At 49.2% G+C, this 57,467-nt stretch carries 54 protein-coding genes (1 of these 54 running past the window's edge); 37 read left to right on the top strand and 17 right to left on the bottom strand.

Going from position 1 to position 57,467, the window contains the following annotated elements; genetic code table 11:
* On the top strand, nt 1-529 hold the 3' portion of the coding sequence (locus tag EFB08_RS16345; protein WP_123128041.1) for an SIR2 family NAD-dependent protein deacylase. It extends 161 nt beyond the left edge of the window; the window shows 529 of its 690 coding nt (coding positions 162-690); its start codon lies beyond the left edge, outside the window; it ends in the stop codon at nt 527-529.
* A 44-nt stretch (nt 530-573) separates the two neighbouring features.
* Here EFB08_RS16345 and EFB08_RS16340 read toward each other — a convergent pair whose 3' ends face one another.
* Nucleotides 574-1,650 carry an o-succinylbenzoate synthase gene (locus EFB08_RS16340; protein WP_123128040.1) on the bottom strand — a complete coding sequence of 359 codons (1,077 nt, stop codon included), beginning with the start codon at nt 1,648-1,650 and terminating at the stop codon, nt 574-576.
* A gap of 76 nt (nt 1,651-1,726) precedes the next feature.
* Here EFB08_RS16340 and egtB point away from each other — a divergent pair, with 76 nt between their 5' ends.
* The 5 genes from egtB to EFB08_RS16315 all read left to right on the top strand — a co-directional run bounded on the left by egtB (nt 1,727) and on the right by EFB08_RS16315 (nt 7,552).
* Nucleotides 1,727-3,025, top strand: a complete 1,299-nt coding sequence (egtB, locus tag EFB08_RS16335; protein ID WP_123128039.1) for an ergothioneine biosynthesis protein EgtB — start codon at nt 1,727-1,729, stop codon at nt 3,023-3,025.
* 9 nt (nt 3,026-3,034) lie between these two features.
* A complete protein-coding gene (gene egtD, locus EFB08_RS16330; RefSeq protein ID WP_123128038.1) occupies nt 3,035-4,039 on the top strand; it encodes an L-histidine N(alpha)-methyltransferase in 1,005 nt (334 codons plus the stop codon).
* A 122-nt stretch (nt 4,040-4,161) separates the two neighbouring features.
* Entirely contained in the window at nt 4,162-5,256 is a 1,095-nt protein-coding gene (locus tag EFB08_RS16325; protein ID WP_123128037.1) for a pyridoxal phosphate-dependent aminotransferase, read from the top strand.
* 342 nt (nt 5,257-5,598) lie between these two features.
* Nucleotides 5,599-6,933 (top strand): MATE family efflux transporter, encoded by a 1,335-nt coding sequence (locus EFB08_RS16320; RefSeq protein ID WP_317125606.1) that lies wholly within the window; start codon nt 5,599-5,601, stop codon nt 6,931-6,933.
* Nucleotides 6,934-7,000: 67 nt separating this feature from the next.
* Nucleotides 7,001-7,552: a DUF922 domain-containing protein gene (locus EFB08_RS16315; protein ID WP_123128036.1), complete on the top strand. Its 552-nt coding sequence runs from the start codon at nt 7,001-7,003 to the stop codon at nt 7,550-7,552.
* Nucleotides 7,553-7,668: 116 nt separating this feature from the next.
* Here the strand turns inward: EFB08_RS16315 and EFB08_RS16310 are convergent, their stop codons facing one another.
* Nucleotides 7,669-9,210, bottom strand: coding sequence for an FAD-dependent oxidoreductase (locus tag EFB08_RS16310; protein WP_123128035.1), 1,542 nt, complete (start codon nt 9,208-9,210; stop codon nt 7,669-7,671).
* Between the two features lie 143 nt (nt 9,211-9,353).
* Here EFB08_RS16310 and EFB08_RS16305 point away from each other — a divergent pair, with 143 nt between their 5' ends.
* A complete protein-coding gene (locus EFB08_RS16305; RefSeq protein ID WP_123128034.1) occupies nt 9,354-9,692 on the top strand; it encodes a tRNA-binding protein in 339 nt (112 codons plus the stop codon).
* Here the strand turns inward: EFB08_RS16305 and EFB08_RS16300 are convergent.
* Nucleotides 9,685-10,176, bottom strand: coding sequence for a DUF4296 domain-containing protein (locus EFB08_RS16300; protein WP_123128033.1), 492 nt, complete (start codon nt 10,174-10,176; stop codon nt 9,685-9,687). The genes EFB08_RS16305 and EFB08_RS16300 overlap by 8 nt on opposite strands.
* Nucleotides 10,177-10,228: 52 nt before the next feature.
* Here EFB08_RS16300 and EFB08_RS16295 point away from each other — a divergent pair, with 52 nt between their 5' ends.
* The 5 genes from EFB08_RS16295 to EFB08_RS16275 all read left to right on the top strand — a co-directional run bounded on the left by EFB08_RS16295 (nt 10,229) and on the right by EFB08_RS16275 (nt 14,358).
* A complete protein-coding gene (locus EFB08_RS16295) occupies nt 10,229-11,110 on the top strand; it encodes a DUF58 domain-containing protein (RefSeq protein ID WP_123128032.1) in 882 nt (293 codons plus the stop codon).
* A 135-nt stretch (nt 11,111-11,245) separates the two neighbouring features.
* Nucleotides 11,246-12,172 (top strand): hypothetical protein, encoded by a 927-nt coding sequence (locus EFB08_RS16290; RefSeq protein ID WP_125077761.1) that lies wholly within the window; start codon nt 11,246-11,248, stop codon nt 12,170-12,172.
* 73 nt (nt 12,173-12,245) lie between these two features.
* A complete protein-coding gene (locus EFB08_RS16285) occupies nt 12,246-13,202 on the top strand; it encodes a VWA domain-containing protein (RefSeq protein WP_227006368.1) in 957 nt (318 codons plus the stop codon).
* Between the two features lie 67 nt (nt 13,203-13,269).
* Nucleotides 13,270-13,953 (top strand): YggS family pyridoxal phosphate-dependent enzyme, encoded by a 684-nt coding sequence (locus EFB08_RS16280; protein WP_123128029.1) that lies wholly within the window; start codon nt 13,270-13,272, stop codon nt 13,951-13,953.
* A gap of 27 nt (nt 13,954-13,980) precedes the next feature.
* A complete protein-coding gene (locus EFB08_RS16275; protein ID WP_394342980.1) occupies nt 13,981-14,358 on the top strand; it encodes a DUF423 domain-containing protein in 378 nt (125 codons plus the stop codon).
* 89 nt (nt 14,359-14,447) lie between these two features.
* On the opposite strand, the gene EFB08_RS16270 is transcribed toward EFB08_RS16275, so the two are convergent.
* The 3 genes from EFB08_RS16270 to EFB08_RS16260 are packed head-to-tail and all read right to left on the bottom strand — an operon-like array spanning nt 14,448 to nt 16,823.
* The gene (locus EFB08_RS16270) at nt 14,448-14,897 is read right to left on the bottom strand and encodes a DUF1573 domain-containing protein (RefSeq protein WP_227006367.1); all 450 of its coding nucleotides are present in this window, start codon (nt 14,895-14,897) and stop codon (nt 14,448-14,450) included.
* Between the two features lie 40 nt (nt 14,898-14,937).
* On the bottom strand, nt 14,938-16,365 hold the full coding sequence (locus EFB08_RS16265; RefSeq protein ID WP_123128027.1) for an ATP-dependent DNA helicase: 1,428 nt from the start codon (nt 16,363-16,365) through the stop codon (nt 14,938-14,940).
* A gap of 2 nt (nt 16,366-16,367) precedes the next feature.
* Entirely contained in the window at nt 16,368-16,823 is a 456-nt protein-coding gene (locus EFB08_RS16260) for a PaaI family thioesterase (protein ID WP_123128026.1), read from the bottom strand.
* A 38-nt stretch (nt 16,824-16,861) separates the two neighbouring features.
* On the opposite strand from EFB08_RS16260, the gene EFB08_RS16255 reads away from it, so the two are divergent.
* Nucleotides 16,862-17,347 (top strand): NUDIX domain-containing protein, encoded by a 486-nt coding sequence (locus EFB08_RS16255; RefSeq protein ID WP_123128025.1) that lies wholly within the window; start codon nt 16,862-16,864, stop codon nt 17,345-17,347.
* Nucleotides 17,348-17,542: 195 nt separating this feature from the next.
* Here EFB08_RS16255 and EFB08_RS16250 read toward each other — a convergent pair whose 3' ends face one another.
* On the bottom strand, nt 17,543-18,493 hold the full coding sequence (locus EFB08_RS16250; protein WP_123128024.1) for an aldo/keto reductase: 951 nt from the start codon (nt 18,491-18,493) through the stop codon (nt 17,543-17,545).
* A 107-nt stretch (nt 18,494-18,600) separates the two neighbouring features.
* Nucleotides 18,601-19,233 (bottom strand): NAD(P)H-dependent oxidoreductase, encoded by a 633-nt coding sequence (locus EFB08_RS16245; RefSeq protein WP_123128023.1) that lies wholly within the window; start codon nt 19,231-19,233, stop codon nt 18,601-18,603.
* A gap of 123 nt (nt 19,234-19,356) precedes the next feature.
* Here EFB08_RS16245 and EFB08_RS16240 point away from each other — a divergent pair, with 123 nt between their 5' ends.
* Nucleotides 19,357-19,737 (top strand): winged helix-turn-helix transcriptional regulator, encoded by a 381-nt coding sequence (locus tag EFB08_RS16240; RefSeq protein ID WP_123128022.1) that lies wholly within the window; start codon nt 19,357-19,359, stop codon nt 19,735-19,737.
* A 42-nt stretch (nt 19,738-19,779) separates the two neighbouring features.
* On the opposite strand, the gene EFB08_RS16235 is transcribed toward EFB08_RS16240, so the two are convergent.
* A complete protein-coding gene (locus EFB08_RS16235) occupies nt 19,780-21,042 on the bottom strand; it encodes a dicarboxylate/amino acid:cation symporter (protein ID WP_123128021.1) in 1,263 nt (420 codons plus the stop codon).
* Between the two features lie 311 nt (nt 21,043-21,353).
* Here EFB08_RS16235 and parS point away from each other — a divergent pair, with 311 nt between their 5' ends.
* The 5 genes from parS to EFB08_RS16210 all read left to right on the top strand — a co-directional run bounded on the left by parS (nt 21,354) and on the right by EFB08_RS16210 (nt 25,941).
* Nucleotides 21,354-21,782, top strand: coding sequence for a type II RES/Xre toxin-antitoxin system antitoxin (gene parS, locus EFB08_RS16230; RefSeq protein ID WP_123128020.1), 429 nt, complete (start codon nt 21,354-21,356; stop codon nt 21,780-21,782).
* The gene (locus EFB08_RS16225) at nt 21,779-22,240 is read left to right on the top strand and encodes an RES family NAD+ phosphorylase (protein WP_123128019.1); all 462 of its coding nucleotides are present in this window, start codon (nt 21,779-21,781) and stop codon (nt 22,238-22,240) included. Before parS ends, EFB08_RS16225 begins: the two co-directional genes overlap by 4 nt.
* A 649-nt stretch (nt 22,241-22,889) precedes the next feature.
* Nucleotides 22,890-23,867, top strand: a complete 978-nt coding sequence (locus EFB08_RS16220; protein ID WP_123128018.1) for an isoaspartyl peptidase/L-asparaginase family protein — start codon at nt 22,890-22,892, stop codon at nt 23,865-23,867.
* A 4-nt stretch (nt 23,868-23,871) separates the two neighbouring features.
* Nucleotides 23,872-24,645, top strand: a complete 774-nt coding sequence (locus EFB08_RS16215; RefSeq protein ID WP_123128017.1) for a copper homeostasis protein CutC — start codon at nt 23,872-23,874, stop codon at nt 24,643-24,645.
* A 141-nt stretch (nt 24,646-24,786) separates the two neighbouring features.
* Complete coding sequence (locus EFB08_RS16210) at nt 24,787-25,941, top strand: sigma-54-dependent transcriptional regulator (RefSeq protein ID WP_123128016.1); 1,155 nt, start codon at nt 24,787-24,789, stop codon at nt 25,939-25,941.
* A 93-nt stretch (nt 25,942-26,034) separates the two neighbouring features.
* Here the strand turns inward: EFB08_RS16210 and EFB08_RS16205 are convergent, their stop codons facing one another.
* Entirely contained in the window at nt 26,035-27,027 is a 993-nt protein-coding gene (locus EFB08_RS16205; protein WP_123128015.1) for an acyl-CoA synthetase family protein, read from the bottom strand.
* 79 nt (nt 27,028-27,106) lie between these two features.
* On the opposite strand from EFB08_RS16205, the gene EFB08_RS16200 reads away from it, so the two are divergent.
* Nucleotides 27,107-27,667 (top strand): hypothetical protein, encoded by a 561-nt coding sequence (locus EFB08_RS16200; RefSeq protein WP_125077760.1) that lies wholly within the window; start codon nt 27,107-27,109, stop codon nt 27,665-27,667.
* Between the two features lie 73 nt (nt 27,668-27,740).
* On the opposite strand, the gene EFB08_RS16195 is transcribed toward EFB08_RS16200, so the two are convergent.
* Entirely contained in the window at nt 27,741-30,152 is a 2,412-nt protein-coding gene (locus EFB08_RS16195) for an alpha-ketoacid dehydrogenase subunit alpha/beta (protein ID WP_123128013.1), read from the bottom strand.
* A 189-nt stretch (nt 30,153-30,341) separates the two neighbouring features.
* Between EFB08_RS16195 and EFB08_RS16190 the strand changes: the two genes are divergently transcribed.
* Together EFB08_RS16190 and ald are read left to right on the top strand one after the other, a co-directional pair.
* On the top strand, nt 30,342-31,136 hold the full coding sequence (locus tag EFB08_RS16190; RefSeq protein ID WP_123128012.1) for a DUF1573 domain-containing protein: 795 nt from the start codon (nt 30,342-30,344) through the stop codon (nt 31,134-31,136).
* Between the two features lie 212 nt (nt 31,137-31,348).
* Nucleotides 31,349-32,464: an alanine dehydrogenase gene (ald, locus tag EFB08_RS16185; protein ID WP_123128011.1), complete on the top strand. Its 1,116-nt coding sequence runs from the start codon at nt 31,349-31,351 to the stop codon at nt 32,462-32,464.
* 208 nt (nt 32,465-32,672) lie between these two features.
* Here the strand turns inward: ald and EFB08_RS16180 are convergent, their stop codons facing one another.
* Entirely contained in the window at nt 32,673-33,128 is a 456-nt protein-coding gene (locus tag EFB08_RS16180) for a type I restriction enzyme HsdR N-terminal domain-containing protein (protein WP_123128010.1), read from the bottom strand.
* 75 nt (nt 33,129-33,203) lie between these two features.
* Between EFB08_RS16180 and EFB08_RS16175 the strand changes: the two genes are divergently transcribed.
* Both EFB08_RS16175 and EFB08_RS16170 read left to right on the top strand, forming a co-directional pair.
* On the top strand, nt 33,204-33,974 hold the full coding sequence (locus EFB08_RS16175; RefSeq protein WP_123128009.1) for an AMP nucleosidase: 771 nt from the start codon (nt 33,204-33,206) through the stop codon (nt 33,972-33,974).
* Entirely contained in the window at nt 33,967-35,619 is a 1,653-nt protein-coding gene (locus EFB08_RS16170) for an amidohydrolase (RefSeq protein WP_123128008.1), read from the top strand. The genes EFB08_RS16175 and EFB08_RS16170 overlap by 8 nt, the downstream gene beginning before the upstream one ends.
* Nucleotides 35,620-35,706: 87 nt before the next feature.
* Here EFB08_RS16170 and EFB08_RS16165 read toward each other — a convergent pair whose 3' ends face one another.
* Nucleotides 35,707-37,020, bottom strand: coding sequence for an MFS transporter (locus EFB08_RS16165; protein ID WP_123128007.1), 1,314 nt, complete (start codon nt 37,018-37,020; stop codon nt 35,707-35,709).
* Nucleotides 37,021-37,169: 149 nt separating this feature from the next.
* Here EFB08_RS16165 and EFB08_RS16160 point away from each other — a divergent pair, with 149 nt between their 5' ends.
* The 4 genes from EFB08_RS16160 (at nt 37,170) to EFB08_RS16145 (ending at nt 42,850) form a co-directional block, all read left to right on the top strand.
* Nucleotides 37,170-37,754, top strand: a complete 585-nt coding sequence (locus tag EFB08_RS16160; protein ID WP_227006366.1) for an RNA polymerase sigma-70 factor — start codon at nt 37,170-37,172, stop codon at nt 37,752-37,754.
* A 98-nt stretch (nt 37,755-37,852) separates the two neighbouring features.
* A complete protein-coding gene (locus EFB08_RS16155; RefSeq protein WP_123128006.1) occupies nt 37,853-38,932 on the top strand; it encodes a FecR family protein in 1,080 nt (359 codons plus the stop codon).
* Nucleotides 38,933-38,963: 31 nt separating this feature from the next.
* Entirely contained in the window at nt 38,964-39,695 is a 732-nt protein-coding gene (locus tag EFB08_RS16150; RefSeq protein ID WP_165864928.1) for a head GIN domain-containing protein, read from the top strand.
* Nucleotides 39,696-40,180: 485 nt separating this feature from the next.
* Nucleotides 40,181-42,850, top strand: coding sequence for a carboxypeptidase regulatory-like domain-containing protein (locus EFB08_RS16145; RefSeq protein WP_123128004.1), 2,670 nt, complete (start codon nt 40,181-40,183; stop codon nt 42,848-42,850).
* 156 nt (nt 42,851-43,006) lie between these two features.
* Here the strand turns inward: EFB08_RS16145 and EFB08_RS16140 are convergent, their stop codons facing one another.
* Nucleotides 43,007-44,488, bottom strand: a complete 1,482-nt coding sequence (locus tag EFB08_RS16140; RefSeq protein WP_123128003.1) for a hypothetical protein — start codon at nt 44,486-44,488, stop codon at nt 43,007-43,009.
* Nucleotides 44,489-44,759: 271 nt separating this feature from the next.
* Between EFB08_RS16140 and EFB08_RS23360 the strand changes: the two genes are divergently transcribed.
* From EFB08_RS23360 to EFB08_RS16115, 6 genes are all read left to right on the top strand, one after another.
* Nucleotides 44,760-44,981: a hypothetical protein gene (locus tag EFB08_RS23360; protein ID WP_125077759.1), complete on the top strand. Its 222-nt coding sequence runs from the start codon at nt 44,760-44,762 to the stop codon at nt 44,979-44,981.
* Between the two features lie 280 nt (nt 44,982-45,261).
* Nucleotides 45,262-46,821, top strand: a complete 1,560-nt coding sequence (locus EFB08_RS16135; RefSeq protein ID WP_165864926.1) for an ABC transporter substrate-binding protein — start codon at nt 45,262-45,264, stop codon at nt 46,819-46,821.
* A gap of 6 nt (nt 46,822-46,827) precedes the next feature.
* The gene (locus tag EFB08_RS16130) at nt 46,828-48,189 is read left to right on the top strand and encodes an ABC transporter permease (RefSeq protein WP_123128001.1); all 1,362 of its coding nucleotides are present in this window, start codon (nt 46,828-46,830) and stop codon (nt 48,187-48,189) included.
* A 10-nt stretch (nt 48,190-48,199) separates the two neighbouring features.
* Complete coding sequence (locus EFB08_RS16125; protein WP_123128000.1) at nt 48,200-49,255, top strand: ABC transporter permease subunit; 1,056 nt, start codon at nt 48,200-48,202, stop codon at nt 49,253-49,255.
* Between the two features lie 181 nt (nt 49,256-49,436).
* The gene (locus tag EFB08_RS23355) at nt 49,437-49,703 is read left to right on the top strand and encodes a hypothetical protein (RefSeq protein WP_125077758.1); all 267 of its coding nucleotides are present in this window, start codon (nt 49,437-49,439) and stop codon (nt 49,701-49,703) included.
* Nucleotides 49,704-50,202: 499 nt separating this feature from the next.
* The gene (locus EFB08_RS16115) at nt 50,203-51,282 is read left to right on the top strand and encodes an adenylate/guanylate cyclase domain-containing protein (protein ID WP_123127998.1); all 1,080 of its coding nucleotides are present in this window, start codon (nt 50,203-50,205) and stop codon (nt 51,280-51,282) included.
* Nucleotides 51,283-51,348: 66 nt separating this feature from the next.
* On the opposite strand, the gene EFB08_RS16110 is transcribed toward EFB08_RS16115, so the two are convergent.
* The 3 genes from EFB08_RS16110 to EFB08_RS16095 all read right to left on the bottom strand — a co-directional run bounded on the left by EFB08_RS16110 (nt 51,349) and on the right by EFB08_RS16095 (nt 54,653).
* A complete protein-coding gene (locus EFB08_RS16110; RefSeq protein ID WP_123127997.1) occupies nt 51,349-52,161 on the bottom strand; it encodes a class I SAM-dependent methyltransferase in 813 nt (270 codons plus the stop codon).
* Nucleotides 52,162-52,679: 518 nt separating this feature from the next.
* Nucleotides 52,680-53,234: a cupin domain-containing protein gene (locus EFB08_RS16105; protein WP_123127996.1), complete on the bottom strand. Its 555-nt coding sequence runs from the start codon at nt 53,232-53,234 to the stop codon at nt 52,680-52,682.
* Between the two features lie 1,041 nt (nt 53,235-54,275).
* A complete protein-coding gene (locus tag EFB08_RS16095) occupies nt 54,276-54,653 on the bottom strand; it encodes a hypothetical protein (protein ID WP_123127994.1) in 378 nt (125 codons plus the stop codon).
* A gap of 123 nt (nt 54,654-54,776) precedes the next feature.
* Here EFB08_RS16095 and EFB08_RS16090 point away from each other — a divergent pair, with 123 nt between their 5' ends.
* From EFB08_RS16090 to EFB08_RS16080, 3 genes are all read left to right on the top strand, one after another.
* Complete coding sequence (locus EFB08_RS16090; protein ID WP_227006365.1) at nt 54,777-56,231, top strand: tyrosine-type recombinase/integrase; 1,455 nt, start codon at nt 54,777-54,779, stop codon at nt 56,229-56,231.
* A gap of 165 nt (nt 56,232-56,396) precedes the next feature.
* On the top strand, nt 56,397-56,807 hold the full coding sequence (locus EFB08_RS16085) for a DUF2251 domain-containing protein (RefSeq protein ID WP_123128066.1): 411 nt from the start codon (nt 56,397-56,399) through the stop codon (nt 56,805-56,807).
* A gap of 92 nt (nt 56,808-56,899) precedes the next feature.
* Nucleotides 56,900-57,367, top strand: a complete 468-nt coding sequence (locus EFB08_RS16080; RefSeq protein ID WP_123127993.1) for a hypothetical protein — start codon at nt 56,900-56,902, stop codon at nt 57,365-57,367.
* Nucleotides 57,368-57,467 lie beyond the last annotated feature (100 nt).

Raw genomic sequence — 57,467 nt, 5'->3', positions numbered from 1 at the left:
CAACCAACGCCGGAAAAGCGCTTTGGGGGTTGAACCAAACGCAGCCCACAAAGCCTTGGTTGACCTGGAACAGAAATATGACGTGCGCATCATCACCCAGAATGTGGATGATCTGCATGAGCGGGCCGGGTCTTCGCACATCCTGCACCTGCACGGCAAGCTGTTTGAGAGCCGCAGCACCAAAGACGAAAAACTGGTGTACCCCATGAACGGCTGGGAACTGAACCTGGGCGATCTCTGCGAAAAAGGCTCTCAACTAAGGCCTAACATTGTTTGGTTTGGAGAAGCTGTTCCACTCATTGAACAAGCCGCCGAAGAAACCATGCACGCCGATTACCTGCTTATCATCGGGACATCTTTACAAGTGTATCCAGCGGCAGGCCTTCTCTCCTACGCGCCGCATGACACCCCCATTTACCTGATTGACCCCAACACACCGGCGGTCTCGCACCGCAGAAACTTCACCATCATTCAGGAGAAAGCCACCGTGGGCGTACCTAAATTGGTCAAGAAGCTGCTGGGAGAATAACTTCGTTTTAACCTTGTTTTGGTAAATTAGCCCTTAAACAGCACTCACTTAGGTAATTCCCAAGGTTTGTCTGAGTTGTACCAAAGCTCTTCTCCCCTGATTTCCAGCGGAGAGGCGAAGTTGTTGTGGTATAGCTGTCCGGTTCCCAACCCTTGAGGCATAGGATTACCCAACTCAGCGGCAAACTGGGCAATGGCGTTCAGGCCGATGTTGGATTCCAGCGCCGAGGTAAGCCACCAGTCAATTCCCAAAGACTGAGCCACCTGAATCCACTCCCGGCTGCTTACCAATCCGCCCACCAGCGTGGGTTTGATGATGATATACTGCGGCCGGATGGTGTGCAGCAGGTTCCATTTGTTTTCCTCCCCATTCACGCCAATAAGTTCTTCGTCCAAGGCGATGGGAATGGGAGAAACCTCGCACAGAAGCTGCATTTCCTCTACCTGTCCGGCTTTGATGGGCTGCTCCAGGGAATGGATATCGAACATGGCCAGTTGCCGGAGCTTCTCCTCCGCATCGTACGGTGAGAAGGCCCCGTTGGCATCTAACCGAAGTTCCAGTTCCTGCGGGCTGGCTACATTCCTGATTTCTTTCAGTATCTTCAATTCCTGCGTGAAATCAAGCCCGCCAATCTTCAGTTTCAGGCAGCGGAATCCCTGGTCCATCTTTTTTTCGATCTGTTCCCGCATAAATGCCAAATCGCCCATCCAGATAAGGCCATTGATCCGGATGCCCTGCTCTGAGCTTGAAAAGGGAGTTTTGTACAGGATTCTTTGGGCCCCGCGTAAATAGTCAATCCAGGCGGTTTCAGCGGCAAAACAAATGGAAGGCCAGGCTGCCAGGGAACTCCAGAAGTTCATCCCCTCGTCGGCCTCGGGGTCTTCCAGGTTCAGGGCGTTGTACTGGTCGCAGAGATGCTGCAGGAGTTGGGGAAAATCGGGGGAATAGTCGGGACTTAGGCCGGGCAGCGGAGAACACTCGCCCCATCCCTGCACCTGAGGTCTCTGGGTGTGGTGCACGCGCAGAAAATAGGCCTGGTGGGTTTTCATGGCGCCACGGGAGGTACGGGCATCGAACTTAAAAACCAATTCCCGCGAAAAAGGGGTAAAAACAAGGGGCATAGGGTCTTTTTCTGACAAGTGAAGGTACAACCTTTCAGGATAAATCTAGTTTAGAAGGTAAATAAGTACAAACCACATGATTCCTCTTACGCTAAACCACACCACCAGTTTGCTCACACGTTTCCGGCAGATCCGGCGGCAGACCGAGCAGTTGTGCGCGCCGCTTACCCCAGAAGATACGGTCATGCAACCCATGGTAGATGTGAGTCCGCCCAAATGGCACCTGGGACATACTACCTGGTTTTTCGAGACTTTTATCCTGGAGCCGCATCGGCCGGGTTACCAGCCTTTCCATCCGCAGTACGCTTTCCTGTTCAACTCCTACTACAACAGCATGGGCAGCCGGGTAGCCCGGTCTGACCGTGGTACCTTGTCGCGCCCGCCGTTGGAGGACATCTACGCTTACCGCCAGTACGTGGACGAGGAAATGGAACAAGCCCTGAACTCTGATTCCTTCCTGGAAAATGATCAAATACAAGTCCTTCTGGAACTGGGCCTTCAGCACGAACAGCAACACCAGGAACTCTTAGTCACCGACATTAAATACATTCTGGGCTGCAACCCGCTGTTGCCAGCTTATCAGCCCAAAGCTGAACCTGCTCTGATGCCCGTATCTGTAAAACCGCCCCAAAACGAATGGGTCACTGTGCCGGAGGGCATGTACACTATTGGATTTACGGGCGAGGGTTTCTGCTTTGACAATGAACTACAGGCTCACCCCGTATATGTAGCGGAGTTCCAGGCGCGGCGTACCCCGGTAACCAACGGCGAATACCTCGCCTTCATGGAAGCTGGCGGCTATTCAGATTTCAGGCATTGGCTTGACGAAGGCTGGCAATTGTGTCAGCAACATCAGTGGCAAGCTCCTCTTTACTGGACAAAACAGGACGAGGAGTGGTGGTACTTCACGTTGCAGGGCTTGGAGAAGGTTGACCTGAATGCCCCGGTTACGCACGTGAGTTTCTATGAGGCACTGGCTTACGCGAACTGGTCTGGGCACCGGCTTTTGACGGAATTTGAATGGGAAGCCTTAGCCCAACTTCATGCCAATCCTCTGCAGGAAGGCAACTTCTTGGAAAGTGGTCTGCTGCAACCAGTGGCGGCTATCCTTTCTCAAGATTCAGATAAAGTGGCCCAGTTGCTAGGCAATACCTGGGAATGGACTTACAGCGGCTATTTTCCTTACTCTGGTTTTGAGACGGCACCCGGGGCTTTGGGGGAATACAACGGTAAATTCATGGTAAACCAGATGGTGCTGCGCGGGGGCTCCTGCGCTACCCCGCAAAGCCACATCAGAAGCACGTACCGAAACTTTTTTCACGCAGACAAACGCTGGCAGTTCACCGGCATCAGGTTAGCCAAACGATACTCCTAAACCCAAGTCATGACCTCCACCTCTACCCAAAACGGCCTGATAGACCTGTTGCCCACCCGTGTCTCAGATGACAACGGCCTGGCGCAGGATGTAAAGCAGGGCTTGAGCCAAACCCCCAAAAAGCTATCCTCCAGATTCTTTTATGATGCAAGAGGGAGCCAGCTTTTCCAGCAGATCATGGAACTGCCCGAGTATTACCTTACCAAACTGGAGCACCAGATTTTGTCGCGCCAACGCAAGGAGATCCTCTTCGCAATGGATACCCACACCCGGTTCCAGTTAGTGGACCTTGGCGCCGGTGATGCCTACAAAACCAAACTGCTGCTTTCTGAGTTGGTGGCCTCAAAAACCGATTTCTCCTATGTCCCTCTGGATATTTCCCAGGACCAGTTGACTCTGCTTCTGGAAGACATGGGCCACCGGTGGCCCAGCTTACAGGTGAAAGCCCTCGCCGCTGAATATTTCCAGGGATTGGAATGGCTTAACCAACACGTACACCAGCGCAAGGTAGTGCTGTTCCTGGGCTCCAACATCGGGAACTTTGACCTGTGCGAGGCCAAGAACTTCCTCTGTACCCTGCGCCAGACCCTGAACCCTGAGGACTCCTTCCTTTTAGGCCTGGATTTAAGAAAAGACCCCGAAAAAATCCGGCGGGCCTATGACGATGCCGCCGGCATTACCTCGGCCTTTAACCTCAACCTGCTGCATCGCATCAACAAGGAACTCCAAGCCGATTTTGACCTGGACGCCTTCCAGCACTTCGCGGAGTACGACCCTTTAGAAGGTACCATGCGAAGTTTCCTTATCAGCCAGAAACCACAGGAAGTGTACATTGGGGCCCTTCAGCAAACCTTTCAATTCGAGGCCTGGGAAGCCATCCATACCGAGAATTCCTATAAGTTCTCGCTCCGGCAGGTAGAGGAAATGGCTCAGGAATGCGGCTTTTGGGTGCAGGATGTCTTCACAGATCCCAGCCACGGCTTCGCCGATGTACTGCTTCGGCCTCTGCCTTAACCTGAGCAGGTGAAAGACAGGAAACGATTTTGCCTCGGTTTTCTGAAAACAGGTGAAAAATGACTAGATTTTGCGGGCCATTCAGGGGCCAAAGTAAAGTCTGATCTTTAAACCACCCGTACATGGATGTTATTCCGCTGCATTTAGGCGTCAGCCATTTCAATACCCCCGGCGTGGCAGTAGAGGCCATCCATAAGGCCCTGTCCAAACATGACACCTTTTACGGTCCCACAGAAGGCCTGCCGGATTTAAGGTACGCCCTGGCGCAACGGTACCTGGAGGACGAAGGCGTGCCGGTTCCCGCCGAGCAGATCCTTATCACCCACGGGGCCAAACACGCCATCCACCTGTACCTGCAAAGCCTGCTTCAGCCCGATGACGAGGTGATTGCCCTGGCCCCCTACTGGTTTGCGTTTCCGGAGCTTATCCGGCAAAGCGGCGGCAAACTGGTAACAGTACCAGCCAATCCGGAGCAAGGCTATTCCCTAAATGTTGAGCAAATCAGGCAGAAAGTTTCCCCGGACACCCGGCTGCTCATCCTCACCAACCCGGGAAACCCCACCGGAAAAGTGTATTCCGTTGCCGAGCTGCAGCAGGTAGCGCACCTGCTGGACGAGTTCCCCAACCTGCACCTGCTCTCAGACGAAATCTACGACGGGCTTGGGTTTGACGGGCCCGTACCAAGTTTCATACGCTTTGAGCATCTGCGAAATAGAGTAGCCGTGATCAATGGTTTCTCTAAGTCCTTTGCCATGTCGGGTTGGCGGGTTGGGTACCTGATTGCCCCTTTCGAAGTTCTCCATTCCGCCACAGAACTCCAGCGAAAATTGATCTCGGGGGTATCGCCTTTTGTACAGGCTGGCGCCGTAGCCGCTACCCAACACCGCCACCAAATCTGGAAACACTTCAGGCAAGACCTGGAAGCGAAAAGAGAGCGGGTACGCCAGGAACTGGAGCTGATGCCCAAGCTCAAATTCACCCTTCCGGATGCGGGGTATTATGTCACCTTACAGGTAGATGGCTGCCTGCAGGCCCAGGATCCTGCCTCTCCCTTTATGCTCGTGGAGGAATGGGCCGCTGCCTTGAAAGACCAGGTAGGGCTTGAGGTTTTGAGCGCCACAAACATGGGAATGACCAACGCTGTGCGGATGTCCTACGCCCTTCCGGAGGATATTTTGGAGAATGCCCTGCTTCGCTTGAAAGCCTTTGTTTCTTAGGTGTTTTCCTATAAACAGCCTTAAAACAACATCTGCCTATTCCGAACTTTCCCAAACTACCCGAGAACTAAGTACTGAGGAGTTGTTTAACAGGTCAACTTTAGCCTAATCCTGAGAGCCTGAATTCATGTTCAACTCTTCTCTCACCTCTAACTCTTCAAAACCTCAAAACCGGTTTTAAAGCTAGTTTCCGGAAAACACATCAAAAACAAGGCGTGAAGAAACTTACTTCACCTCTGGGAACAGGAGTTTACCAAAGGATTGATCTTTGCTTACTTGGACATTTGTCCTCCTGAAGAGAGAAAATAGCCGTACCTTTGCGCCCTGATTTAAAAATGGCTTGTGATTTTCTCTGCTCAATACCGCGAACATTATAAAAGTACTTTCTGGCTAGCCTACCCCGTGGTGTTAAGTCAATTGGGGCACATTCTGGTAACAGTAACCGACAGTGTGATGGCTGGTCGCATTGGGACGGCTCAGTTGGCCGCGGCTTCGTTGGGAAACAGCATTTTCACCATCACCCTGGTGTTTGGTTTGGGAATCTCTTACAGCATCACGCCCCTGGTGGCCCGTGCCGACGGCCGTAAAAACCACACCCGGATCGCGTTAGTCTTGATCAATGGCCTTTTCCTGAACACCATCGTAGGGATTCTTTTGTTCCTGGCTTTCTGGGGATTATCACCTCTCATCGCGTATTTAAATCAACCTGAAGAGGTGGTTCGGCTGGCCATTCCGTACGTGAACATCCTGTTCTTTTCCATGGTGCCACTGATGGTGTTCCAGGCCTTCAAGCAGTTCGCCGAAGGCCTATCCCTCACAAAGCAGTCTATGTACATCTCCATTTTTGCCAACGTGGTGAATGTGGGGCTCAATTACGTGCTCATCTACGGTAAGCTGGGTTTGCCCGCCCTGGGCTTGAACGGGGCTGCCTGGGCTACGTTTATCTCCCGCGTGCTCATGGCCGTCATCATGGCTGCTTTTGTACTTAGGTTTAAGCGCTTTGCCCGCTATCGCAAGTACCTCACCCTAGAACACCTCTCCTGGACCCATATGTCCCGCATGTTCAAAATCGGGTTGCCTATCTCGCTGCAGATGATCTTTGAGATGGGAGCATTCAGTTTTTCGGCGGTGATGATTGGTTGGGTAGGTGCCCGCGACCTGGCAGCCCACCAGATTGCGTTGAACGTAGCTTCCGTGACGTACATGATGGCCAGCGGAATCTCATCGGCGGCTACTATTAGGGTGGGCAAACTGCGGGGCTCCGGCGATCTGCACGGGGCCCACGTGGCCGGCAACAGCAGCCTCATTCTGGGAGCTTTGTTCATGGCGGCAAGTGCCACCCTCATCATTCTGGGCAAAGACCTGATCCCGCATTTTTACGTGAAAGATGCCTCGGTGCACGTGTTGGCCTCTAAACTGTTGATCATCGCCGCTATTTTCCAGTTGTCTGACGGGGTGCAGGTGGTGGGTTTGGGTGCTTTGCGTGGTCTGGAGGACGTGAAAGTACCCAGCATGATCTCACTGTTCTCTTATTGGCTTATTGCCTTGCCGGTGGGGTATGCCTTAGGGTTCTGGGGAGGGATGGGCGCTGTTGGTACCTGGCTGGGGCTCTTTACGGGTCTTACCATTGCCGCGCTGCTGCTGTATTTCAGGTTTAGAAAGTTGAGCCCGCAATAAAATTTTTATAACTTAGTTGTGAAGGGAGGAAACTCCTTTTGGACGGGAGTGTGTTACCTCAGCAGCTATGTCATTTACATTTTTTCCGCTTTGGATCAGCGCGCTGTTTCTGGCCGCTATTCCTGATACTAACCCTACACCGATTGCCCCCCTTAAAGCAGACATTCCCTGGACGGTGCAGAAGCGCCTTACCTGGGATGACTTTGCCGGCAGTCCTTCGCCCACCAATCAACACCACGCCCTTACCTCCACCAACATGGAGATGAAGGTTAAATGCGAGAACAACCAGCTGAAGTTTAAAGTAGAAGCGGTTTTCAACCCCAAGGAATCCTGGACCCGAAATAAAACCTCAGTCTTGTTACTGGCCCATGAGCAGTTGCACTTTGATTTAACCGAGCTGCACGCCCGCCAACTGCGCAAGCGCCTGGCCGAGCTTCCTAATGCCTGCAACCGGGGTGCCGCTGACTTAAACAAGTACGCGAACGAGGCCTTCAATGCCTGGCACAAAGAGCAGGAATTCTATGATTCCCAGAGCCGCCACGGCCTGGACAAAGACCAACAACTGGAGTGGATCGCTTCTGTTGAACTTCGGTTAAAACGATTGGAAGCTTATAAGTAAACTCTCACAGACTTTAGCTAAATGCTTCAAATAAAGCAATTTAAGCAGAGAGCCGTTTAGAGCCTGATTCATGAAAATCAGGCTCTAAACGGCTCTCTGCTTAACAACCTAAATGATTAGGAAAGCTTTTCTAGGTCCCGGGGCGCCGGGCCAGCCACTACTTTCCCGTACGGATCGAAGCGGGAACCGTGGCAGGGGCAATCCCAGGAGTTTTCCAGGTTATTCCAGTGCACAATACAACCCAGGTGGGTACACACCGCCGAGCTTTCGTGCCGGACTCCTTGGGCATCACAGTACACGGCTACTTTACCGGCGCCTTTCTGCACCACCACTCCGGTACCCGGGGCAATCTCTTCCTGCTCTTTGTGGCCTGGTTTTACCCAATCTAAATACTGGCTTGCCACGTTGAGGTTCTCCTTCAGGAATTCCTTGGCTGAATCAGTGGAGAAAGTCACGCGGCCAGGGTCATACAGTTTTTCCCAAGGATTGACGCGTTCGCAGATTAGGTCGGTGATCAGGATACCGGCTATGGTGCCGTGCGTCATACCATGCCCCGAGTCGCCGGTGGCGATGTACACGTTTTTGCTGTTTCCCGGATTCCGGCCAATGAAGCCCATGAAATCTACCGGTTCCATCACCTGCCCCGACCAGCGGAACACCACATCCTGCGTCATGGGGAATTTCTTGCGGGTCCATTCTTCCAGACAATCAAAACGCTCGCTTTCGTCTCCATTGCTCTGGCCCGTTTTATGGTCCTCGCCCCCAACAATCAGAATCTCAGAGTCCAGGTTTTCCTCTCCGGCGATGTTGCCCAGGCGCACATAGTGATAAGGGTCAGAATCATCCCAGTACAAGGCGGTAGGAACCGTGCCTTTCGGTACCCGAGCCCCGATGACGTAGGTACGGTAGGGAGCCTGTTTGGTATGCATGGTCACCTGATCATTGACCGGGGTATTGGTACACACCACTAAATGGTTGGCGGTCACCGAAAAAGCAACATCCGTAGTGGCGCGGTGTACCCGGCCGGTGTCAAACTCTTTTACGTGGCTGTTGGTGTAAATTTCCCCACCGTGATCCAGGATGTAGCGGGCAAGTACTGAAAGGTACTTCACCGGGTGAAATTGGGCTTGCCGCGGAAACTCCAGACAAGGACCTTCGCTGACGCTGGGCAATGGACATTGCTTCAGTTTCACCACATCCATGATGCCTAATTCATGACAAGCCGCCAATTCCTGGTCTAGTTGGTCTTCGGTGTCAGTGGCTCCTAAGAAAAGGTAACCCGGCAAGTACTGAAAATCACACTGGATCTTTTCGTCCTTGATGATTTCCTCGATCTTGAGGATGGCGTCCCGGTGGCTTTCGTAGGCCAGCAGGGCCTGGGCCTTCCCGAAAACTTTGATCAGGGTAGAGTATCGGTCATCCAGGGCCCAGGAAAGGTGCGCGGTAGTGCGGCTGGTTTCCCCGCCACAGATTTCCCCGGCTTCCAGGACCACTACTTTCTTGCCTTCCTTGGCTAAGAGGTAGGCAGTGGTCAGGCCTGAGATACCGGCCCCTACCACGCAGACATCGGTGGTGATATTGCTATTCAAGGTTTGGGTAACCGGCATTTCCACGCCCGGCTGCCAAACAGACAAAGTTGTACCCGTGTTGTTTTTCATAGTTTGGTGAGGTATAGAGTGAGGCAGCCGCCATCATAGAACCGCCACTTTGGATACGCGGGCCTGCCGCAGAGGTTTCTACGGAGTGACAAGCGTATTTGTCGCTTCAAGGCAGAGGCCTTATCTTGGGCGCAAAAACCACCATGGAAAACAACATCACCTGGGACCAGTTCATGGCCGTAGACCTGCGGGTAGGCACCATTGTGCGGGCAGAGGCTTTCCCTGAGGCCCGAAAACCGGCCTTTAAACTGTGGGTAGATCTGGGAGAATTAGGAATTAAGAAGTCCAGCGCACAAATCACGCGCCGTTATACGTTAGAAGAAGTGGTAGGCAAACAGGTGATCTGCGTGGCTAACTTCCCTAAAAAACAGATCGGGTCTTGGCTGTCTGAGGTGTTGGTGACGGGGTTCGAAGACGAGGAAGGCCATATTGTGCTGGCGCAACCGCAAGCTCAGGTGCCAAACGGCAAACGGCTTATTTGATCATTCTTTTCTTTTGAAGCCCTTTTAGGGAATCTGGCACCGAAATACGCTTGAACTTGCTCAACTTTGTTTTGGCCTTGATGGTGTCTGGAACTGCTTCTGGGGCATGCTCCAGGGTGGTAGTAGAATCGGTGGTAGCCACTTGGGCGGTCATTTTAGCCTCGCGCAGACTCAGGCTATCCAGCACTATCTCATAGATTTTATCCAGGGTGGCCGGGTTGGAGAGATAGAAATCGTAGCTGTGTTTGAACGCACTGTCTGATACTCCCTGTCGTTTCAGGATTTGTTTATGGGCAGCGCGGTAGGCGGCTCGGGAAGAATCAAAGTGGTGGATGGTACGGGCGATGGCGGCTTCGGTGAGGTGAACGTCTATCATGATGCGGGCCATCTTTTCCTCCGTAATCAGATCGGCTGGTTTCTCTTGCTCGGGAGTACAGGCCAGAAGCACCAGCGGCAGTAAAAGGAGGCACAAACGTTTTTTCACGCGGTTGTTCGTAAGTTTGGGTAATTTTAACGCTGCACAACCCTTTGCAGGTATGAAAGACTTGGTCAGGAAGCTACGAAAGTACGAGATACAGATCAGAAAGGCAATTGACGCCCAAATGCAGGGCGACTTCAAATCGGTCTTTAAAAGCTCTGGACTGGAGTTCGATGACGTGCGCGCCTACCAGTACGGCGATGACGTGCGCTCCATTGACTGGAACGTATCGGCCAAGGGCCATGGTACCTTTGTGAAGACTTACCGCGAGGAAAAAGAGCAAAACGTATTCCTGCTGCTGGACGTGAGCGGTTCCCATTCCTTAGGCACACCCGGAACCCAGAAAATGGACATCGGGAAAGAGATTGGAGGTATTTTGGCGTTATCGGCCTTAAAACAGGGAAGCCAGTTGGGCATGATCTGCTTCAGCGACGGCAAAGAACGCTACCTGAAGCCCAGCAAAGGCAATGAACACGCCTACAGCCTTATCAAGACCCTAGCGGTATTGCAGCCGCAGTCGTTGAAAACCAACATCGGGGCGGGGATCAAGCTGTGCCTCAACGTGGTCAAACGCAAGAGCATCATCATCCTGATCTCAGATTTCATTGATTTGAATTACGAGCGCGAACTGATCATGCTGGCCAAGAAACACGACCTCATTGTGCTGCAACTCATGGACAAGCGCGAGATTGATTTCCCTAAACTGGGCATTATTCCGCTGCAGGATAAGGAATCCGGCAAAACCATCTGGGTGAACACCTCTTCCAGGGATTTCAGGGAACGGTACCTTCTCCCCTACGCCAGGAACCAGGAACGCCTGGCCAAACTGTGTCGCCAATACCAAGCCGATTTCCTTCCTATTTTTGTGGAGCAGGACTACGTGCCACAGTTGGTGCACCTGTTCAGGGCGCGTAACAAAATCATGAAACGGAGTTCCTGAGAACGAACACCAGCCTTTTGGACCTGTTTTCCTGAAAACAGCCCTGAAACAGTTTCCCTTTAAAAGGAACTTGAAGAACGAAACCTATAAACTACTGCTGGCAGCCAACCTTTGCTGCCCAGTGAACCTTTAAATTTGCATCCACTACTCCAAAAGACCTGCTGGCTTTTCCTGTGCCTGCTGCCTTTCTTCTGCCAGGCCCAATTACCTGCCGTAAAGGTAGAAGGCTTTTTCCTGCGCGACTCCGTAGATTTGGGCCAAACGGTGAAGTATGTGCTGCGGTCCAGGCATTCGCCCCAGGCCGAGGTGGTCTTCCCAGATACCTCTTTCAAGTTTGCTCCGTTTGAGGTGGTCCGGAAAGACTTCTTCCCTACCCGGACCGTTAAAGGCGTCAGTACCGACAGCACCATTTACCTTTTGCGCACCTTCAGCCTGAAACCCGTGCAAACTTTGCAAGTCACTGCTCAACTTTTTCATAGCGGCGACACCCTGCAACTGACCACCAACCCAGATTCTGTTTTTCTGCGGCAACAGGTATCCACGATTGAAGACCCGCTTCCCCTGAAATCGGCGACCCAACTAGAGCCGGTTCCGGCGCAATTCAACTATGTGTATTGGTCCTTAGGTGCTTTAGCAGGTGCCATTTTGATTGGCGGGCTTTGGCTTTTGTTTGGGCAGGGAATTAACCTGCGGTACCGGCTGTACGTGCTGCGCAAAGACCAGACGCAGTTCCTTTCCAGGTTCCAGACCTCACGGGAGCGTTTCCAACGAGGTAAAACCCTGGATCAACTGGAACGCGCTATCACTTTGTGGAAGAATTACTTAACCAAACTAGAAGACACCGCCATCAACTCGTTTACCACCAAAGAAATCGCCTCTTACTATGAAGAAGACGAACGGGTGAGTAACGCCCTTAAGGTATGTGACCGGGCCATTTACGGGAACATTATTTCCGATGATGAAACCGAAGTAACCGATTCCCTCTCGCAGTTAGCCGACTTTGCCGCTTACCGCTATGTTTTAATCCGAGACTCTCTGCGCAATGTGGCAAACACCCGCTGATTTTTCCTGGCTGAACTTCCACTGGTTCTCATGGAGTACTTTCCAGTCTTTTGATTGGGAAAGCCCAAGCTTTTTGTATGCGCTTTTTGCAGTGCCGGTACTATTTCTGCTGCGGTGGCTTTTTACGGTGCGGTTCCGCCGGAAAATGGACGTGGCCTTGTTTGAAGGCGATGTCACCTGGCACTGGAGCAGCGTGCTGCGCTACATCCCCGATGTGGTGTTCGGGCTATTTCTCATGCTGGTGCTGGTAGCCCTGGCCCGCCCCCAGAAAACCGATGAAACCGTAGAGCTCTCCGCTGAAGGCATTGACATTGTGCTGGTCATGGACGTGTCTGGCTCCATGGAATTAACCGATTTTCTACCCAACCGCCTGGAAGCTGCCAAAGATGTTGCGCTTCAGTTTGTGAACGGCCGTGTGCAGGACCGCATAGGGTTGGTGGTTTTCGCCGGCCGTGCCTTTTCCCTGGCTCCCCTCACTACCGACTATGAACTGATCCGGGAAAGTATCAAAGGCATCAACCTGGGGATGGTCTCGGAAGACGGAACCGCTATCGGGAGCGCCTTGGCAGTGGCCATTAACCGGCTGCGGGAATCGAAGGCCAAATCAAAGGTGTGCATCCTTATCAGTGACGGGGAAAACACCGCCGGAAGCCTGGACCCCGAGTTGGCCGCCCAATTGGCGCATGCCTTCCAGTTGAAGCTGTATACCGTGGGCATCGGAAAAGAGGGAACCGTGCAGATGGAAGCCGATTCTACGGGTAAAATGGTCACCATTCAGACAGGTTTGGAGGAAAAAACGCTTCGGCAGCTCGCCTCCCTTTCTGAGGGACAGTTCTTCCGGGCCCAAGATGCCAATTCCCTGACGCAGATCTTCCAACGGATCAATACCCTGGAGAAAACCGAGATAAAAGAAACCCGCTACCGTGACACACGTGACTATTACCAGATATATTTGCGCTGGGCAATTGTTATGCTGTTGCTGTGGCTGCTGCTCAAAAACACCTTTTTCACCAATGCGTTAGAAGACTGACGGTAGATGTTGGTTTTTAGTTATTGGTTTGATTTAACAAGACTTGCCTAATTTTTCATCGGCTTACATGACCATACAAGAGAACATACGGGATTTTCAGAGCCGTTTAGCGGGTACCAACTGCCGCCTGATTGCCGTGTCCAAAACCCACCCGGTGGAGTTGATCCAGGAAGCCTATGATGGCGGACAACGGGCTTTTGGGGAAAACAAGGCGCAGGAGATGAAAGACAAACAGCCGCAACTTCCCGCGGATGTGGAGTGGCACATGATCGGGCACCTGCAAACCAATAAAGTAAAATACATCGCGCCGTTCGTGCACCTGATCCAGTCGGTTGACAGTTTGCGTTTACTGCAGGAAATTGACAAACAAGGCCAAAAACATAGCCGCGTAATTGATTGCCTGCTGCAGTTCTACATCGCTGAGGAAGAAACCAAATTCGGGCTGGACCTGGAAGAAGCCAGGCAGATCCTAAGGTCAGATGAGTTCAGCCAACTGGGTAACGTGCGCATCTGCGGGGTCATGGGCGTGGCCACCAACACCAATGACTCTGCGCACCTGCAGCGGGAATTTGCCCGACTGAGAGGCTACTTTGAGGCCTTGCGGGAGGAGTTCTTCCCAGGAGTTGCCCACTTCAAGGAGATTTCTATGGGCATGAGTTCAGATTACCAATTGGCCATCTCCGAGGGAAGCACCATAATTAGAGTGGGCAGCGCCATCTTCGGGAACCGGGACTATTCTATTACAACCTAGCTTTTAACCTGATTTCTTAAAATGACCATTAAAACGATATTGATCCTGGGAGCCCTCCTGAGCGGATTGGGTGTGATGATAGGAGCCTTTGGAGCCCATGGTTTGGCCAAATTACTCACTGAGACCGGCCGCACCGATACTTTTGAGACCGCCGTGAAATACCAGATGTACCATGCCCTGGGCTTGCTATTGGTGGGCGTTCTCATGACCCAATTCCCCGCGGCCACCGGTATGCGCCTCTCGGCCATCTGCTTTCTGATTGGCATCCTCATTTTCTCAGGCTCTTTGTATATTCTCTGCCTCACGGGCATAAAATGGATGGGCGCCATCACCCCTATCGGGGGCTTGTTCCTGATTGGCGGCTGGTTGAACCTGGTTTGGGCCCTGGTGAAAAACCTGAAGTAGAAATCCTTTAGTTGTAATGAAAAACGCCTCTCTTGCAAAAGTAGGAGAGGCGTTTTTTATGGTGTTTTTAGAAAAACAGAGGTAAAACCTTAATCGGCGGATGCAATGTTGGAGGAAAAAACAACCTGAACATTGCCTTGAACGGCATTTGACTCCACAATTAACACTTTGTTTTGCTGCCCCCGTTTCTTAGCACTGTTGAAGCTGGCTTTGATCACAGCGGTTCCGCCGGGCATCACCGGAGCCTGAGGAAACTCTGTGGCAGTACAACCGCAGGTGGTTTTTACATTATAGATAATCAGGGGTAAGGTGCCGTTGTTGGTAAACAGAAAGTCATGCTCAATGACATCGCCCTGCTTTATGTCACCGTAGTTGAATTTAGGCTCTTCAAAAACGATGGACGGACCCACCGGAGTTGGAACTGATGGTGCAATTGGGGCTACCGGGGCAGTACCCACTTTGGTGCCAGTGGTGTCTTGCGCCATCGCCGCCGAGCTCCCAACAAGCAGGAATAAAGCGCCAAAAAGAAGTTTTTTCATTCGTCTGGTTCGTATGTTCAGTTTGCCTAAGCGAAGGTACTTAATCTTCTACACGTTCTGGTGCATTCTCCAGGAGTTTCTCGTTGAAGTTCACCAGGAACAGCTGTTCTGAGGCACGGGTAGCGGCTGTATACAACCACCTGGCAAACTCCTGGCTTACAAGATCATCCTTTAGGAATCCGTGGTCCACGAAAACGGCTTGCCACTGGCCGCCCTGGGCTTTGTGGCAGGTGAGCGCATAGGCAAACTTCACCTGAAGGGCGTTCAGGTATTTGTCCTGCCGCATCTCCTGGGCTCGGGCCCGCTTGTTGGCAATGTGCTGGTAATCCTCCAGTACCTGTTGGTAGAGTTCCTTGTTCTTGTCGGCGGGCAGGGCGGGAGCCTCTGAGTACAGGGTGTCCAGCATGATCTTGGTGTCCAATTCCTCTTCATTTGGATAATCCACGAACCTAATGCGCACATCGGCGAAGCGCATGCCGTACATTTCCTCGTACCGGATGATCTTGGTTATCTCCACGAAATCGCCGTTGGCCATGAACCCGATGTTGGAATCCTTGGGCAGCCAGGTGTAATTGTTGCGCACGATCATGAGGTAATCCCCTACCCCTATCTCGTCCTCGGCAAAGAAGATCTGCCTTCTGATGTGCTGGTTGTACAGATTGGCGGTTTTGTTTGACCTACAGATCACCGTGGTATTGTCTATCCCGAACTTGTCATAGGCATACCGCAAGCCGTCTTCCAGTTTATCTCCCCGCATGGAGAAAATGTCCCGGAAACCGCGAGTCTTGAAAGCCAGTTCGGGCTGCTCTTTGACAAGCTCATTCCGAAGGCGGGTGGCGTTCATCAGAATACCAGATTCTTCAGCTTGCCGCATTACCTGGCGCATTTCCATCTCGTGAACGTGGCACTGGAAATTGCCTTGCAGATAACCCGCATCCAAAGACGGACTGATAGTCTGGTTTACCGGCGGCAACTGGGCGGTGTCCCCGATGAGCAGCAGTTTATTGCTTGGTTTCTCGAAAACGTACCCTAAAAGGTCCTGCAGCAAACCACTGTCACCGAAAGCTTTATCATCAGAAATCATGGAAGCCTCGTCCACGATGTAGATAACCTGCTCGCTCTTGTTCGGCTGACGCGAAAATGCTAATCCGTCTGAATACGGGTTAGCGGTCTGCTTATAGATTTTCTTGTGGATGGTAGAAGCCGGCTTGGCCGAGTACGTGGACATGACCTTGGCCGCCCGTCCGGTAGGTGCGAGCAACACATATTTATACCCGAAGCTGTTCAGGATTTTCACCAAAGCGCTCACCACCGTGGTTTTACCCGTACCCGCGAAGCCTTTGAGCAGGAACACCTCTTTCAGGCCGGTGCGGCGCATGATGAAATGATCCAGTTTCTGGAACAGGTTGGCCTGGTCCTGGGTGGGTTCAAAGGGAAAGTTCTTGCGGAGCGCTTCTGCAGGGGTCATATTCAGTTCAGGGAAGTAGTGGCTTCCGGCCGAAGGATTGCCATCGTAGCCGATGCCTTGGCGATCAGTTTTTTCTCGCCGGTGCCATCTATACTAAAGATTTCCGCCTCACAAAAGTTCAACTTCTTGCCTTGTTTCAGCACCCACCCTTTGGCAAAAAGCGCGCACCCCACCCCGGGGTTCAGGTAAGAAACGTTCAGGTTGGACGTGACCACGTGGTGGTTGGCGGGTATCAAGGTGACGGCGGCAAACCCCATGACAATGTCTGCCAGGGTGGCAATTACCCCACCGTGGGCAATTCCTTTGTGCTGTTTGTGCTTTTCTTCCAGGAGTAAGCGGCCCTCTATCAACCCTATTTCAATGGTTTCTATTTCAAAACCCAGCAAATGCATGTAAAATTGCCGCTGAAGTTTTTCTTTTACCGTATTTGTGTACTCAGGATTGAACAACTGTAACATCTGGCAAAAGTACTGCCTCAGGAACTGCCCTACAACCTATGGAGAACATTCATCCGCTTGCAGAACCATACTCATCTAAAACCAGGGTCAGAGTCTGCGGACTGCTGATACAGGAAGACAAACTATTGCTGGCCCGTCACAAGGCTGCCTTTGGCGAAGGTTATTTCTGGATGCCCCCCGGCGGTGGCCTTGATTTCAACGAAAAAGTAAAGGAATGCCTTAAAAGGGAGTTCAAAGAAGAAACCGGGTTGGAAATTGAGGTAGGTCGGTTTTTATATCTCAATGAGTTTCTCCGTCCGCCGCTTCATGCTATTGAATTGTTCTTTGAGGTGAATCTCGTTACGGGGACCTTGGCTCTTGGGTCAGACCCAGAACATGAGCCCCATGCGCAGTTGTTAGAAGAGGTAAAGTTTCTCAACATCCGGGACATGTTCCAACTCCAGCGCGAGGAATTGCATCCTATCCTTCATGCGTTGGTGAACCTGGATGATTTGTTTATTCCGAGGCAGAATTTTTTGGATTGATTTAAAGGGATTTTGTTTGCGCGGATGTTTTAAGGCTGTTATGTGAATCTGCTTCATAATTCCTCTCAAATATGGTTCAGGAGAACTCTCGCCAAACCATAAAAAAGCACCTCCCCGTTTCAAGGCTGTTTTGAAAAATCGGCCCTGAAACTGGGAGGTGCGGTAAAGACAGCAACTAGGTTACTGCTAAAAAAATTAATAAGCGCTGGCCTTGTCCAGCAAGGCAATATCTTCCTGGCTTAAAGTTATTTGTGCCGCTTTGGTTAAATCATTCAACTGTTCCAAACTGGTGGCGCTGGCGATGGGGGCGGTGATGCTGGGGCGGGCCATGAGCCAAGCAAGGGAAATTTGGGCAGGGTTGGCATTGTGCCGGGCAGCTACTTCATCCAGGGCCGATAAGATGCTGAAGCCGCGTTCGTTGAGAAAGCGCTTTACGCCTCCGCCACGAGGGCTTTTGTTCAGGTCGGATTCTGAGCGGTACTTGCCGGTCAGGAAACCGCTGGCCAGGGCGTAGTAGCTGATCACGCCAATTCCTTCCTGCAGGCACAAAGGTTCTAAAGCCTCTTCGAATTCCTGGCGGCTATAAAGGTTGTACTCGGGTTGCAGGCTTTGGTAAATGGGCAGATGGTGCTGTTTGCTTGTTTCCAGGGCTTGCTGCAGACGGTCGGCTTTGATGTTGGAGGCTCCAATCGCGCGCACTTTTCCGGCTTTGATGAGCTGATCGTAGGCTTCCAGGGTTTCCTCAAAAGGCGTGCTGGCATCGTCCACGTGCGACTGGTACAGATCAATATAGTCGGTTTGGAGGCGGCGTAGCGATTCCTCTACCCGTTCAAAGATGTAGCTTTTCTTCAGGCCCTTTTTATCCGGAGCGATCTCCCAGCCTACTTTAGTGGCGATGACCACTTTGTCGCGGTTGCCGCGGGATTTCAGCCAGTTGCCGATGATGGTCTCTGACTCACCTCCGGTATGGCCGGGAACCCAGACCGAGTAGCCGTCGGCGGTGTCAATCAGGTTGAAGCCAGCATCGGTGAAGGCATCCAGCAGTTGAAAAGAGGTATTCTGGTCAATGGTCCAGCCGAAGACGTTTCCGCCGAAAGCCAGCGGGGCTACTTCCAGCCCTGATTTTCCTAAGGTGCGTTTTTGCATAGTTTGGTAAAAGAAGGGTTAAAACGGTAAAAGGTGAAAACCCGCTGAGACCAGACAACTGGCAACTCAGCGGGTTCTATGGGTTATTCTCTTAAAAAGAAGATTGGTTACGCTACGGTCAGGAAAAATTCTTCAGATGGTCGGCGCACTTTCTTGGCCGAGGCCAGTTTGTCATTCTCGGCATCGCGGTAACCAAGGGCCAGCAAAGCCACGCTACGCAGGCCTTTCTCACGCAAGCCTAGCAGTTCATCTAAGGCCGCCGGATTGAAACCTTCCATTGGGGTAGAATCCACTTTCTCGTGGGAAGCAGCTACCAGACCGGTTCCCAGAGCGATGTACGCTTGTCTTGCAGCCCACTGGAAGTTTTCCTCTGCGGTTCTACTGTTGATCACTCCGGTAAGGCTTTGCGCAAAACCAGCCAGGGACTCAAGGCTAACCCCTCTTTCGGCGGCAATTCTCTCCATGTATTCGGTCACTTGGGCTTCCGTTAGATTATCCCAGGCGGCAAACACCAGTAAGTGCGATCCCTCAATCACCTGCGGCTGCTTGGCGGCTTCGGCGTGGATCTGCTTCAGTACTTCCGGGTCTTCAACAACCACCACGTTGTAGGGCTGGAAACCCATGGAAGAGGCAGAAAGCCGAATGGCCTCTAAGATATTGTTTAATTTATCCTGGGGAATTTTCTCTCCCGTCATCCGTTTAGTGGCGTAGCGCCAGTTCAGGTCGTGCAGTAAGTTCATCGAACGGTTACGTTAAAATAATTGTCTCTACTATAGTTGTATAAACAAATTTACGTACATTTGGTTTCAAATAGATACTGGTTTACGTTTGTATACTAGTATACCCGTAGAAATCATACTAATATGGAAGCACTTATCAAAGAACCCGTCATCAAACAAGATCGCAACCTTTGCATCACCCATATCCTGCCCATCAGAGATGCGCTGGACATTTTAAGCGGGAAATGGAAGATTCCGATTATTGTGGCTCTCTGCGTGCATAAAAGACGCTTTAAAGAACTTCACCGCGATGTGCAGGGCATTACCGCCAAGATGCTCTCCAAAGAACTGAAAGAGCTGGAGATGAACAAACTGGTGAAACGCACCGTGCATGATACGTCTCCGGTTACCGTGGAGTACTCCATCACCGATTACGGCCACAGCCTTACCCCGGTCATCAACGAACTGCGTGATTGGGGCATGAAGCACCGCGACAAGATTATCTACCACCCAGAAGAGGTATAACGTTTAGGGGCCGATTTATGGAAATCGGCCCCTAAATGCCTTTTACCCGATCAAGTTTTTAGCCTTTTCCAGGTCTATCTCTTTTTCCCACTTCGCAACGAAGATGGTGGCCACGGCATTGCCGATGAGGTTAGTGAGCGCGCGAGCCTCACTCATAAAGCGGTCTATGCCCAGAATTAAGGCCAACCCCGCCACCGGAATATTGCCGGCCACCGGCAACGTAGCAGCCAGCGTAATAAAGCCACTCCCAGTTACACCCGCCGCCCCTTTAGACGTAAGCAATAACACCAAAAGCAAGGTAAGCTGATGACCGAAATCCAGCGGGGTATCAGTGGCTTGGGCTACGAAGACGGCGGCCATGGTCAGGTAAATGGAGGTTCCGTCCAGGTTGAAGGAATATCCGGTGGGCACCACCAACCCTACCACTGGTTTGGCGCAGCCCAGTTTCTCTAGTTTCTCAATCAAGGAAGGCAGCGCCGCCTCTGAGGAGGAAGTTCCCAGCACAATCAAAAGTTCTTCCCGTATGTAGCGGAGGAGCCTGAATATACTGAGGCCCATGGTTTTCATAACCGTTCCCAAAATAACCACGATAAAGACCACACAGGTGAGGTAAAAAGAACCCATCAATTGGCCCAAAGCACCCAAAGAAGCCAGCCCGTACTTCCCTATGGTATAGGCCATAGCGCCCAAAGCCCCCAGCGGCGCGAATTTCATAATGAGGTGGATGACGGCAAAGAGCGCATTGGACAACGACTGGATTCCGGAATAAACCGGACGGCCCCGCTCGCCTATCTTTGACAAGCCAAACCCGAAAAGTACCGAGAAAAGCAGGATCTGTAACAGATCACCTTTGGCCAATGCATCCACGATGTTGTTAGGGATGAGGTGCATCAGGAAACCAACCACTCCCTGCTGATCCGTTTTCTCTCCGCCACTGGTCACCGCCGACAAAGCTTCGGTATCCAGGCTAGCAGCGTTTACGTGCATGCCAATTCCCGGCTCCAGCACATTCACCACCAACAAACCCAGCAGCAGCGCCACCGTGGTGAGGACCTCAAAATACAGCAGCGCTTTCACCCCTACCCGGCCCACCTGTTTCATGTCCTGCATGCCGGCAATACCCGTGACAATGGTGCAGAACACCACCGGCCCGATCATCATTTTGACCAGCTTGATAAAGGCATCGCCCAGCGGCTTCAATTGCACCGCCAGATCTGGCATAAAATGCCCCAGCAGGACCCCAGTGGCAATGGCAGAAATTACTTGGAAATAAAGGCTTTTATAGAGAGGTTTCTTCCGGATCATGTAAGGGTAAGTAAAAGCAAGGGATAAGAATAGGCACTTTAAACCGAAGCTGCAACTAAAGGAAGAACCCAGGCGAAGATTATCAACTAAAAACTGCCACGATCCGGTTTTCAGGCCTTTTTCTCTAAAACAGGGTTAAAACAGCTTTGTGTAGTTACTGCTTATTTAAATAAGCCATGATTACGGTTTTTTTCTTCTCTTTCCATCCACCCTTTTACTGCCTCTTTTTGGAAAAGATCGTGTAAACTAATTCAGGACAGTTGTCGTTAATTAAACGACAATTGTTACCTTTGACTTAAACGAGCATGACTATGGCAGCGGCACTCAATCTAGAAACGAACCTTTCCAATACCTCGGTTGATGACCGTGACATCCTGATGCTGGTGCAGACGGTGCGTCAAGGCATCAAGTACCCGCTGTTTGTGAAGATCGCGAGCCAGAGTCCGTTCAACCTGAGTGAATGGTCGGTTTTTCTGCACTTGTCTGAGCGCACCATTCAGCGGTACAAAAAGGAAAAGAAAACATTTGACCCGATCCATTCCGAGAAGATCCTTGAGGTGACCTTGCTGTACAAACGCGGCATTGAGGTATTTGGCAACCCAGAGAGCTTCAACGCCTGGCTCGAAGCCAAGAACGTGGCCTTGGGCGGCATCACGCCTAAAAGCCTTTTGGATACCACCTTCGGGATCAGTTTGCTCAAAGACGAGCTCACGCGCATTGAACACGGCGTGCTGGCATGATTGTTTTCCGGCTGAGCAAAGGTCTTTACAAAAACGATCTCTCGGGCCGCGGTGCTGAGTTGGCGGGCGGCCGTTGGAACAGCAAAGGCACCGCCGTGCTATACACCTGCGAGTCCCGCGCCCTTTGCACCACCGAAATTGCTGTGCACACGCCTTTAGGCATTGTCCCCGCTGATTACTGGCTCATCACCCTGGAAGTACCAGACCAACTCGCCCTCCGTGAAGTACTCCCCTCCGAACTGCCCCATGACTGGAGATCTTTCCCCCACCCCAATGCCACCCAACTCATTGGTGACGCCTTCGTGCAAGAAGGCAAGTTCGTGGGCCTGAAAGTCCCCTCCGCCGTGGTGCAAGGCGATCACAACTACCTGTTCAATCCCCGCCACCCCCAATTCAGTCAACTGGAACTCATCAGCACTGAGCCCTTCCCCTTTGACGAGCGGCTTTTTGTAAAATAGTTTCAGAAAACGGGCTTAAAAACAACTGTCTCACCTTTGGCCTAAAAAAGCAAGAAAAGACATGCTTCAGTTCAAACCATAATCAGCCCAATTGCGGAAGGATATGCCGAAGGTCTACCTGAGGCCGAGGTACGCCCTGCCGCACCCTAAAACGGTTCAAATGGCTGTAGCCCACGTGGGCTATGGAACAGAAGGCGGAAGCCAGATGGACCTCCTTTGTGAAGAAAAGACTGGCTGAGCGTCAGTAAGTTTTTTTTCTTCTAGATTCTTTTGGTTTAGTTGAGCATCAAGGATCAACCTGACAAACCTCAGCAGGATGCGGCTGCAGCCCTAAGGTTAGAAGAAAGGATACAGGAAAGTAAAGACCCATAAAGGGATTTTAAGGCTATCGCCTCACTGATTTGCTAACTTCAGCCCAAGGTAGGTCCAGGTTGAAAACTTGAACCATGGTTTGCGGGGAATGAATCAGCCACTTACCCCTCAAAGGGGCAGCCAATAAGAGAAACCATAACTGATGATGGACTAGCCTGCGACAGATTTAAAGAGATTACAGTTTTGCCATTTTAAACCCGTTTTCCTAAAATCAGGCTTGAAATGCACCATCCTTTACTACCTTCACAAGACACAAACCTACCCCACTCTAACAAACATGAAAAGCAGACGTCACTTCCTCCGGCTCTCAGCGCTGGGAACCGCCTTTGTGGGCGGACTCTACCCCATTCACCGGGCTTTTTCGGGCACCATTCAGAAAGGGAAAGCCAATAAGCCGCTGGTCATCTCCACTTGGGACCATGGGATGCCGGCCAACGAAGCCGCCTGGAAAATTCTCTCCCAGAACGGACATGCCTTGGATGCCGTGGAAGCCGGTGTACGCGTTCCAGAGGCAGACCCAAACGTGCGGACCGTAGGGTACGGGGGCTTTCCAGACCGGGAAGGAAATGTGACGCTTGATGCCTGCATCATGGACAAAGACAGTAACTGCGGATCGGTGGCGTATTTGCAACACATCAAGCACCCCATCTCCGTGGCGCGTAAGGTGATGGAAGACACGCCGCACGTGATGCTGGTGGGTGATGGGGCCCTGCAGTTTGCCCTTGCCAAAGGCTTCCAGAAAGAGAACCTTTTAACGCCCGAATCTGAAAAAGACTGGAAAAACTGGCTTAAAGAGTCTAAGTACAAACCGGTCATCAACATTGAGAACCATGACACCATCGGGTTGCTGGCACTGGATGCTCACGGGAACCTGGCCGGTGCCTGTACCACCAGCGGAGCTGCCTACAAAATGAGAGGACGAGTGGGCGATTCTCCCATTATTGGTGCCGGGCTGTTCGTGGACAATGAAATAGGTGCCGCCACAGCCACAGGTTTGGGCGAAGCGGTGATCAGGATGGTGGGCAGCCACTTGGTGGTGGAACTCATGCGCCAGGGCAATTCGCCCGAGAAAGCCTGTCAACTGGCGGTGGAGCGTATCATCCGGAAGCAGAAGAATGTGAAAGACCTGCAGGTGGGCTTCATTGCCATCAACAAACAGGGCGAGTACGGGGGGTATTGCATTCAGCGTGGCTTCAACTATGCCGTGCGGGATATCCAGACAAACAAACTATTAGACGCCAAATTCAAGCTGTAGCACCATGGGGAAATCTGTTCTGCTGGAAATCTGTGTAGATTCGGTGCAATCGGCCATTATAGCGCAGAAGGCAGGAGCTCAGCGGGTGGAACTCTGCGATAACCTGGTGGAAGGCGGCACCACCCCCAGCGCAGGAATGATCCGGCTTTGCCGAAAACATTTGACTATTGGGCTGCACGTTCTCATACGTCCGCGACGCGGCGATTTCCTGTATTCAGACCTTGAGTTTGCGGTCATGAAGGAGGACATAGCCTTGGCCAAAGAACTTGGAGCCGACGGTGTGGTGCTGGGCATCTTGCTGCCAGATGGTAACATAGACGTGCTGCGCACCCGTGAACTGATTGAACTAACCCAACCCCTAAGCATCACGTTCCACCGGGCGTTTGATTTGACCCCAGACCCGTTTCTGGCACTGGAAGATTTACAGCGATTAGGTGTACACCGGCTCCTGACCTCGGGGCAAAAAGCCTCAGCACCAGAGGGGGCCGAACTGATTGCTGGTTTGCAGAAAAAAGCCGGCGAAAAACTGATTATCTTGCCCGGCGGCGGAATCAACGAACAAAATTTGGCCTCCCTCCTGCAGAAAACGGGTGTTTCAGAAGTCCATGCCTCAGCCCGTGACCTGAAGGAAAGCCTGATGCAGTTCCGGCGTGAAGAAGTGCCTATGGGAGGAACTCCATTACCTACAGAATACGCGCTCATGGAAGCTTCTCCGCAAAGAATAGCAGCCCTGAAAGCAGTGACCCAAAACCTGAACAATGCTTCGGCGGCACTTTAGGTCAAAGTTTAGAATTCGTTAAAAGCTGTTTTGAACCTATTTTATGGTAAACAGCCCAAAAATATCCCTGAGGGCTTTTCCCACGTATCCAACGGAAATAAATTGCGAACTTTCACCGTTCGCTCAGAAAAAAGAAGATAAATGCCCAAGATCCTGATCATTGATGATGAACGTAGCATCCGCTACACCCTCAAGGAAATTTTAGAATACGAGAGCTATACCGTAGACGAAGCCGAAGACGGCGAGCGCGGCCTGGAACTCCTGCAGAAAAGCAAATACGATGTAGTGCTCTGCGACATCAAAATGCCCAAGATGGACGGCATGGAAGTGCTGGAACGTGCCACTATCCTGGTGCCTGACACTCCTTTTATTATGATCTCGGCGCACGGCACCATTGACACGGCCGTGGAGGCCACCAAAAAAGGCGCCTATGATTTCCTGGTGAAACCACCGGATCTGAATCGACTGCTGGTTTCGGTGCGGAATGCGCTGGACAAAGCCTCTCTGGTGACGGAAACCAAGACTCTTAAGAAGAAAATATCCAAGACCTATGAGATGGTAGGCGCCTCGCCTGCTTTGTCTAAGGTGAAAGCGGCTGTTGCCAAAGTAGCCCCTACCGATGCCCGCGTTCTTATCACTGGGCCTAACGGAGCCGGAAAAGAACTGGTCGCCCGCTCTTTGCATGAACAGAGCAATCGCGCCTCGGGTCCTTTGGTGGAAGTGAATTGTGCGGCCATTCCAAGTGAATTGATTGAAAGCGAATTGTTCGGGCACGAGAAAGGCTCGTTTACCTCGGCCGTGAAACAGCGCATCGGGAAATTTGAGCAGGCCAACGGCGGCACGTTGTTCCTGGACGAAATCGGGGACATGAGTTTATCGGCGCAGGCCAAAGTATTGCGCGCATTGCAGGAGCACAAGATCACCCGCGTTGGGGGTGACAAAGACATTACGGTGGATGTACGCGTGGTGGCCGCCACCAACAAGAACCTGCTGGAGGAGATTGAAGCCAAAAACTTCCGGGAAGACTTGTACCACCGCTTAAGCGTGATCCTGATCCACGTGCCTCCGTTGAACGAGCGCCGCGAAGACATTCCTGATCTGGTGACTAAATTCCTGCAAGACGTGGCCCGCGATTACGGGAACAAACCCAAAAATATTTCAGCAGAAGCGCTCACCTACCTGCAAGGCCTTGACTGGCGCGGTAATGTACGTGAACTCCGGAACGTGGTAGAACGCCTGGTGATCATGAGCGAAGACACCATCACCGAAGAAGACGCCCGGGCTTACGCTAAATAGAACCACTTAAGTTTACCAACAGAGAAGCCTCCAGGATTTGGTCTAGGAGGCTTCTCTGTTTTAAAGCAGTTTTATAGAAAAAGCCCAAAAACATCATACTACCAACAAGTTACATCCTCTAATGTCTGAATTATCAAAACGGCCCATAATCTTAAAGGAGCCATCTGAGTAAAGTTTGCCGAGGTCCTTGGTTTCAATGAAGGCGCAGGAATCTACGTTGGCAAGGTCTATCACATTCACCCCTCCTGAACCCGATTCACTGGAGATAGAGAAAGGATCGTTGACATCCCGCACCAACACACGGAGCGTTCTGGAGGGCTGGAAAATACCCTCACCGGTGGAATAAGCCTGTGATAAAAGCTCCGTCATGCCGTACTCAGAATGGATCGTTTCTACTCCAAAGGCCGCGGTGAGAATCTGATGGAGTTCTTGGCGCACCATTTCGCGTCTTCGGCCCTTCATTCCCCCGGTTTCAAAAATAGTTACCCCGCTGAACTCCTGGTTCCCTTGTTCCTCCGCCAGATCCAGCAAGGCATAGGTTACTCCAAAAAGATACACCTTCTGTCCGGCTGCTTTCGCTAAGTTCAGGGCCTGGAGGAGTTCTGCGTGGTTCCTGAGGTAAAAACCGGGTTCAGTTTGACCAGTAGCCTGGATAAAATGATCCACCATCATCACCAAAGAAGAATCACCTTGTTCGAAGTAAGAAGGAAGTAAAGCCAACACCACGTTACCCTTTAAAGGTCCGTAGGTTTCTTCAAACAACGCCTGGGCATGCTGCTTGTAGAAGTCTGGGTTCTCTACCAGGTGCTGGCTGCGCTGTTGCAGCGTAGTGCCGCTACTTTTAAAAATGACCTGAGGCGTAAACGGGTGGGATTGAACGGTATGCGTCTTGAAGAACTCTATGGGCAGGAACGGGATCTGGTGGAGCTCTTTTATTTGAGAAACCTCTTTTTTCAGGTACTTCAGGTAAGCCTGGTAAACGGGGTTATGGCTGGCCTGGTATTGGAACAAAGCCAAGGCAGCCGCTTGAAAATCTGCGGGACCCTTCTGAAGTAGGTCTTTTTTGTACTCTGCGGGAAAACCCATGGATGATGGTTGCTAAATTATACAACAAAGTAAGCAAGTGCGCGTTAGGATTTGTACCTTAGGTGCTCATCATTTCACTATGAAAAAACATAGACTCCTGTTTGGATTGGCCTTTGTTCTTGGTTCTCTGGGGCTAACGTCCTGCTACGACGAACCAGAATTTGACCTTACCCCTAACCTTACCTTCAGAGGCATAGAACAACGCACCCTTCGGAATCCCTCAAACGTCACGTATGACTCTCTTATTCTTATCGTGCGGTTTCAGGACGGAGACGGTGATTTAGGATTATCCGAGACTTTGTTCCCCGACGATATCAAGGAACCCTTTAATCCCGGTGGTCCTTTCTTCTACAACATGATCTGCAACATCTACAAGAAAAAGAACGGCAGTTATGAGAGAGTTCTGGACCCCTCTGGTAACCCGATCAGCTATAACGGCCGTTTCCCAAGGGTTTCCTCCGAAGACCGGGAAGAGCCGCTGGAAGGTGACATCCGGTACAGCATCTCTATTTATGAGAGCCCTTTCAACCCCATCAAACGAGGAGACACGGTCCGGTTCGACCTAAAAATAATTGACAGGGCGAAGCATGAAAGTCAGGTGGTAACCACCTCAGACGTTATCATGTACTCCCAACCTTAGCCCTAAACCCACTTTTTTTAAAACGAACGGCCTGCTTCTGAAGAAGCAGGCCGTTCGTTTTATGGTTCCTTCCTTAGTAAAGGGAAGGGAATGCTTTAGGGTCTACTTCGTGCATGATGGCATACACTGTTTCGAACACATCCTCGGCGCTTGGCTTGGAGAAGTAGTCTCCGTCAGTGGAATACGAAGGACGGTGATCCTGGGCGGAAAGGGTGGTCGGTTTGGAATCCAGCCAACGCCAGGCTTCCTGCTCGTCAATTACCTTCTGCATCATAAAACCGGTAGCTCCGCCAGAAACATCTTCATCGGTGAACAGCACTCGGTTGGTCTTCCGGATAGAATCGGTAATCTGATGCTCTAAGTCAAAGGGCAAAAGGGTTTGTACGTCAATTATTTCTGCGGATATGCCCACTGATTGCAATTGCTCTGCCGCCTCCATGACTACTCGGCACATAGAGCCGTACGTCACAATAGTAATGTCAGTTCCTTTTCTTAAAACTTCGGGCATTCCCAACGGAATGGTGAATTCCCCGATGTTGGCTGGAATACGTTCTTTCAGGCGGTACCCGTTGAGGCACTCTACTACCAACGCTGGTTCATCTGATTTCAGTAACAGGTTGTAAAATCCAGCGGCTTGGGTCATGTTACGTGGCACCAACACGTGCATGCCCCGCAAGCTGTGCAGGATCATACCCATAGGTGACCCAGAATGCCATACTCCTTCCAAACGGTGTCCGCGGGTCCGGATAATTACGGGTGCTTTCTGCCCGCCTTTGGTGCGGTACTGTAAGCTGGCCACATCATCGCTCAGGATCTGAATGGCGTATAGCAGGTAATCAAGGTACTGGATCTCGGTGATCGGGCGAAGACCTCTTAAGGCGGCTCCAATTCCCTGCCCGGCAATAGTACATTCCCGAATACCGGTATCAGTTACGCGCAACTCCCCGTATTTGTCCTGCAAACCGGCAAAGGCCTGGTTTACGTCCCCAATCTTACCTACGTCTTCGCCAATGGCAAATACCCTTGGGTCACTGGCCAAAATGGCATCGAAACACGCCTGCAGTACTTCCCGGGCATCTACCACAGGGCTATCTTCAGTGTATTCTGGTTTAATCTCTTCCACCAGCAAGGCAGACTCATCAGACTGGCTGTAGAGGTAAGAGTTGTAGCGCTCGGCGTTTTCGCCCTGAACTGTTTCCAGCCATTTTACCAAATCACGTTTGGCGGCGCTTCTTTCATTCCGCACAAATCGGAGGGCTTTCCGGGCGGCCTTGATGGCGTCTGAGCGCAGCGGGTTCAATGTTTTGCTCAACTCTTCACGGATGGCCGCTACTTCTGAGCTGTTTTGCTCCAAACTGGCCGAAAGCTGCTCTAACAATACCAAGCATTGCTTGTGGTCTTCCTGGATGGCCGTGTTGAACGAAGCCCAGGCATTCCCTTTGGCCACGCGCACGGCCTCTTTGGCCTCTGCCTCAATCTGGTTCAACTCGGCATGTTGGGCGTACCCGTTGGTGATAAGCCAATTGCGCATCTGTTTGATGCAGTCATATTCTTCTTCCCAAGCCAGGCGTTCCTTTGATTTATAGCGCTCGTGCGACCCAGAGGTAGAGTGGCCTTGCGGCTGGGTGACTTCCTCCACGTGGATCAATACGGGTACGTGCTGCTCGCGGCACACCTGGGTGGCTTGCTGGTACACTTCACAAAGACCGGCATAATCCCAACCTTTCACCTTGAAGATCTCATACCCTTGTTCTCCCGGGGCATCGCGCTGGAAGCCTGCCAGAATTTCAGAGATGCTGCCTTTTGTGGTCTGGTATTTGGCCGGTACCGAAATTCCGTAACCATCGTCCCACACCGATACCAACATAGGTACCTGCAGAACGCCCGCGGCATTGATGGTTTCAAAGAATACTCCCTCAGAAGTAGAAGCATTTCCGATGGTGCCGAAGGCGATCTCGTTTCCGTTGACTGAAAAGTCGGTGAACTGGTGCAACTCAGGGTTCTCGCGGTACAGCTTAGAGGCATAGGCCAAACCTAACAGACGAGGCATCTGGGCACCGGTTGGGGAAATATCAGCGGAGGAGTTTTTAGCGGTAGTTTGGGGTTTCCATTTGCCTTCATCGTCTAGCAGGCGCGTCCCGAAGTGTCCGGTCATGCTGCGCCCGGCGGTAGACGGCTCCTGCTCCACATCGGTGTGGGCATATAATTGGGCGAAAAACTGTTGTATGGTTAGCTCCCCTATGGCAAACATGAAGGTTTGGTCCCTATAGTACCCGGAGCGGAAATCGCCGGGGCGGAAAAACCGGGCCATGGCCAATTGGGCCACTTCTTTTCCGTCTCCGAAAATCCCGAATTTGGCTTTTCCCATGAACACTTCTTTCCGGCCGGTTAAACTGGCCTGCCGACTCTCGCAAGCGATGCGATAGTCTTGCAACATCTCTTCTTTTGTAAGGGAAAGCTGAGTAATCCGTTCAACGGTTTGCATGCGTTATCTTATAAGGTCCTATAAGGATTTTTAAAGTCAAAACTACGTAAGTTTTACCCCATTTTCAAATGGATTCGTGTGGGTGGTGTTCTAAAGCGCGATTTTGTGTAGCTATCCGAACTAATTTTTCTTATTTTTGTTTTGCTCACTAACCGGGCTAAGCAAACGTCTCAAACAATATAAAATGTTATGAAAAAAATTTATCTGTTCCTCACGCTTCTACTTGCGGTACTTACCCAAGGAATGGTCTCTGCACAAGGGGTGCTGACCTTTGAAAAAGATACCCACGACTTCGGGAATGTGACCGAAGGTGTACAAGCTGTGTACGAATTTAAATTTAAGAATACCGGAAACCAACCGGTTATTATCTCTCATGTGCAGGCATCCTGTGGTTGTACCACTCCTGAGTGGCCAAAAGAAGCCATCCTGCCAGGTAAAACAGGCGTTGTGAAAGCCGGTTATAACAGTGCTGGCCGCCCGGGTGCCTTCAGCAAAACATTAACCGTAACTTCAAACGGTACTCCTGAAACCCTGTCTCTTTTCATCAAAGGAACTGTGGTTCAGAAAGACGCCTCCTCAGCCCCTTCTTCTACCGCTTCAGCTCAGGAAAAAGCCAATTCTCCTAAGATGGAAGTAACCAGCACTACCTTTGACTTCGGGAAATTGGAAAAAGGCCAGAAAGCTACCGCCAAATTCACCGTCAAAAACACCGGAAAATCAGATTTGAATGTTACCGGATTACAGACTGCCTGCAACTGCGTAGCGTTCAAAATGAGCCCTTCGGTAGTAAAAGCAGGACAAGCGGCAAAGTTGGAACTTACCTATAGCCCTCAGGTGTTACAGGACAGAATAGAGACAGTAAATCTTGTTTCTAACGATATCACAGGTTCAGCTCCCACCCTTACTCTAAAGGCCAAAGTGGTTGAAAGCTTAGCAAAACAAAGTTCAGTTAAGGTTAACAAGGCCTCTGTGCCTTTTAAATAGTTTTTTCATAGTTTTATTTTGTACTAATGGCAGTAACCAAGTTGCTGCCTTTTTTTATGCCCTTTGGTGTTTTGGGCATGATTTTGAAAAAGAGCACCAAAAACAAAGCTTTGCCAAACAAACGTTAATTAAATAGAGGTGGTGCTTGCAAATCTGCTAGCAGGTTGGTGTATATTTGTGCACTTTTTCACCACCTTATAAAAAATCACACCATGATTATTGGTCTTCCGAAGGAGATAAAAAACAACGAAAACCGCGTGGCCCTCACCCCCGGTGGCGTGGCGGAATTTATAAAGAACGGCCACACCGTTTATGTACAGGCTACTGCCGGTGAAGGCAGTGGTTTCTCAAATGAGGAATATTCAGCTGCGGGCGCAACCATCCTCCCTACTATTGAGGAAGTGTACGCCATCGCTGAGATGATTGTGAAAGTGAAAGAGCCCATTGAGCAGGAATATGCCCTGATCAAAGAAGGCCAATTGTTGTTCACGTACTTCCACTTTGCTTCCTATGAGCCGTTGACGCACGCCATGATTGAGCGGAAAGCAACGTGCCTGGCTTATGAGACTGTTGAGCTGAAAGACCGTTCTTTGCCTTTGCTTATTCCGATGAGTGAAGTAGCGGGCCGTATGGCTCCGCAGGAAGGTGCCAAATACCTGGAGAAACCATTGAAAGGCCGCGGCATTTTATTGGGTGGCGTACCCGGTGTGAAACCAGCCAATGTATTGGTATTAGGTGGTGGAATCGTGGGAACACAGGCGGCCAAGATCTCTGCCGGTTTCGGAGCGAACGTGACCATCATGGACATAAGCCTGAAGCGTCTGCGTGAACTGGACGACATCATGCCAGCCAACGTGACCACGGTTATGTCAAACCATTACAACATCAAAGAAGCCATCAAAGATGCTGATTTGATCATTGGTGCGGTTCTGATCCCAGGCGCAAAAGCCCCTCACCTGATCACCCGTGACATGCTGAAAGACATGCGTCCGGGTACCGTATTGGTAGACGTGGCCGTTGACCAGGGAGGTTGCATTGAAACCTGTAAGCCAACCACGCACGAGAATCCAACCTTCATCATTGATGACGTGGTTCATTACTGCGTGGCCAACATGCCAGGTGCTGTTCCTTACACCTCTACCCTTGCCCTTACCAACGCTACCCTTCCTTATGCTTTATTACTGGCCAACAAAGGCTGGAAACAAGCATGCCAGGAGCGTGAAGAGCTAAGACTTGGCTTGAACGTGGTAGACGGAAAAGTAGTGTACCCTGGAGTAGCCCAAGCCTTCAACTTACCGTTGACAAACGTTGCTGAAGTACTAGCCTAAATTCTAGTTTTTCTAAAAGAAAAGCCTCCCTTTCTTGTGAAAGGGAGGCTTTTCTTTTATAGCTGTTTTTTGAAATAAAGCCTAAAATATTCTTAAAGAAATACACCTTTCATGGAATGTTAAATAATTACAAGAAAGCATTTTATCGTTTTTAAATTTTCCTTGGAACACATCGATCATCCATTTGATCCCCTTAAATCCCCCCTGTTTATTGCCCCATTTCATAAAAAGAGGGTAAAACAGGAATGGGGGTTATTTGCTTTGTTCCGGGGTGTACGTGCCAGCAGTAATGCTCTAGCCCATTACTGACCATGAGGTAAGGAGCAGCAATGGTTTGATTGTACACGGCCACCTGTTTCACGGTAGCTTCAGTGATGGGGACGTGGGCAGCCTTGCATTCTACCAAAAGAAGCGGCAAACCATCGGTGGAATAGACGCGCAGGTCGGTTCGTTTTTGTAGGGTATTGTATTTGGTGCCCCGTTCAACGCTCATCAACGCCAAGGGAAACGCCAAGTGCGCATGCAACAAATGGATGATGTGCTGCCGTACCCACTCCTCGGGGGTTAAGAGCACATATTTGCGGCGTACCTGATCCAGAATAAATGTTTTCCCTCCAGAATCCTTAAGTTTGTAGGAATATGCAGGCAAAGAAAGCTGTTCCATTCGCCAAAAGTAGTAACTAAGCGGCAGTGCAGGGGCTTTAAGCCTGATTTTCTCAAAACAGAACCAAAATAAACTATGAAGACCAAAAAGGAGATCGTCGAGAACTGGCTTCCCCGCTACACGGGCCGGCCGTTGAATGAATTCGGGGAATATATCTTGCTCACTAACTTCCTCAATTACGTGGTCATGTTTGCCGACCAGTTTGGGGTAGAGATTAAAGGTTCAGATAAACCCATGCAGACCGCCACCGCCCAAAACATTACCATCATTAATTTCGGGATGGGAAGCGCTATGGCAGCCACCGTTATGGATTTGCTATCGGCGGTGAAACCCAAAGCAGCTTTGTTTTTAGGCAAATGCGGCGGGCTGAAAAAATCTAAACTGGGTGACCTGATCCTGCCCATTGCAGCCATCCGGGGCGAAGGAACCTCTGATGACTACCTTCCACCGGAAATTCCTGCTCTCCCTTCGTTCCGTCTGCAGCGGGCGGTTTCGTCCATGATCAAAAAGCACGAGATGGATTACTGGACCGGCACAGTGTACACCACTAACCGCCGTGTGTGGGAGCATGACGAAGAGTTCAAGGAATATTTACTTTCCATCCGGGCTTTGGGTGTGGACATGGAAACGGCCACTATTTTTGTGGTAGGCTTTATGAACGATATCCCTCACGGGGCCCTGTTGCTGGTGTCAGATAACCCAATGACCCCAGACGGCGTGAAAACCGCAGAAAGCGATTTAAGAATCACTGCCGATTTCGTGACCAAACATCTCCAGATCGGGATTGACGCTTTGCTGGAGCTTCGTGACTCCGGTGAATCAGTGAAACACCTGCGCTATGACTAAAAAATGGAGTCACCTGGGATTGTCCGGCTTGCTGGGGCTTTCCCTCCTTTCTTCCTGCAGTCAGAGCCAGAAAGCTGATCTGTTGGTGTACAACGCCACCGTTTACACGGTAAACCAAGAATTTGACAAAACCCAGGCGTTTGCAGTAAAAGACGGTAAAATAGTAGAGGTAGGCACCTCTGAGGGCCTTCGGCAGAAATACAAAGCCACTCAGGAGGTAGATGCCCAGGGGAAATCCGTGTACCCTGGCTTAATTGATGCCCATGCCCACTTTTATCGCTACGCCATGAACCAGCGGGAGGCTGACCTGGTGGGCACCACCTCTTTCGCAGAGGTAATTCAGCGGCTTCAGAAACAACGCCAGGAGTATCCGGATGCGGCTTGGCTCACGGGCCGTGGTTGGGACCAGAACGACTGGAAGGTAAAGCAATTCCCTACCAAAGACACCCTGGACCAATTGTTCCCAGACATTCCGGTAATGATTCAACGGGTAGATGGCCATGCCTTTCTGGCGAACCAAAAGGCCCTTGATTTGGCTGGCATCACACCGCAAACCCAGGTGAACGGTGGCCGTGTGGAAGTCAAAAACGGGAAATTGACTGGTATTCTGGTTGACAACGCCGGTGATCTGGCTTCAGAGAAAATCCCAATGCCTTCGGTAAAGGAATTGACAGAGGTCTTGAAGGAAGCCGAGCAAAACCTTTTCCAAGTGGGAATCACAACTGTAGTGGATGCTGGTTTACCAAAAGATGCGGTTGACCTGATGGATTCCCTTCAGAAAGCCGGAGAACTGCGGGTCAGGGTTTACGCCATGCTTAGCCCTACTCCCGAGAACAAGACCCATTACTTCAAAAACGGACCATATACCTCTGATCGGCTGAACGTAAGGTCGTTTAAAGTGTACGGCGATGGCGCCCTGGGTTCAAGAGGTGCCTGCCTGCTGCACCCGTATTCTGACCGGCCAAATGAGACCGGGTTCCTATTGGAGACAGTGCAGGAGTACAAAGACCTGGCTGCCGAGCTTTACCAGCACAACTTTCAGATGAACACCCACGCCATTGGTGATTCTGCCAACCGCGTGATTCTGCAGATCTACGGCAATCTGCTAAAGGGCAAGAACAACCGCCGCTGGCGCGTAGAGCATGCCCAAGTAGTGAACCCCGAAGATGTTCCGCTTTTTGGCAAGTACAGCATTTTACCTTCGGTTCAGCCCACGCACGCCACCTCAGACATGTACTGGGCCAGCGAACGTTTAGGCCTGGACCGGGTGAAACATGCCTACGCTTTTAAAGCCTTATTGCAGCAGAATAATATCCTTCCGCTGGGCTCAGATTTCCCGGTGGAGCACATCAATCCGTTGTTTGGGTTTCACTCGGCTATCGCCAGACAAGATGCTGAGAATTACCCTGCTGAAGGATTCCAGATGGAAAACGCTTTAACCCGAGAAGAGGCTTTAAAGGGCACTACCATCTGGGCAGCTTACGCCAACTTCGAGGAAAAGCAGAAAGGCAGTATTGAAGTGGGAAAGGTTGCCGATTTCGTGATCCTGGACCAAGACATCATGACCATTAAACCCGAAGCCATCAGAGGCGTGAAGGTCATCAGTACGTACCTGAACGGCGAAAAAGTATACGGCCAGAAATAGGGTTTTCGCCTCGTTTTTCTGAAAACAACCTTAAAACAGAAAGGGCATCCGGTGGTGGATGCCCTTTCTGTTTTAAGTCAAGTTCATTTATACAGCCGGGACTGCCACCGGAGCCAATTTCCTGGTTCTGATGGAAAACAGAATGAACAGTCCTATCACGAAAAAGACCAGAAGGGTGAGAATGCTGTTGCGCATGGACCCGAAAATCTGCTCGGTTATACCAAAGGAAAGCGTGCCAAGGGCAAGGCCTACTTTATCGCAGATATCGTAGAAACTGAAGAACGAGGCATTGTCCTGGGTTTCAGGGAGCAGTTTGCTGTAAGTTGACCTGGAGAGCGACTGCACCCCTCCCATTACGGCTCCTACCACAAAGGCCAGCACGTAATACTGATTTCCGGTGGTCACGAAATAAGCCCCGATGGTAATACCTACCCACACAATAACCGCCCACATCAACGCCATGGTATTCCCCACCCTGCCAGAAAGCCAGGCAAAGAAATGAGCTCCCCCAATGGCTACGGCCTGGATGATGAGAAGCACCGTAATCAGCGCCGTATCGGGTAGGTTCAATTCCTTGGAACCGAAGAGCGAGGCCACGTACATCACCGTCTGCACGCCCATGTTATAGAAAAAGAAGGCCAACAGGAAACGTTTGAGCAGCGGCAACCCTTTGAGCAGGGAAACTACCTTGCCAAGTTCCCGAAAACCGTTGAGAAGGTATCCACCCTCCTTTGCCTTGGGACTTCGGTTATTAGGCAGATAAGCAAACGAATACTGCGCAAAGCCGAACCACCACAATCCGGTGAAAAGAAAAGAGATTCGGGCCGGTAAGGCATCGTCCTCAATGCCTACCGCGCTTGGGAAAAGCACCAAAGCCAGGGACAAAATCAGCAAAATCATACTCCCAATGTACCCCAGGGAAAAGCCGCGGGCACTTAGTTTGTCGAAGTTCTCTTCAGTGGCTATTTCGGGCAGGTAGGAATTGTAGAACACAATGCTTCCGCTGAATCCAATGGCGGCAATCATAAACAGCAGCACAGAGATTGAAAAGGTTTCTTTGGTAAAGAAGAAAAGGCACATACAGGCTATGGAGCCCATGTAGCAGAAAAAGCGCATGAAGTTCTTCTTATTTCCGCCGTAATCGGCAATGGCGGTTAAAAGGGGGCTTAGGAAGGCAATGGTTAGGAAAGCCCCTGTTAAGGTATAGCTGTAAAGTACCGAAGCGGAGATCTCCAGTCCAAAGAAATTGACTAGATCTCCCTGATTTCCCTTAGTGAGGGCTACATAGTAGATGGGGAAAATGGCAGTGGTAATCACCAGCGAATACACAGAATTGGCCCAATCATAAAAGCACCAGGCTCTCAGGACTTTAGGGTCATTTTTCACAGGGTTTTGTTTCATAGAAGCAGGGCGGCTTTACCCATAAGCATTTTAGAGTTCTAGTTACCTAAAATACTTTGATTTACCCACCTTCTTCTTTGATTTTAGAAGGAAAATATAGGATGCCACGCAGGTTCTTTTATCTTTGCAGTACACTTAAACATACTAAGATGGGTACACCTCTACTTACCCAAGACCAGGAGTTGCACGTCCTGCTCAAAACCAACGAGGCGCTTTTCATGGAGACGCTGTTCAAGCAGTACTACGTGCTGCTGTGCCGAACTGCCGTGCGCTTCACCAAAGACACCGAGGCCGCCGAAGACTTAGTGCAAGAGGTCTTCTGTAAGATCTGGCAGAACCGTGAGGTACTGGAGGTAAGCACTTCCTACAAAGCGTATCTGGTAAGATCTGTCACCAACCAGGCCCTCAACTACATTGAGAAACAAAAACGCCTGGTTCTGGCCGAGGACACCACTCCTTATGAATCTTCTGTATCGGCCAACACCACCATGGAGCAGTTGGAGGGAACAGAGATGGAGGGCCGCATTCAGCAGGCTCTTAATGAGTTACCGCCCCAGTGCCGACTTATCTTCGAGATGAGCCGTTTTGAGGAATTGACTTACAAGGAAATAGCCGAAACGCTGCAGCTTTCCCCTAAAACCGTGGAAAACCAAATGGGAAAGGCCCTTCGTATCCTACGTGAGCATTTGTTGTTTCTTCTGATAACCTCTTCATTATTAGCTGCCATAGCGTAGCCAGTAAAATCATTGCAGTAGCCAAAGAATTATTATCGTGGACATAGGGGTTAACCTTCCTTTATCTGTCATATAGACACCACGACACTAACACTACCATGACACAAACAAAACTTGACAACCACGAGAACCCGGAATGGGTCTTGATGGCAAAAGCGTTGCGGGGGGAATTGTCTGACCAGGAACAACTGGAATTTTCTGCCTGGTTGAACGAAGACGAAGCCCACACGCAACAATGGACCGAAGCCCTGGAAGTCTGGGACGAAGTTGGTTCAGAACAGAATCTCACCTTCCAGCCCAATGCTGACGCTGCCTGGACTAAATTCTGCGCCAAAGCAGAATTCACCCCTGAAACCAAAATCATTCCCCTCATCCCCGACGAGTCTCCGTCGTACGAGGCGCCTGCGGGTGAGGCGATTGAAAGACAGCTTTTCCCTTGGAATACCCTGTACAAGTATGCCGCAGCCTTTGTATTGGCAGTTGGTTTGGCTTGGATAGGGTATTTGCAGTTTAACAACTCCTCTCCTAATGCCTGGGCTCAGGTAGCCACCGCCGCCGGAGAAAGACAATTGATTTATCTGCCAGACAGCAGCAAGGTCACCTTGAATGAGAACTCCACCCTACGGTATCAAACCGCTTTTAAGGGGAAAGAGCGCAAGGTAGAACTGGTAGGCGAAGGCTTCTTCGAGGTGCGTAAGAATCCTGAGAAACCGTTCATTGTAAAAAGCGGAAACGCCGAAACCCGGGTATTAGGGACTTCTTTCAACGTGAAAGCCCTCAAAGCAGAATCTGAGGTTTCAGTAGCGGTTGTTACCGGTAAAGTAGCCCTTTCTTCCCTGAAAAGCGAAAAGAAAGTACTGCTTACCCCTGGTTTCACCGGTTTCCTCTCTGCCAATGGCCAGCTTGACCGGAAAGAAACAGAGAAGGCTACCCCCGCTACCTGGCGGTCTCTGGAGTTCAACAATACCTCCTTAAAAGCAGTGGCAGATCAGTTGGAGGAATATTTCAATGTTTCGGTGGAAGTGCCAAACCAGAACCTACAGGCTTGCACATTTACAGGAACTTTTGAAAACCCTGACCTGAAAGAAATCCTGTCAGTACTGGAAGCTTCTACTGATGTGAAGATCAGCCGATCTGAGAAAGGAACTTATACCTTAGATGGCGCAGGTTGCCGTTGATTCTTCCTGCAAAGGTCTTTTCTCAACCGGTATGCTTTTCAGAGTACGTTTCCTTTTTTTCCTGTTCTGTACTTTTGGTTGGTTCTCCTCCTGTGACATTCTGGGCGATGGGCCTTGTATAACAGGATCAGGACCTTCAAAATCAGAACGAAGAGATGTAGCCGCTTTCAAAGGAGTTGACATGCGCATTGGCGGTAATGTTTATGTTACCGCAGGACCAAGAGTAGAAGTTAAGGTAGAAAGTTTCTCCAATGTTCTGCCCGAGATTTCCACTAAAGTGGAAGGTGGCACTTTGGTCATCTCCTCTGGCTCCTGTATTGAATACGCCGATGACGAAACAAATGTCTACATCAGCATGCCTGAACTGGAATATGCTTCGCTGAAAGGTTCGGGCATAATCCGGATCCAAACGGTTCCCTCTCCCAAGCCACTTCAACTGAATCTGGAGGGTTCCGGGGCCATTAGGTACATCGGGAGTGCTGACCATATAAAGGTGCGGAACTCCGGCTCGGGCGACATAGATCTAGAGGGCTTTGTTTTGAACCTGGAAACAAACCAAAGTGGCTCTGGAAGGGTGTTAGGGTATTTTCTACACTCAGACACGGCCAAGGTTATCTCTTCGGGTTCTGGGTACCAGCAGATCTGGGTTGACAAGGTCTTTGACGCGACGGTTTCAGGAAGCGGGAACGTTTACTACCGTGGCTTTCCAAACCTGGTCTCAACCCTTCTCACCGGAAGCGGAAGAGTTATCAATGACAATTAAAATCAGCTTACCCAATGGTATTGGGTAAGCTGATTTCATTTTAACATCTATTCAGGAGTGATCCAGGTAAATCAAACCTAGTTGTTATTACCTTTCACCCACTTCAAACCAAAAGTCTCCATTTTAAGCCTGTTTTCTTTAAATCACCCTGAAAGCTCCTCCGTTATGGGGATTTTTTTGTTCCTTCCTTTATTATACCTTAAAGGGGAGTTCCTCCGCATTTTTCCCAATAAAAGCACACTTTTTTCTTAAATTCGGCTTCCCACTCTGTTTTAGCCTTTGTTTTCTAAAAGTACCCGCAAAATGGAAAAGGGCCTTCCATCTTCTCTTATCTATTTTCAAGGAGAATCAGGGCATGGAGGATTAAAATTTAGGAATTTTACTATATTTTAATTGTACGATTTTGTAAAGATTACTGAAATACAGAAATTAGCGGTGTAGGGAAATCCAGTACCCACAAGGTCAATTTCAGCTTATTTCAGGTTTTGCAAAGACATGTATACCTTTTACTCTGTGCCTTTTTCCTGATCCTCACTCCCCAGAGATCAGATGCACAAGGTTTGCCGGCCTCTGTACAAATAACTTATCAATACCAAGCCAAGCCACTTGAACAGGTTTTACAGGATTTACAGAATAAGTACTCTCTAAACTTTTCTTATAGCAATAGCCAACTCCCCCTTCAGGCCCCTATCACTTGTTCCGCAACGGCACTTCCGCTGGAGAAAGCCTTGCAGGTTTTATGCCGATGCGCTGACCTTACCTACCAAATCATTGGGGAACAGATTGTTTTAAAAACCAAAGAGGAATCTGGTAAAAGCACCCATCCTACTTTAAGTAGCTTTACCCAAACCCTCCGCGGAACCGTGACCGATGCCGGCCTGAAAACCCCCTTGATTGGAGCTACCGTTCATTTATTATCCGTAGACCCTGCACGGGCAGTAAGTACTAACATAGATGGTTCGTTCACCCTGGAAAAACTTCCCATAGGACGTCACTATCTTAAAGTCACGTACCTGGGGTACAAAGATGGGGAGATCCCCAACATTATGGTGGTGTCTGGTAAGGAGACCGTGGTTCCGGTACAACTGGAAGAGAGTTTTATTCAGCAAGCCGAAGTTGTTGTGATTGCCGAACGAGACAAAAGTCTGCCCCAAAATCTTCTGATCTCCTCCAGTGTGCACACCCTTAGGGCAGAGGAAATCAACCGCTTTGCCGGTTCTAGACAAGATCCCAGCCGAATGGCTGCCAACTATGCCGGTGTTTCCAGTGCCTCCGACCAACGGAACGACCTAATCGTTCGCGGGAACTCCCCTTTAGGCGTTCTGTGGCGACTGGAGGGCATAGAAATTCCCAATCCCAATCACTTCACATTCACTCCTAACACCGGCGGTGCTTTTAGCATGTTGAACAACAACCTGCTAGCCAATTCTGATTTCCTGACCGGAGCCTTCCCCGCGGAATACGGCAACCGAATTGGGGCGGTTATGGATGTCCGGCTTCGGGAGGGGAACAACAAAAAGGTGGAGAACACCATTCAATTGGGCCTGAACGGAATGGAAGTTGTAACGGAGGGTCCTATGGTAAAGAAATGGGGTGGTTCTTTTCTGGGGAGCATGCGTCTGTTCACTTTCCGGCCGATGGAGAAAATTGGGGTGAGCATGGGATACGAAGGTCTGCCCCGCTATCAGGACGGCTCCTTCAAAGTAGTATTGCCTACCCCCAAAGCCGGAAAATTTTCTGCCTGGGGAATCGCCGGCAGCAGCAGTGTCACCATCTATGACACGGATCAGGACACCACTACCTGGGGCAAAGTGAGGTATCGGCTGGAGCCCACCCTGAATAATCAGATGTATGCCTTCGGGGTCCATCATACCTACTCCAACATTCCAAAAACGGTCACCGAACTCATTGTTTCTACCTCGGGCAGCCAGGTGGAGGCTACCAGTATCGCCACGTACCGAAATAAGACATCCCGGTTGTTTTACTATTTGCGCAATTACGAAAGACAGCTCATCACCCGGTTTAATGTCACCCATAAACCCCATCATCGGTTGTTGATCAAAAGCGGCCTCACCTGGCAGAAGATGTACTACAACAACCAGGAAATCATGTACCAAGATAAAAGAGACGTCTATGAGATTCCGTTGGATGCCCAAGGTTCGGCCTCTCTCTGGCAGGGCTTTCTACTGAGTAAATACACGATCACCCCTCGCCTGGATATTCAGACCGGAGTCTACACCCAACGGTTTTCCATTGGCGGCCGAATTGCCGTGGAGCCCCGGCTTTCCTTTGATTATTATTTATCAGATGCCCAGAAGATCTACCTTTCTGCCGGTTTACACAGCCAGACCCAACCACTGGTGTATTACGAATACCGCTTCTTTTCGCAGGAAAAGCCTGTTTTCAACCAACCCTATAACCAACTTGACTTTACCAGAAGCCGCCAGTTAGTTTTAGGGTACAACCACACCTTTGCCTCGAACTGGCGCTTCAAAGCCGAAACGTATTATCAATATCACTACAAAGTACCAGTTAGCCTTACCGCTGGAGAAGGAGCATTTTCCATGCTGAACCTGGGTACCGATTACAGCTTTGTAACCGTAGATAGCGTGGTAAGTAAGGGAACGGGCAAAAACTACGGTTTAGAATTTACCGCAGAGCGCTTTCTAAAAAACGGGTTTTATGCCTTGGGCAATCTCTCTTTGTTGAAATCATCGTTTACCGGCGGTGATGGAAAAGTACGGCCAACAGCCTTCAGCATTGGGTTTATCTCCAACCTTTTGGTCGGGAAGGAAATTACCTTGAACAGCGAAAATCGGCACCATCTATCGCTTGACCTTAAAATCAATTATTCAGGCGGAAGAAGGATTATTCCCATTGACGAGGTAAGAACCCTTCAGGAACAAACTGATAAGATTTACTATAATATAAACAGCGCTTACCAGCAGCGGTTAAGGAATTATTTCAGAACAGATATCAGGGTGTCTTACCAATTGAATACCAGAAAAACCACCCATTGGATCTATGCCGCCGCCGATAACCTACTTAACCGCGAAAACGAACTTTATTACGGCTGGGACCTGGAGGAAAACAGGGCAACCAAGTATTACCAATTGGGCATCTACCCCTACTTAGGGTACCGAATTCAGTTCTAAAAAGCATTTCTACCTTTATCCTTTTGGGCTTGTTTTCAGAAAAAGAGACCTAAAACAAAAATCTACTCTTCCTTCCTATTTTCTGAAAGGCCACCAATTTCATTTAAGCTTTTTTCTGGAATTCAGGCACATTCATTTTTTACAGAATTGGTCCTTCTACTTGGCAAAATGCGCTGATTTCTTGATCCGGTCTAAAACCAATTCCCACAGGTGCTCATAGGGGATGATCTCAATTTCTGCGTAGGCATCTCCTGGAGTTGGGGTGCGCTGTAACTTGTTATATAAATACTGCCCTTTTTTCTGGGTGGTGGCAAATTCAAAGTTCGACCGCACCAACACCGTCAATAACTTAAAGAAAATACGGCTACGTTCACTAAAGCTGTCTTTAAAGTGATGTTGGGCATATTTTTTCAGAGAATCTACCCTGTACTCCAAAGCTTCATAGTCTACAATGTCTAAGAAGTACATAACCTGAAGTATTAGAATAGCTACGTTAAAGCCTTCCTTGTCTTTGCTGTACGAAGGAGCATTCTGTACAAAGCTTTGCCATTTCAAGGGACTTCCCGCTTGCGGAGAAACAAACTGTAAGTAGGCCTCTATCAAGCTCCAACGTTCCTGGGCTAGTTTATTAATCTTTTTGATAAACGGGTTTTCCTGCACTTGGTGGAGCAACATGTGTCCTACCTCATACTTCTTGGCGTGAATGGCTAACAGAATATAATTCTCCATGTAGGCAAACCAGTTGTTGCTGGATGGAGAAAAATAAGAAAGGTAAGAATTAGCCAAATTCAGTCCTTCTTCTAACTTTTTGGCCCTGAAATGTGCATATACCTGTATGAACTTATTGAACCTTATATCAATTCTGTTGGCAACTATATTATGCTCTTTCAGCACCTTTTCTGACATTTTCGTCAATTCCACTATCTTGTCGAACTCTCCGGTAAGTTCATGGGACCAGATAGAAAGTCTGTAGTAGTTATGGAATGTTTCAAAGGTCTGTGCCACTTGCCATAATTGAAACATTTTACTTAAAACTTCCTCAATTTTTTTCAGGTAGATTTTTCTGGCAACAACTGAATGGCTGAGCTCAATATTCGCCTGGAAAAAAAGTAATTCAGACTCTTGATCGGCCGTAAGTTTAAGTGAAAGTTCATTTAATTGGGTTAAGGCTTTATAAAAGAAAGCTTTCTCTTTAAGGTTCACACAGGCTTGCATGATGAGCCTTAAGCTTAATGAAACAATGTAATTGAAATCGTACTCAACGGCTTTCGCTAAAACCTGCTTTAAAATAGGTAGCGCGATATCATTCCCCCCAGCATCCATCAAGACTCTGGCCTGGTAAAATTTCGCCAAACAATTCTGTTCCACTGAATGCGAAACAGGCAAGCCGTCTCGCCTGTCATCCATCAGAAAAAGTTGGTTCATTAACTTCTTCCTTAACCGGGATTTTACCATTTTCAGGCCCTCTCCATCTTCATCATCTGCATACAGGATTATTTTTGCAGAGGCCTCATCGGTGATCCTTCCCTTAACCACCTCTTGGTACAGCCGTTTTTCCTTAGAATTGTTTGTAAAGATTTGTGCAGAAATACCCCCTCTCTTTTCAACTATCTGAATTATTTTCTTTAACTCCTCCATGCACTGCTAAAAAATTAACCTAAATAAGTTTTCTATGAGCTTATACTTTTAAAAGTTTATAAATTCTATATATTGTAAAAACAATTTATGCTTAAATAAGCTAATAAGTTTTATTGCTTAAAAGTTATTTTAATCTTAATACATGCACAATTAACTTAATTTCTTAAAACAAAAAATTAGAAATGTTATAGTTATGCAACGATAAGTTCTTTCCTTTCTTTCAAGTGAGTCTTTGCCCAATTTTGTTATATACTTAAATCCTAAACAAGTTATGGTAGAATTACTCCTCGCTCTGCTTTTACAAATTGCTGTAATCACTGGAACAACCACAGACAAAAAGGCTAAGGACAAGAACTCCTCGTCTACAACTACAGCTACAACTAATTCAGCCAATACAACTCAAATTTCCAATACGACCTTACCAGGAACTGGTGGTTCAGGCGGCGGTGAAACTGGCTACGGCGGTTCCGGTACCTGGGATACCAGAGACTAGCAAATAGCGAGATATAGTAATGGAAGAATATTTCTACCGTTACAAGTAAAGAAAATGAGCTAAGGCTATTTGAGGCAAGTTTTGTAATATTGAGCATGGTGTAAACCTGAACCTCTTGCTCTATATGAAAAATTACTGCACAAAGAGCCTTAGCTTTTTTTTATTGTGGCTTTTGGCATGCACTTCTTCTACGAATGAATCTTCGGTACGAGTTAGATTTGCCCAAGACCCGGAATCTTTACACCCTCTCAGTTACGGGAATGCGCCTGCGCTTCAAATATTGAATTACCTTTATCAAAGCCTGCTAACGGTTGATATCACAGATAAATCCATTCAACCGCTTTTAGCTTCAGATTTACCGTCTCTCCGCCGCGAGGATAGTTTATCTTATTTTACCTTTTCTATTCGGCCGCAGGCAAAATGGGATAACGGGTCACCGGTAACCGCGCAAGACGTAGCATTTTCTTTAAAGCTGCTTCACAGCCCTTTATTAGACAATGAGCGCTGGAGAGCCCAATACGATTTCATCAAAGACATTCAACTCTCCCCTGCTAATCCCAAAAACTTTACTTTGGTATGTTCAGGCTATACCCCTGAGATGAAATTGATGGTGGGAGACTTTTTCATTTTACCAGCCCATCAATTTGATTCCAAAGGAATTCTTTCTACTGTTCCGTTCCGCCTAATCAGGCAAAAATTTGATTCCTTAGCCCAGACTTCCACCTTTCAATCTTTTGCCAACACCATTAACTCCCCAGCGATGGCGAAAGATTCATCTCTGGTGAAAGGAAGTGGCCCTTACCTTTTAAGAAGCTGGAAACCTGGCCAGGTGGTGGCCTTGGAGAAAAAGAAGGACTGGTGGGGAAAAGGTGTTTCCAGCCAAACCCTTAAAGCAAACCCTGCAAGAATCTTATTCCAGATCTTACCTGACAATGCCGCGGCGGTTTTAGCTTTAAAAGCCCAGCAGGTAGATGTTATGGATAACATACCCTTAATTTCTTTCCAGGAAATGCGGAAAGACAAAAAGTACCAGCAGCTCTTCCATTTTTATTCCCCTACCTCCTATGACCTTGCCTATTTGGGCATGAATGGGAATAACCCCCTTTTAAGCCATCGCTTGACAAGGCAAGCATTGGCGCACCTGTTAAACCCAGAACAGTACATAAAGGAATTGCAGGGAGGCCTGGCTACCCCAACGGTGGGCTTTATACACCCACAGGAAAAAGAATTTTACAACTCAGAATTAAAGCCCGTTACCTATAACCAACAAAAAGCAAAATCTTTATTGACTTCTGCAGGGTGGAAACAAACTCCTACCGGGTGGAGCCAAATGATAAACGGAAGAATCAGGACGTTAGAGCTGGAATTATTACATAAAGCCGGCAACTCTGATTTTGAAAACATGGGCTTGCTTTTTCAGCAGAATGCCAAAGCCGTGGGGATTCCGGTGACCCTTCAAGCATTGGAAAGCAGCCAAATCACCGAAAGACTGCAAAACGGTAAATTCGGCCTTTTCTTCCGAACATTGGTGGGAAACCCTTTTTCCTACAACCTTATCCCCTTGCTTCATACTTCTAATGCTCAGGAAGGCGGCGCGAATGTTACGGGTTTCGGAAATAAGGAAACCGACGTACTTCTGGAGAAAATTGCCCAGGAGGAACAACCCACTGACAAAGCCCTTCTCCTGAAAACCCTGCAGCAAAAAATGCAAGAGGAAAGCAATATAGTGTTCCTATACTTTACTACTAATAAAATCGCGGTTTCTAAACGGCTAGACTCGGTGGTTGTTTCTGGCCTTAAGCCAGGGTATGACCTATTAAAATCATCTTTAAGAAAATAAGTAGGAATGGCATTTCTGAATGTATTCTTACGATTTCTAAAGTTTGCATTTTCGCTTTGGCTGACCGCTTCGGTTGTATTTATGTTGAGCCGCTTCCTTCCTTCGGCTAACACCCCCAAGGGAATGGCCGAGGCTGATGTTTCAATATATGGGGCAACAGGTGCCGCCACGTTGAAATCGGTAAGGTCAGATTATCTAACCCGGGCTGGTTTAAACAAGCCTCTCTTTTACTTTGAGGTGCTTTTAGTGGGGGAAAAACTAGCTCACCAACTAAAAACAGCACCCGTTGACAAACCTTGGCTTGAAAAAGCAGTGTTGTGGCACGGAAGTATTCCCGCCGAAAATTTCTATTCAACCTGGCAGCAGGGTTTATCTAAAGGATTTGAAACCGAAAGGAAGAAGCTCCTACAAAAGTTGCAAAGCTGGTCTTTGGGCCAATCCTTAGAAGAGAGAAAGGCCTTAGAGGAAGAGGTAACCAAATCTATTACAACATTTCCTCTGAGTAGCTCAACTCAGCTTCTCCAATCCTGGAAAACCCTGACCAGTAGTTCAGCCCCTTTTTATTATTATTTACCGATAATCAAGTGGCAAGGCAGCGACAATATATACCATCATTGGATGGTTCAAATCTTGAAAGGCAATCTTGGAATTTCAACACAGGATTATGAACCGGTTTCTCTTAAAATTAAGGAGGCTGCTGGTATTTCAATGGCACTTGCCTGCCTTGGGTTAGCCTTAGCAATGATTGTCTCCTATTCTGCGGGGATGTATTTTACAGAAAAGCCATTTAGCGCGTTCACTTTTGTATTCAGGCAATTCTTGTATGTATTAGACAGTATCCCAGCTTTCCTGATCGCCTTGTCGCTTCTGGGGTTATTTCTGTTGATGGGTGGTGCAGTCCTTTCGCCGCTTTCCTTTGATCTTGAAGAAGAGAATTGGCTTTCCAGCTTAACTAACCCTTCCCTTCTGCTGGGCAGTCTTTGTGTATCTCTCCTGATTATCCCTCACCTCACGTTACAGTTTCACCGGAGTTTAGCTGACCAGACTCAACAGCTTTACCAACGAACGGGTTTGGCAAAAGGACTTACTTTCAAGAAAACACTCCGAAAACATGCCTTACCCAATGCCTTGCTCCCCTCGATAACAGTCTTAAGCGAAGTGATCATCGGTTTGATGGCGGGGGTATTGGTGGTTGAAATCACCTTTTCTTTACCGGGTATTGGGAGCTTACTGACAAGGTCCATCCTTGCCGCCGATTACCCGGTGATGGTAGCCCTTACCTTGGTGTTCCTGATTTTCAGGTTGTTCATTGTCTGGATAACCGAGCTTGCTTATGCCTTGCTTGACCCAAGAATGAAAAACAATTAGGGGAACAAGGATGGAATCAGGAAAACCAAAGCAGACCTTCACTTTCGCCGAAAAGCTTTCCATTCTTTGGTTGGCCCTTTTTTCGGCTGCCGCATTGGTCTCTCAGGTTTTGCTGATGCAGGGTGAAGAGGTGATGGCTGTACCAGAACAAGCCTATCTTCCACCGTTCACCTCACCTGAACACCTATTGGGTACAGACCAACTCGGAAGAGATGTCTTCTTTTATTTGTTCCTCAGTTGCCGCACAGCCTGGCTTTTAGCTATTCCGCCGTTAGTAATTGCTACTATAATAGGGGTTCTTCTTGGTACTGGAGCGGCCATTCTTGGAAATCAAGGCTTAAAAATTCCGGCTTCAAAGCTTTTCAAAGGATGCCTGCTGCTGTTCATTTATCTTGCTCTGTTTCAGATTGTACATTCCTGGCCACCTTTTCAGGAGCTCTCCTTTCGTAAATGGGTTTTTAATGCCGGATTCCTGCTGCTGCTTATTTTTATATTTTCCCACAAAGGAGGGTCTCCCGAGGGAAAAAAAACGAAAGCAGTTAAAATACCAGTAGAAGAAGGACTTCAAAAAATGATTACCATTTGGTCTTCCCTGCCCAAGCTTCTCCTGTTATTGATTCTTACGGTTTTCACCCCTTTTTCCATGATCACCTTGATGGGTTGGATTGGCGTTACCTATTGGGTTCTTCCGGCCAGAGTTTCGCGGGCAACGGTTTTGCAAATCAAGAAGGGGCCGTACTATGAAACAGCCAAAGGATTAGGTATTCCCTTTAACAGGATATTTATCACTTATATTATGCCTTCCCTGAAAGGACCTATCCTAACTAATTTTTGTTTTGCAGCCTCTGGTTTATTAGGCGTGGGCTCCACACTGGCCTACCTAGGAATTGGAATACCGGCGGATGTGCCTTCCTGGGGTAAAATGCTGGCCACAGCCCGGTTTTCTGTGGAAGCCTGGTGGCTCTTGCTCTTTCCTGCCCTGGTTCTACTTGCAAGTATTTTCAGCCTTCAGATAATTGGCCACAGATTATCTAGCCCAAACCTAAAGAAATCCGTTACAAAGTAGCCTCTCTTCCCCAATTTCTTCTTACATCATAATAGCTTTTAGGGCCATATTAAGCAAAACACCTTAGACTCACTATCAATAGTCCAAAATATCATCAACTAAGCCATAGTTATAATCTTGGCTGTTGTTTCCTATTTAGGCAGCATACCACTCTGTATTATTGTATCATAATAAAGAGCAAATGGAGATGATAGTATCTGGGTTACGTTTGATTGATGCTTCACAAAAGCAGTTTCACTTGCAAGTGAATCTTAAAGCAACAAAGAGGCCCGGAGGACAGACCGCTCAAACCTTGTTGGGTAAGATAGGAAATAATTCAACTACTTCGGCAGGTCACCTGATGGAATTTTCAACCACCTCTTTATCAGAAGGATTTATCCTGGACGGATACTTTCTGGGAACCTTTGAGTTTGATTCTTTAACCGGTCATCCAGGTATAAGATATTAAGTTTTTGAGTTGTCTTCCGTAGCCCCCCATGCGGAAGTTAGTTAATTGTTTAAGTTTTTTTGTTGTTTGTCTGTTTGCCTGCCGGCTTGTCACCGGCAGGCTTTTTTTATCATTTCCTTTCAGGGCTTCTTTCTTAAAAACAGTCCCAAAACCTACCACTTAGTAAATTTCATTTTTTAGGATTAAGGGTAAGAACAGACCATGAGAAAAGGCAAGGTGCTCTAGGGAGGTAGGTCTAGTTCTTACATCTTTACATGAAAGAATATCTCCAGCTTCTGTATTTCGGCAATACACTAAGAATTTGCTAACTTAGAAGTGGTGATTACTGCCAGGTTTTTCATCCGGAAACGCAAAAAAAAGGTGATTCCCTCCCCATTCGCCTGGTGGTAGTACAACATTAATCCTACCCCAGATAGGATTACCAACAAGCCGTGGTCAGTTTGATGCTCTGATCAATAAAGCTTTCGCTACAAACCTGACTCCCAGGTCCCTAGCGAAAATGATGGTGGACATAGAGATTTTTACCTCCATTCCTTCTCACCACATGCAGCCTAACTTCGTCAGAAAACTCAAATATTTGGCCTTCATTTGCCTGTTCACCTCCTTTGCGGGAGTAATCTATCAGCTAATCAATGAAGAGCGTCTTGATCACAATAGTGTCCTGGTGGGATTTCCCCTGGGTTTGGTGTTTGGTTTAATGGAATTATTCCTGTTCCCAAAGGCTGAATCAAAATTTCGGAACTGGTCTTTTACAGGCATTCTTTTTTTTAAAACCATTCTTTACACCGCTGCTATTTACGCGGTCACTTTATCACTGGTAATTGTAGCAGGATTGTTTGAAGGCCGAAAGCTAAGTGAGTTGCCGGCTTTCCTGAATTCTACCCATCAGGTGGTATTGGTATTTTATACCCTTTCGGTTTACAGTTTGCTCGTCTTTTTACTCCAGATAAACCATTTACTGGGGGAAGGGGTGCTTTGGAAATTTATTAGGGGCAAATACCACAAGCCCCGCGAGGAAGAACGGATTTTCATGTTCCTTGACATGAAATCTTCCACCACCATAGCAGAGCAGCTGGGGCATGTTCGTTTCTACGCCCTGCTCAATGAGCTTTTCCACGAGATATCTCAGCCCGTGCTTCAAACCAAAGCCGAGATATACCAATATGTTGGCGATGAGGTGGTTCTCACCTGGGAAGTGAATCATGGCCTGGAGGGTTCGAATTGCCTGAAGGCCTTTTTCCTATTCCAGGAAAACCTGCATCGGAAAAGTGAAAGCTACCTTCATGAATTTGGGGTAAAGCCAGAGTTCAAGGCCGGACTGCATTACGGAAAAGTTATAAGCGCCCAGATCGGGGACCTTAAACGGGAGATTGTCTACAACGGTGATGTACTTAATACCACTTCAAGAATACAGAACGAATGCAATAAATACCAGCGGAATTGCCTCGTTTCAGGATCACTTATAGCAAGACTTCCGCAACTAAACAGTTACCGTTCCGAAAGGATAGATGCGGTTACCCTCCGCGGAAAGGAGACCGAGGTGGAACTCTACAGTGTTGTCAGCAACCATCAGGCATAAAGGTGAATGCTTTATTTAATGGTCACTTTTGGAAAACTGCACCTAAAACAAAATGCTCTATTTCGGTTAGCATTGGACCGTCACTCTTAGGTAAGTGGCAGGAATGGAGGTACTGTTTTCTGAGGTGCTTTGGTTTTGGCTGGCAAACAAATCTTCTAAGTCGCGCTGTAGATCACTGGCCTTTCCCTCCTTCTCAGCGGCTTCAAAGGCGTTCATGGTGGGCCCGTAGTAGTTCCTGAACTTAGAGAGGAACTCTGATGGTGGATAGGGGGCGGCAAACGTAAAAGTGTCTCTGATAAACGAGATATTCTCCCTAGCAACACCCGCTTTCCCGAAACGGTCTATCACATGGTCTTCCACACCCCATAACATGGGGCTCACAAACCCTTCTGGCGGAGGCGGAGTGTAAGAGGAGCTAATTCTCAGGATTTGCGCTACCAATGTGGGATCTCCGGGTATCCAGTTCCCCATCACTATTCTTCCTCCCTTCTTAGTGACCCGAACCATTTCCTTTGCTACGTCATAGGGCTTAGGGGCGAACATCGCACCAAAGATGCTTACCACCAGATCAAAGGACTGATCCTCTAAATCCTGTAGATCGGTAGCATCTCCCTCCTGGATGGTGCAATTAGAGAGCCCTTCGGCTTTTATGCGCCTGTTCCCAGCCTCAACCAGATTTCTGGCAATATCTACCCCTACAACAGTAGCACCAAGCCTTGCTTCTGGAAGAGCGGTAGTACCATCTCCACAACCAAGATCGAGAACCCGCATGTCTTTTCTGATTCCCAACTTGTCAACTAAGGCTGCTCCGCTTTCCCGCATGGTTTCGGCAAGTTGGGTGAAATCACCTTTTTCCCATAATGTTTTGTTTGGATTCATAAATTTTGTTTTTGCGTGCTACAAAATGAATTCATAAACCTTTCACTTTTCAAGTACCGGGTTCTGGTACCAAAGACGGCTCAACTAGGGATAAAGGATATTCCCTGGTGTGGGATCGGGGAGACAAGTTGAAACTAATCCACCTGCTAAGAATAAGGGTATCTATTGTAACCGGAGGCGGAGAGTCAAATTTGCTAAAAATGCTTTCGACCTCATTGCCTGTCAACGCTTTAGCAAAGCATTAAGGTAGAAGAAATCTGAAAATTTTACAACCCCTTTCCATACTTTCGGGCTCAGACCTTATTTATGGCTCCTTTTCAGTAAAACGGCTCTAAAACGAGCTTACCCAAACCTACTTAAGTAGAAGCCTTATCAAAGTGGTTTCCTTCACTTTCCTGATGGAAATAGTGCCTCTTAAACCTCACTTCCAGGAAAAGCAAAAAAGACAATCCACGGAGAAGCGCCTGAAATTCAACTTTGGTTAATTTTATCCTGAAGGTTCCAAATAGCAATTTGTATCAACCTCTAACTGGTTCGGGTGCGTCTCTAAAATGCTTGTATTTACCCAGGGCTTTACCAACAAGATAGATCAGCGGGAGGACAATCTTCTTCACAAGCCAGGGTATCTCAGGCAGATCATATTCTTTAGAGTAGCGCGTCAGCAGGTAGGCCCCATCGAATGTCTCAGGTTGTGCCTTGCCTGACTTGTTTTGCGCCGCGTAAATGGCCGAGAGGTAGAACACAATTGTATTGGCTGGTTTCACCCAACCCCGGCAATTGAGTATTTCCTGCCCCGCGTTCCAGAACCTGTGGGGCGTTCCCCGCCTGAACAGAATAGTCTCGCCTTCTCCGGCGTACTGCTCCTCCTTCCCAAGAACCTGGTACCCGATGCTCCCTTTTATCACCGTCAGTTCCTCGTCTTGCAGGAAATGAGTGTGCATCAGGGGACCATGTCCGGGAGTGACGAAGTTCTCCACGATCACCCTGTCTCCGTCCGGCTCTTTCTGCACGCCATGGAAGATGATTCTCTCTCCCAGGCAGTTCTCAATGGTTTTTGGAAAGGAGGTTTCCATCGGACCGAGTTTTATTAATTTTACAACTATTTTTTACTTTCAGCCGACATTGCCTTTGGCATAAAGTGCCCAGGAGTTCCATAGGAGCAGGTAATTCTTACCCTTAAAATAAGAAAAAAGGAATTCTTTCAGAAACCCCACCGACAAATCCCCAACAAATGCAGACTTGCCCTTAGGCCTTTAAACTGGACCATGGTTGCCAACTCCTGGGCTTCTACGACACCCTTCAACCTAGTTTCTACTGAAGGTACCCGCTATCCGAGGTTTTGATTTCTTTTGCTTTACTTCGGAAAGGTGCCCTAAGGTGAGCATCCTTCCTGGGTTGACTTCCCGCCATTAAACCTTTGGGAATATACTTAATCTCTTTTAAGATTAGGCTTTCTGAAGACCACTGTAGAAACAGGTGGGTTTCAAGGGCTAAGATGATCATGGCCTTTATGTTTTCTTGTGGGCCTATCCCTATCCTTTTAGTTTGAACGCTAGATGTTTGGCATTCCTTTCAGGAAATGTGCAGAACTAGGCTATATATTTTCTGGTTACATACTTCAGGGGCTTTCATGCCTCATTGGGTCAATAGAGCCCCATTTCCCGCCAAACCCTTTTTTGGTTACCCCCAGGGCAGGCACCCACCGCCAGGCTGGAGAAACAATCACGCAACCATGGTAGGAAACCCAACAGCGCCGGAAAAACAGGAAACCCTAGTTGAAGATTCAAGGTGCCTTTACTGGTTGTGAATGTGCTAGTATTGCGTTGATTCTGGCCGTCTAGGACGTTATCCATGCAGAAAGGCACTTCTGACCACCAACCACCGAAGGTTAGAACCACCGTCACCTAAAGAACACCAGGGTACCCGGTCTGACCCAGAGCGTTCCAACCGGCAGAACCATCCCCCACCCCTTTAGCATAAGGCACGGGTGAAAGCATACGTTGCCCATAGGGATTACCGACCTATGTAGGCTCAACCGGGCGTGTTTGGCTACCGCAACACGTCTTCACCGAGTCCATGGCCTTCCTCCATTCTAATCTGGTACTGAGCGGCCACTACCTGTCCATGTAAGCCTGGTGGTTGACGATGAGCACCTTCTCCTCGGGCAAGAGCAGGTACCCGTAATCATAGCAGAAGTGGTAGGTGCTGCCTTTCTGGGTGCGGTAGAGGTGGGTGAAATACCGGAAGTCGAAGCCCGCCTGCGACAGCGCCTCCCGCCTCAGGGTAGTCTTCCCTTGGGGGCTGAAGCGCTCCAGTATCTGGCGGTTCCGCCTTAGGGCGTTGTTCACCTCCCGCATGAGCCGCTCGCCCCGGTCCTGCAATTTCCTGCGGTTGCCAGACCGGGCGCGGCACTGGTCGGAGCAGAACCGCTTGTCCGCCCTGCCCGCCATGGCCTCCCCACAGTAGCCACAGACTTTCGCATTAGTCTCCATTTCCGATATTATCCGAGTACATCCGGCTATATCCGGATTTTCCGGATACATACGGACATATACGGGTAGTTTACGGCTAAGGCCAAGCATTATGCTACATTGGGATCTAATACACAAACAACTATGTACCAGCACCCTGCCTCCGCCCCTGTCCTGTACCTCAACCCCCTGGAACACGAGGGGAAGCCCTTCATCCGCATCTGGCACATACCTGACCAACGTATCAGCAAAAGGCTCAAGGAGTGCGGCGCGGCCAGGTACAGCAAGACCTACAGGTGCTACGTGGCGCACCGGACCCCTCAGGCCATCGAGCGGCTGCACCAGGCTTTCCAGGGGATAGCGCTGGTGAACACCCGCTACCTGAACCGGCCCAAGCGGCTCCGCCCGGACCTGGGGGCTGTGGTGAATGGCGAAAACCGGCAGGCTGAGCCGCTGGAAAAGCTGCCGGACCTGCCCGTGGTACGGCTCCAGCCCCTGCTGCACGGAGGCAGTGAGGTGCTGCAGGTGAGTTTCGCTTACGACGCCGGTATCTACAGGAAACTAAAGGAAGGCGGTCTTTGCAAGTGGCTCCCAGAGGAGCGGTGCTTTTCCCTGGGGACCGACTCGGGTGACCTGCACCGGCTCTTGGACTGCCTGGAGGGCACTGCGGGCGTTTGGCTGGCCGGGACGGTGAAAGTTAAGGATATGGCCGTGCTGCGCCGGCTCTGGGAGCAGACCTACCGCAAGGATGCAGGCTACCTCACCTGCCCGCTGCCTTACCTGGAGAAGCTGCAGCTGCTGAACTACTCCCTTAGCACCATCCGCACCTACCACTCGCTGCTGGTGCGCTTCCTGAACGCCCACCGGGAGAAAGGACTGGAGGCCATCAACGCGTTTTCCTCCGAGGAGATAAACCAGTACCACCGGCAGATGGTGCAGAGCCAGGCATATTCCTTCTCCTTTGTCAACCAGAGCATCAACGCCGTCAAGTTCTACTTCCAGCGGGTGCTGGGCCGCCACGGGCTGGACCTGACGCAAGTGGAGCGGCCCCAGAAGGCCGAGCGGCTGCCCACCGTATTGAGCAAGGGGGAAGTGGCCAAAATCCTCTCGGCCACTGTTAACCTGAAGCACCGCTGCCTGCTGCAGCTGCTCTACGCGGGTGGGCTCCGGATTGGCGAGGTCATCAACCTGAGGATTACGGACGTGCAAAAAGACCGTAACCTGCTGCTCATCCGGGGCGGCAAGGGGAAGAAAGACCGCACCACGCTGCTCTCCAAGAAGCTGCTGGAGAGTCTAAGGGCCTACTACAAAGAGTTCCGGCCGAAGGTGTGGCTTTTCGAGGGGCCGCAGGGCGGGCAGTACACCGCCGACAGCATCCGCCACGTGTTCAACGCCTGCCTGGCCAAATCCGGGGTGGAGAGAAAGGCGACGCCCCACTCGCTCCGCCACTCCTTCGCCACCCACCTTCTGGAGCAAGGGACGGACCTGCGCTACATCCAGGCGCTGCTGGGCCACAGGTCAAGCAAGACCACCGAGATCTACACCCACATCACCAACCATGGGCTGGAGGGTATCGTAAGCCCGCTTGACAATCTGTGAGCAATAACTATATTCAACAGCAGGTATATTGTGGAAAGTTGTATTTTGCGGAAGGGTTTAGGGTCGAAATCTGGTTGGATGGGGCGGCGGGAAGTAGTATCCGTGACTCCAACCAAAGCGCCAATAACCGGAACTGCTCCTTATACACAGTAGTTGGCGGTAATTATGAAGAATAAAATGAAGATGTACATATACGAAGAAGAAGACTTCTTTCCAGGAAAAGACACCTTCATTGACAGTACTGCCGATAATGAAAATGCTGTTGTTTTTGAAGACAATGAAGAAACAGGTTACTTCTACGCCGTTGAAAGAATTGACGGACTCAAAATATTAGATGCACTTCATATCTATAATGTTAAAGACGTAGTAGATAAAGACAGACCCTCGACCTTGAAAATATTATGGAGTGAGGATGAATCAATGGCATTGCTTTCTATAAATAATTATTACCATGCGCTGTTCGACTTTAAAAACAAGGCGGGATATTGTAGGACAGGGTTTCCAGAGAATGGTTCTTGGGCAGAAGTTAAAGAACGGAAACTTACCGACGAGTTATTAGAATCATTAAGCAAATAAAAAATAACTCCCGCCAACAAGGTGTAAACGTCAGCCTTCGGCCGACGGCCTCGCCCGCCGCTTACACTAGACGTTAGGCAAAAGCAATAAATATGAAGAAAGCCATTTGTTTTCTGTTTTCAATGTGGCTCATCTCTAACCAAGCTACTGCCCAGGAGCGACGGATAAACTTAGTTATCCTTGTCAATGATAAGCTAGCCTTTGAAGAGTTGAAGAACATGTACATTACCACCGACTCTCTTGAAAAAGAAAGAATTTACGTTAATTATGTTCCTGGCGACTTGATATTGACTGATTCTATTTACAGTTTATTGACCTCCGACAAAATTCAGCACTTTAAACTTCACTTCAGCCATTTTACCTATAAAGGAAACAAGACCGAATCTGTGCCTTTTTATGTAGGGCTATCCAAGCAAATTTTTAGTCTACCTTACATTGTGCTTAATGTCTATGATTTCAGGGACAAGAAATATAAGAGCTGGTACCAATTTCACACTAAAGAAAACTTCTTAGTAGAGAGAATATTTCCTAATTCTGGACTTTATATACGCAAAAAATAAAAATGCCATTGCCTAACATGAACTCTGTTAAAAGTCAATAAAATCAGGCGGAAAATCTTTTAAAATCCGGTTGGTAGGCAACACCCGAATGAATAATAGC

This window comes from Rufibacter latericius (assembly GCF_003721515.1).
GTDB lineage: Bacteria > Bacteroidota > Bacteroidia > Cytophagales > Hymenobacteraceae > Nibribacter > Nibribacter latericius.
This window is presented reverse-complemented; position numbering and strand designations above follow the sequence as displayed.

Coding starts and splice junctions, on each gene's coding strand:
- EFB08_RS16200 (WP_125077760.1), top strand. CDS start 27,107: ATGAAAAAACATAGACTCCTGTTTGGATTGGCCTTTGTTCTTGGTTCT.
- EFB08_RS16325 (WP_123128037.1), top strand. CDS start 4,162: ATGGATGTTATTCCGCTGCATTTAGGCGTCAGCCATTTCAATACCCCC.
- ald (WP_123128011.1), top strand. CDS start 31,349: ATGATTATTGGTCTTCCGAAGGAGATAAAAAACAACGAAAACCGCGTG.
- EFB08_RS16130 (WP_123128001.1), top strand. CDS start 46,828: ATGGCATTTCTGAATGTATTCTTACGATTTCTAAAGTTTGCATTTTCG.
- EFB08_RS16165 (WP_123128007.1), bottom strand. CDS start 37,020: ATGAAACAAAACCCTGTGAAAAATGACCCTAAAGTCCTGAGAGCCTGG.
- EFB08_RS16210 (WP_123128016.1), top strand. CDS start 24,787: ATGCCCAAGATCCTGATCATTGATGATGAACGTAGCATCCGCTACACC.
- EFB08_RS16315 (WP_123128036.1), top strand. CDS start 7,001: ATGTCATTTACATTTTTTCCGCTTTGGATCAGCGCGCTGTTTCTGGCC.
- EFB08_RS23355 (WP_125077758.1), top strand. CDS start 49,437: ATGGAGATGATAGTATCTGGGTTACGTTTGATTGATGCTTCACAAAAG.
- EFB08_RS16310 (WP_123128035.1), bottom strand. CDS start 9,210: ATGAAAAACAACACGGGTACAACTTTGTCTGTTTGGCAGCCGGGCGTG.
- EFB08_RS16085 (WP_123128066.1), top strand. CDS start 56,397: ATGAAGAATAAAATGAAGATGTACATATACGAAGAAGAAGACTTCTTT.
- EFB08_RS16225 (WP_123128019.1), top strand. CDS start 21,779: ATGATTGTTTTCCGGCTGAGCAAAGGTCTTTACAAAAACGATCTCTCG.
- EFB08_RS16080 (WP_123127993.1), top strand. CDS start 56,900: ATGAAGAAAGCCATTTGTTTTCTGTTTTCAATGTGGCTCATCTCTAAC.
- EFB08_RS16235 (WP_123128021.1), bottom strand. CDS start 21,042: ATGATCCGGAAGAAACCTCTCTATAAAAGCCTTTATTTCCAAGTAATT.
- EFB08_RS16265 (WP_123128027.1), bottom strand. CDS start 16,365: ATGACCCCTGCAGAAGCGCTCCGCAAGAACTTTCCCTTTGAACCCACC.
- EFB08_RS16245 (WP_123128023.1), bottom strand. CDS start 19,233: ATGAACTTACTGCACGACCTGAACTGGCGCTACGCCACTAAACGGATG.
- EFB08_RS16190 (WP_123128012.1), top strand. CDS start 30,342: ATGAAAAAAATTTATCTGTTCCTCACGCTTCTACTTGCGGTACTTACC.
- EFB08_RS16105 (WP_123127996.1), bottom strand. CDS start 53,234: ATGGAAACCTCCTTTCCAAAAACCATTGAGAACTGCCTGGGAGAGAGA.
- EFB08_RS16095 (WP_123127994.1), bottom strand. CDS start 54,653: ATGGAGACTAATGCGAAAGTCTGTGGCTACTGTGGGGAGGCCATGGCG.
- EFB08_RS16240 (WP_123128022.1), top strand. CDS start 19,357: ATGGAAGCACTTATCAAAGAACCCGTCATCAAACAAGATCGCAACCTT.
- EFB08_RS16175 (WP_123128009.1), top strand. CDS start 33,204: ATGAAGACCAAAAAGGAGATCGTCGAGAACTGGCTTCCCCGCTACACG.
- EFB08_RS16220 (WP_123128018.1), top strand. CDS start 22,890: ATGAAAAGCAGACGTCACTTCCTCCGGCTCTCAGCGCTGGGAACCGCC.
- EFB08_RS16110 (WP_123127997.1), bottom strand. CDS start 52,161: ATGAATCCAAACAAAACATTATGGGAAAAAGGTGATTTCACCCAACTT.
- EFB08_RS16295 (WP_123128032.1), top strand. CDS start 10,229: ATGAAAGACTTGGTCAGGAAGCTACGAAAGTACGAGATACAGATCAGA.
- EFB08_RS16140 (WP_123128003.1), bottom strand. CDS start 44,488: ATGGAGGAGTTAAAGAAAATAATTCAGATAGTTGAAAAGAGAGGGGGT.
- EFB08_RS16155 (WP_123128006.1), top strand. CDS start 37,853: ATGACACAAACAAAACTTGACAACCACGAGAACCCGGAATGGGTCTTG.
- EFB08_RS16215 (WP_123128017.1), top strand. CDS start 23,872: ATGGGGAAATCTGTTCTGCTGGAAATCTGTGTAGATTCGGTGCAATCG.
- parS (WP_123128020.1), top strand. CDS start 21,354: ATGGCAGCGGCACTCAATCTAGAAACGAACCTTTCCAATACCTCGGTT.
- EFB08_RS16160 (WP_227006366.1), top strand. CDS start 37,170: ATGGGTACACCTCTACTTACCCAAGACCAGGAGTTGCACGTCCTGCTC.
- EFB08_RS16260 (WP_123128026.1), bottom strand. CDS start 16,823: ATGTTACAGTTGTTCAATCCTGAGTACACAAATACGGTAAAAGAAAAA.
- EFB08_RS16195 (WP_123128013.1), bottom strand. CDS start 30,152: ATGCAAACCGTTGAACGGATTACTCAGCTTTCCCTTACAAAAGAAGAG.
- EFB08_RS16090 (WP_227006365.1), top strand. CDS start 54,777: ATGTACCAGCACCCTGCCTCCGCCCCTGTCCTGTACCTCAACCCCCTG.
- EFB08_RS16125 (WP_123128000.1), top strand. CDS start 48,200: ATGGAATCAGGAAAACCAAAGCAGACCTTCACTTTCGCCGAAAAGCTT.
- EFB08_RS23360 (WP_125077759.1), top strand. CDS start 44,760: ATGGTAGAATTACTCCTCGCTCTGCTTTTACAAATTGCTGTAATCACT.
- EFB08_RS16180 (WP_123128010.1), bottom strand. CDS start 33,128: ATGGAACAGCTTTCTTTGCCTGCATATTCCTACAAACTTAAGGATTCT.
- egtB (WP_123128039.1), top strand. CDS start 1,727: ATGATTCCTCTTACGCTAAACCACACCACCAGTTTGCTCACACGTTTC.
- EFB08_RS16255 (WP_123128025.1), top strand. CDS start 16,862: ATGGAGAACATTCATCCGCTTGCAGAACCATACTCATCTAAAACCAGG.
- EFB08_RS16340 (WP_123128040.1), bottom strand. CDS start 1,650: ATGCCCCTTGTTTTTACCCCTTTTTCGCGGGAATTGGTTTTTAAGTTC.
- EFB08_RS16305 (WP_123128034.1), top strand. CDS start 9,354: ATGGAAAACAACATCACCTGGGACCAGTTCATGGCCGTAGACCTGCGG.
- EFB08_RS16270 (WP_227006367.1), bottom strand. CDS start 14,897: ATGAAAAAACTTCTTTTTGGCGCTTTATTCCTGCTTGTTGGGAGCTCG.
- EFB08_RS16115 (WP_123127998.1), top strand. CDS start 50,203: ATGATGGTGGACATAGAGATTTTTACCTCCATTCCTTCTCACCACATG.
- EFB08_RS16205 (WP_123128015.1), bottom strand. CDS start 27,027: ATGGGTTTTCCCGCAGAGTACAAAAAAGACCTACTTCAGAAGGGTCCC.
- EFB08_RS16170 (WP_123128008.1), top strand. CDS start 33,967: ATGACTAAAAAATGGAGTCACCTGGGATTGTCCGGCTTGCTGGGGCTT.
- EFB08_RS16280 (WP_123128029.1), top strand. CDS start 13,270: ATGACCATACAAGAGAACATACGGGATTTTCAGAGCCGTTTAGCGGGT.
- EFB08_RS16150 (WP_165864928.1), top strand. CDS start 38,964: ATGCTTTTCAGAGTACGTTTCCTTTTTTTCCTGTTCTGTACTTTTGGT.
- EFB08_RS16250 (WP_123128024.1), bottom strand. CDS start 18,493: ATGCAAAAACGCACCTTAGGAAAATCAGGGCTGGAAGTAGCCCCGCTG.
- egtD (WP_123128038.1), top strand. CDS start 3,035: ATGACCTCCACCTCTACCCAAAACGGCCTGATAGACCTGTTGCCCACC.